The sequence below is a fragment of the Peribacillus asahii genome (genome assembly GCF_004006295.1).
Taxonomy (GTDB): Bacteria; Bacillota; Bacilli; order Bacillales; family DSM-1321; genus Peribacillus; species Peribacillus asahii_A.
In genome coordinates this window covers 207,501-265,171 of record NZ_CP026095.1, presented here as the reverse complement: position 1 = coordinate 265,171, position 57,671 = coordinate 207,501, and the positions used below count along the sequence as shown (strand labels likewise).

56 protein-coding genes and 1 pseudogene (1 of these 57 only partly in view) are annotated in these 57,671 nt (G+C 38.0%); 25 read left to right on the top strand and 32 right to left on the bottom strand.

The annotated features are described in order from the left end of the window. The 5 genes from BAOM_RS01470 to BAOM_RS01450 form a co-directional block, all read right to left on the bottom strand. Nucleotides 1–442: the 5' end (the start) of a protoporphyrinogen oxidase gene (locus tag BAOM_RS01470; protein ID WP_127758767.1), read on the bottom strand. It extends 959 nt beyond the left edge of the window; 442 of the gene's 1,401 nt are visible here — the first part of the coding sequence; it begins with the start codon at nucleotides 440–442; the stop codon falls past the left edge of the window. Between the two features lie 123 nt (nucleotides 443–565). Further along, complete coding sequence (locus BAOM_RS01465) at nucleotides 566–1,699, bottom strand: MGDG synthase family glycosyltransferase (protein ID WP_127758766.1); 1,134 nt, start codon at nucleotides 1,697–1,699, stop codon at nucleotides 566–568. A gap of 103 nt (nucleotides 1,700–1,802) precedes the next feature. Then, entirely contained in the window at nucleotides 1,803–2,408 is a 606-nt protein-coding gene (locus BAOM_RS01460) for a DedA family protein (protein WP_127758765.1), read from the bottom strand. Next, complete coding sequence (locus BAOM_RS01455) at nucleotides 2,405–3,115, bottom strand: polysaccharide deacetylase family protein (RefSeq protein WP_127758764.1); 711 nt, start codon at nucleotides 3,113–3,115, stop codon at nucleotides 2,405–2,407. Before BAOM_RS01455 ends, BAOM_RS01460 begins: the two co-directional genes overlap by 4 nt. Nucleotides 3,116–3,273: 158 nt before the next feature. Then, entirely contained in the window at nucleotides 3,274–3,681 is a 408-nt protein-coding gene (locus BAOM_RS01450; RefSeq protein ID WP_127758763.1) for a DoxX family protein, read from the bottom strand. Nucleotides 3,682–3,963: 282 nt separating this feature from the next. On the opposite strand from BAOM_RS01450, the gene BAOM_RS01445 reads away from it, so the two are divergent. From BAOM_RS01445 to yhfH (BAOM_RS01430), 4 genes are all read left to right on the top strand, one after another. Then, nucleotides 3,964–5,283, top strand: coding sequence for a copper resistance CopC/CopD family protein (locus tag BAOM_RS01445; protein ID WP_127758762.1), 1,320 nt, complete (start codon nucleotides 3,964–3,966; stop codon nucleotides 5,281–5,283). Between the two features lie 532 nt (nucleotides 5,284–5,815). After that, nucleotides 5,816–5,953 carry a protein YhfH gene (gene yhfH / locus BAOM_RS01440; RefSeq protein ID WP_127758761.1) on the top strand — a complete coding sequence of 46 codons (138 nt, stop codon included), beginning with the start codon at nucleotides 5,816–5,818 and terminating at the stop codon, nucleotides 5,951–5,953. 83 nt (nucleotides 5,954–6,036) lie between these two features. Beyond that, nucleotides 6,037–6,174: a protein YhfH gene (gene yhfH, locus BAOM_RS01435; RefSeq protein ID WP_119117513.1), complete on the top strand. Its 138-nt coding sequence runs from the start codon at nucleotides 6,037–6,039 to the stop codon at nucleotides 6,172–6,174. A 60-nt stretch (nucleotides 6,175–6,234) separates the two neighbouring features. Beyond that, the gene (gene yhfH, locus BAOM_RS01430; protein ID WP_127758760.1) at nucleotides 6,235–6,375 is read left to right on the top strand and encodes a protein YhfH; all 141 of its coding nucleotides are present in this window, start codon (nucleotides 6,235–6,237) and stop codon (nucleotides 6,373–6,375) included. 81 nt (nucleotides 6,376–6,456) lie between these two features. On the opposite strand, the gene hflX is transcribed toward yhfH (BAOM_RS01430), so the two are convergent. The 4 genes from hflX to BAOM_RS01410 form a co-directional block, all read right to left on the bottom strand. After that, nucleotides 6,457–7,725, bottom strand: coding sequence for a GTPase HflX (gene hflX, locus BAOM_RS01425; RefSeq protein ID WP_127758759.1), 1,269 nt, complete (start codon nucleotides 7,723–7,725; stop codon nucleotides 6,457–6,459). 200 nt (nucleotides 7,726–7,925) lie between these two features. Then, entirely contained in the window at nucleotides 7,926–10,040 is a 2,115-nt protein-coding gene (locus BAOM_RS01420; RefSeq protein ID WP_127758758.1) for a heavy metal translocating P-type ATPase, read from the bottom strand. Then, the gene (locus BAOM_RS01415) at nucleotides 10,021–10,404 is read right to left on the bottom strand and encodes an ArsR/SmtB family transcription factor (RefSeq protein ID WP_119117517.1); all 384 of its coding nucleotides are present in this window, start codon (nucleotides 10,402–10,404) and stop codon (nucleotides 10,021–10,023) included. Before BAOM_RS01415 ends, BAOM_RS01420 begins: the two co-directional genes overlap by 20 nt. Before the next feature lie 219 nt (nucleotides 10,405–10,623). Continuing rightward, the gene (locus tag BAOM_RS01410; protein ID WP_119117518.1) at nucleotides 10,624–10,824 is read right to left on the bottom strand and encodes a cold-shock protein; all 201 of its coding nucleotides are present in this window, start codon (nucleotides 10,822–10,824) and stop codon (nucleotides 10,624–10,626) included. 314 nt (nucleotides 10,825–11,138) lie between these two features. Here BAOM_RS01410 and BAOM_RS01405 point away from each other — a divergent pair, with 314 nt between their 5' ends. The 5 genes from BAOM_RS01405 to BAOM_RS01385 all read left to right on the top strand — a co-directional run bounded on the left by BAOM_RS01405 (nucleotide 11,139) and on the right by BAOM_RS01385 (nucleotide 14,060). Further along, nucleotides 11,139–11,345 (top strand): DUF1657 domain-containing protein, encoded by a 207-nt coding sequence (locus BAOM_RS01405; protein ID WP_127758757.1) that lies wholly within the window; start codon nucleotides 11,139–11,141, stop codon nucleotides 11,343–11,345. A 116-nt stretch (nucleotides 11,346–11,461) separates the two neighbouring features. Continuing rightward, nucleotides 11,462–11,941, top strand: a complete 480-nt coding sequence (gene spoVAC / locus BAOM_RS01400) for a stage V sporulation protein AC (protein ID WP_127758756.1) — start codon at nucleotides 11,462–11,464, stop codon at nucleotides 11,939–11,941. Next, nucleotides 11,941–12,960 carry a stage V sporulation protein AD gene (gene spoVAD, locus BAOM_RS01395; RefSeq protein WP_127758755.1) on the top strand — a complete coding sequence of 340 codons (1,020 nt, stop codon included), beginning with the start codon at nucleotides 11,941–11,943 and terminating at the stop codon, nucleotides 12,958–12,960. The genes spoVAC and spoVAD overlap by 1 nt, the downstream gene beginning before the upstream one ends. Then, on the top strand, nucleotides 12,957–13,163 hold the full coding sequence (locus BAOM_RS01390; protein ID WP_127758754.1) for a DUF1657 domain-containing protein: 207 nt from the start codon (nucleotides 12,957–12,959) through the stop codon (nucleotides 13,161–13,163). Before spoVAD ends, BAOM_RS01390 begins: the two co-directional genes overlap by 4 nt. A gap of 36 nt (nucleotides 13,164–13,199) precedes the next feature. Continuing rightward, nucleotides 13,200–14,060 carry a DUF421 domain-containing protein gene (locus BAOM_RS01385; protein ID WP_127758753.1) on the top strand — a complete coding sequence of 287 codons (861 nt, stop codon included), beginning with the start codon at nucleotides 13,200–13,202 and terminating at the stop codon, nucleotides 14,058–14,060. Between the two features lie 290 nt (nucleotides 14,061–14,350). Here BAOM_RS01385 and BAOM_RS01380 read toward each other — a convergent pair whose 3' ends face one another. From BAOM_RS01380 to BAOM_RS01355, 6 genes are all read right to left on the bottom strand, one after another. After that, nucleotides 14,351–15,373 (bottom strand): polysaccharide pyruvyl transferase family protein, encoded by a 1,023-nt coding sequence (locus BAOM_RS01380; protein ID WP_127758752.1) that lies wholly within the window; start codon nucleotides 15,371–15,373, stop codon nucleotides 14,351–14,353. A gap of 58 nt (nucleotides 15,374–15,431) precedes the next feature. Then, nucleotides 15,432–16,073: a DUF1796 family putative cysteine peptidase gene (locus BAOM_RS01375; protein WP_127758751.1), complete on the bottom strand. Its 642-nt coding sequence runs from the start codon at nucleotides 16,071–16,073 to the stop codon at nucleotides 15,432–15,434. Nucleotides 16,074–16,093: 20 nt separating this feature from the next. Beyond that, complete coding sequence (locus BAOM_RS01370) at nucleotides 16,094–17,335, bottom strand: glycosyltransferase family 2 protein (RefSeq protein ID WP_164853111.1); 1,242 nt, start codon at nucleotides 17,333–17,335, stop codon at nucleotides 16,094–16,096. 26 nt (nucleotides 17,336–17,361) lie between these two features. Further along, on the bottom strand, nucleotides 17,362–18,372 hold the full coding sequence (locus BAOM_RS01365; RefSeq protein WP_127758749.1) for a glycosyltransferase family protein: 1,011 nt from the start codon (nucleotides 18,370–18,372) through the stop codon (nucleotides 17,362–17,364). Nucleotides 18,373–18,628: 256 nt separating this feature from the next. Beyond that, complete coding sequence (locus BAOM_RS01360; RefSeq protein WP_127758748.1) at nucleotides 18,629–18,826, bottom strand: hypothetical protein; 198 nt, start codon at nucleotides 18,824–18,826, stop codon at nucleotides 18,629–18,631. Beyond that, a complete protein-coding gene (locus BAOM_RS01355; RefSeq protein WP_127758747.1) occupies nucleotides 18,801–20,039 on the bottom strand; it encodes a coiled-coil domain-containing protein in 1,239 nt (412 codons plus the stop codon). The genes BAOM_RS01360 and BAOM_RS01355 overlap by 26 nt, the downstream gene beginning before the upstream one ends. Nucleotides 20,040–20,530: 491 nt before the next feature. Here BAOM_RS01355 and wecB point away from each other — a divergent pair, with 491 nt between their 5' ends. Then, entirely contained in the window at nucleotides 20,531–21,712 is a 1,182-nt protein-coding gene (wecB, locus tag BAOM_RS01350) for a non-hydrolyzing UDP-N-acetylglucosamine 2-epimerase (RefSeq protein WP_127758746.1), read from the top strand. Between the two features lie 282 nt (nucleotides 21,713–21,994). Here the strand turns inward: wecB and galE are convergent, their stop codons facing one another. The 6 genes from galE to BAOM_RS01325 form a co-directional block, all read right to left on the bottom strand. Continuing rightward, complete coding sequence (gene galE / locus BAOM_RS01345) at nucleotides 21,995–23,005, bottom strand: UDP-glucose 4-epimerase GalE (protein WP_127758745.1); 1,011 nt, start codon at nucleotides 23,003–23,005, stop codon at nucleotides 21,995–21,997. A gap of 73 nt (nucleotides 23,006–23,078) precedes the next feature. Next, nucleotides 23,079–24,314, bottom strand: a complete 1,236-nt coding sequence (locus tag BAOM_RS01340; protein ID WP_127758744.1) for a tetratricopeptide repeat-containing glycosyltransferase — start codon at nucleotides 24,312–24,314, stop codon at nucleotides 23,079–23,081. A 252-nt stretch (nucleotides 24,315–24,566) separates the two neighbouring features. Next, nucleotides 24,567–26,255, bottom strand: coding sequence for a polysaccharide biosynthesis protein (locus BAOM_RS01335; protein ID WP_257467551.1), 1,689 nt, complete (start codon nucleotides 26,253–26,255; stop codon nucleotides 24,567–24,569). A 500-nt stretch (nucleotides 26,256–26,755) separates the two neighbouring features. Next, the gene (locus BAOM_RS01330) at nucleotides 26,756–28,936 is read right to left on the bottom strand and encodes an exosporium glycoprotein BclB-related protein (RefSeq protein ID WP_306821284.1); all 2,181 of its coding nucleotides are present in this window, start codon (nucleotides 28,934–28,936) and stop codon (nucleotides 26,756–26,758) included. 1,142 nt (nucleotides 28,937–30,078) lie between these two features. After that, nucleotides 30,079–30,339, bottom strand: coding sequence for a hypothetical protein (locus tag BAOM_RS24700; RefSeq protein WP_180319809.1), 261 nt, complete (start codon nucleotides 30,337–30,339; stop codon nucleotides 30,079–30,081). 92 nt (nucleotides 30,340–30,431) lie between these two features. Next, nucleotides 30,432–31,472 (bottom strand): hypothetical protein, encoded by a 1,041-nt coding sequence (locus tag BAOM_RS01325; protein ID WP_218973849.1) that lies wholly within the window; start codon nucleotides 31,470–31,472, stop codon nucleotides 30,432–30,434. Nucleotides 31,473–32,021: 549 nt separating this feature from the next. Here BAOM_RS01325 and BAOM_RS01320 point away from each other — a divergent pair. Further along, entirely contained in the window at nucleotides 32,022–32,993 is a 972-nt protein-coding gene (locus BAOM_RS01320) for a collagen-like domain-containing protein (protein WP_218973848.1), read from the top strand. 141 nt (nucleotides 32,994–33,134) lie between these two features. On the opposite strand, the gene BAOM_RS01315 is transcribed toward BAOM_RS01320, so the two are convergent. Next, a complete protein-coding gene (locus BAOM_RS01315; protein WP_127762398.1) occupies nucleotides 33,135–33,773 on the bottom strand; it encodes a spore coat protein in 639 nt (212 codons plus the stop codon). Nucleotides 33,774–33,947: 174 nt separating this feature from the next. Between BAOM_RS01315 and BAOM_RS01310 the strand changes: the two genes are divergently transcribed. The 11 genes and pseudogenes from BAOM_RS01310 (at nucleotide 33,948) to BAOM_RS01265 (ending at nucleotide 43,982) form a co-directional block, all read left to right on the top strand. Beyond that, nucleotides 33,948–34,304 carry a YkoP family protein gene (locus tag BAOM_RS01310; protein WP_257467550.1) on the top strand — a complete coding sequence of 119 codons (357 nt, stop codon included), beginning with the start codon at nucleotides 33,948–33,950 and terminating at the stop codon, nucleotides 34,302–34,304. Continuing rightward, nucleotides 34,222–34,488, top strand: coding sequence for a YkoP family protein (locus BAOM_RS25415; RefSeq protein WP_373995313.1), 267 nt, complete (start codon nucleotides 34,222–34,224; stop codon nucleotides 34,486–34,488). Before BAOM_RS01310 ends, BAOM_RS25415 begins: the two co-directional genes overlap by 83 nt. A 569-nt stretch (nucleotides 34,489–35,057) precedes the next feature. Then, nucleotides 35,058–35,785: pseudogene (locus BAOM_RS01305) on the top strand (amino acid ABC transporter ATP-binding protein). Nucleotides 35,786–35,800: 15 nt separating this feature from the next. Further along, complete coding sequence (locus tag BAOM_RS01300; protein WP_127758742.1) at nucleotides 35,801–36,613, top strand: ABC transporter substrate-binding protein; 813 nt, start codon at nucleotides 35,801–35,803, stop codon at nucleotides 36,611–36,613. 63 nt (nucleotides 36,614–36,676) lie between these two features. Further along, complete coding sequence (locus tag BAOM_RS01295) at nucleotides 36,677–37,315, top strand: amino acid ABC transporter permease (protein ID WP_127758741.1); 639 nt, start codon at nucleotides 36,677–36,679, stop codon at nucleotides 37,313–37,315. Nucleotides 37,316–37,329: 14 nt separating this feature from the next. Continuing rightward, nucleotides 37,330–37,980 (top strand): amino acid ABC transporter permease, encoded by a 651-nt coding sequence (locus BAOM_RS01290; protein ID WP_127758740.1) that lies wholly within the window; start codon nucleotides 37,330–37,332, stop codon nucleotides 37,978–37,980. Nucleotides 37,981–38,103: 123 nt separating this feature from the next. Beyond that, complete coding sequence (locus BAOM_RS01285) at nucleotides 38,104–38,649, top strand: hypothetical protein (RefSeq protein WP_127758739.1); 546 nt, start codon at nucleotides 38,104–38,106, stop codon at nucleotides 38,647–38,649. Nucleotides 38,650–38,816: 167 nt separating this feature from the next. Then, nucleotides 38,817–39,668, top strand: a complete 852-nt coding sequence (locus BAOM_RS01280; RefSeq protein WP_127758738.1) for a methyl-accepting chemotaxis protein — start codon at nucleotides 38,817–38,819, stop codon at nucleotides 39,666–39,668. A 105-nt stretch (nucleotides 39,669–39,773) separates the two neighbouring features. Beyond that, entirely contained in the window at nucleotides 39,774–40,922 is a 1,149-nt protein-coding gene (locus tag BAOM_RS01275; RefSeq protein ID WP_127758737.1) for an iron-containing alcohol dehydrogenase, read from the top strand. A 16-nt stretch (nucleotides 40,923–40,938) separates the two neighbouring features. Next, the gene (locus BAOM_RS01270) at nucleotides 40,939–42,555 is read left to right on the top strand and encodes a sensor histidine kinase (protein ID WP_127758736.1); all 1,617 of its coding nucleotides are present in this window, start codon (nucleotides 40,939–40,941) and stop codon (nucleotides 42,553–42,555) included. Then, on the top strand, nucleotides 42,552–43,982 hold the full coding sequence (locus BAOM_RS01265; protein ID WP_127758735.1) for a sigma-54-dependent transcriptional regulator: 1,431 nt from the start codon (nucleotides 42,552–42,554) through the stop codon (nucleotides 43,980–43,982). The genes BAOM_RS01270 and BAOM_RS01265 overlap by 4 nt, the downstream gene beginning before the upstream one ends. 160 nt (nucleotides 43,983–44,142) lie before the next feature. Here BAOM_RS01265 and adhP read toward each other — a convergent pair whose 3' ends face one another. From adhP to BAOM_RS01225, 8 genes are all read right to left on the bottom strand, one after another. Then, nucleotides 44,143–45,156: an alcohol dehydrogenase AdhP gene (adhP, locus tag BAOM_RS01260; protein ID WP_127762397.1), complete on the bottom strand. Its 1,014-nt coding sequence runs from the start codon at nucleotides 45,154–45,156 to the stop codon at nucleotides 44,143–44,145. A gap of 431 nt (nucleotides 45,157–45,587) precedes the next feature. After that, complete coding sequence (locus BAOM_RS01255) at nucleotides 45,588–46,274, bottom strand: phosphoribosylaminoimidazolesuccinocarboxamide synthase (protein WP_127758734.1); 687 nt, start codon at nucleotides 46,272–46,274, stop codon at nucleotides 45,588–45,590. A gap of 148 nt (nucleotides 46,275–46,422) precedes the next feature. After that, a complete protein-coding gene (locus BAOM_RS01250; protein ID WP_180319836.1) occupies nucleotides 46,423–47,517 on the bottom strand; it encodes an acetyl-CoA C-acyltransferase in 1,095 nt (364 codons plus the stop codon). Then, a complete protein-coding gene (locus BAOM_RS01245; protein WP_127758732.1) occupies nucleotides 47,502–48,980 on the bottom strand; it encodes an AMP-binding protein in 1,479 nt (492 codons plus the stop codon). Before BAOM_RS01245 ends, BAOM_RS01250 begins: the two co-directional genes overlap by 16 nt. Before the next feature lie 18 nt (nucleotides 48,981–48,998). Further along, nucleotides 48,999–49,556, bottom strand: a complete 558-nt coding sequence (locus tag BAOM_RS01240) for a biotin transporter BioY (RefSeq protein WP_127758731.1) — start codon at nucleotides 49,554–49,556, stop codon at nucleotides 48,999–49,001. Nucleotides 49,557–49,702: 146 nt separating this feature from the next. Beyond that, nucleotides 49,703–50,017, bottom strand: a complete 315-nt coding sequence (ppnP, locus tag BAOM_RS01235; protein ID WP_127758730.1) for a pyrimidine/purine nucleoside phosphorylase — start codon at nucleotides 50,015–50,017, stop codon at nucleotides 49,703–49,705. Between the two features lie 94 nt (nucleotides 50,018–50,111). Continuing rightward, nucleotides 50,112–50,669, bottom strand: a complete 558-nt coding sequence (locus tag BAOM_RS01230; RefSeq protein ID WP_127758729.1) for a biotin transporter BioY — start codon at nucleotides 50,667–50,669, stop codon at nucleotides 50,112–50,114. A gap of 312 nt (nucleotides 50,670–50,981) precedes the next feature. After that, nucleotides 50,982–51,881 carry a LysR family transcriptional regulator gene (locus BAOM_RS01225; RefSeq protein ID WP_127758728.1) on the bottom strand — a complete coding sequence of 300 codons (900 nt, stop codon included), beginning with the start codon at nucleotides 51,879–51,881 and terminating at the stop codon, nucleotides 50,982–50,984. A gap of 121 nt (nucleotides 51,882–52,002) precedes the next feature. On the opposite strand from BAOM_RS01225, the gene BAOM_RS01220 reads away from it, so the two are divergent. Together BAOM_RS01220 and BAOM_RS01215 are read left to right on the top strand one after the other, a co-directional pair. Continuing rightward, on the top strand, nucleotides 52,003–52,974 hold the full coding sequence (locus BAOM_RS01220; RefSeq protein ID WP_127758727.1) for a DMT family transporter: 972 nt from the start codon (nucleotides 52,003–52,005) through the stop codon (nucleotides 52,972–52,974). Between the two features lie 370 nt (nucleotides 52,975–53,344). Next, complete coding sequence (locus BAOM_RS01215; protein WP_164853109.1) at nucleotides 53,345–55,030, top strand: methyl-accepting chemotaxis protein; 1,686 nt, start codon at nucleotides 53,345–53,347, stop codon at nucleotides 55,028–55,030. A 57-nt stretch (nucleotides 55,031–55,087) separates the two neighbouring features. On the opposite strand, the gene BAOM_RS01210 is transcribed toward BAOM_RS01215, so the two are convergent. Both BAOM_RS01210 and BAOM_RS01205 read right to left on the bottom strand, forming a co-directional pair. Continuing rightward, entirely contained in the window at nucleotides 55,088–55,996 is a 909-nt protein-coding gene (locus BAOM_RS01210; protein ID WP_127758725.1) for a helix-turn-helix transcriptional regulator, read from the bottom strand. Between the two features lie 338 nt (nucleotides 55,997–56,334). Continuing rightward, on the bottom strand, nucleotides 56,335–56,904 hold the full coding sequence (locus BAOM_RS01205; RefSeq protein ID WP_127758724.1) for an HPP family protein: 570 nt from the start codon (nucleotides 56,902–56,904) through the stop codon (nucleotides 56,335–56,337). Between the two features lie 211 nt (nucleotides 56,905–57,115). On the opposite strand from BAOM_RS01205, the gene BAOM_RS01200 reads away from it, so the two are divergent. Next, nucleotides 57,116–57,550, top strand: coding sequence for a hypothetical protein (locus tag BAOM_RS01200; RefSeq protein WP_127758723.1), 435 nt, complete (start codon nucleotides 57,116–57,118; stop codon nucleotides 57,548–57,550). Nucleotides 57,551–57,671: the final 121 nt, after the last annotated feature.

The window sequence follows — 57,671 nt, the reverse complement described above, 5'->3', positions numbered from 1 at the left end:
CTGAATCATTTTTTGTAAACGTGTCATTCAATGTATAAAAATCCTTTAACGCTTCGACTTTTCCTTCCGCCGAGATTAAAGTCGTTGTCGCTAACGATTCTAAGCTCATTGGAATACCGAACATCGCATCTTCCGGAATCATCTTTAACTCGCTGTCACTATATAAAAAAGATCTTCCCGTCGCATTATAAACGACTTCTTCCTCTAATCCTAACTCTTTAATAAACGGAATAACATTTTCTTTGCGCGTGACAATCGAATCTGCACCCGTTTCGATAATAAACTCTCGATTATGAACAGAACAAATTTTACCGCCTAACTGTTCCTGCGCTTCTATAAGAATCAAACGTACATCTAAATCATTTGCTTTTACCGCTTTTTGCAAATAATGCATCGTAGATAATCCAGTAATTCCGCCACCAATTACAACTACTGTTTTCACTTTTTGACACCTCAATTATGATTAACTTCCTTCATTAAAGTGTACCATAAGCCATTCATAATTATGAACGCACGCAGCTCTTAATATAACGGAAACGAATGAATGTACCAATATTGCCATATATTAAACGACACTGGACGAATCCATTTGCAGACCCATCATGCGTGTGATGACCTCCACCATCCGATCTGGTCCTATTTCTATTCCTTTTTCATAAGTATCAACCGCTAGATTCCAACGCTTCACTTTTTGATTAGTCTTTAATAGACGAAGCAATTGTTTTTCAAATGGTTGATTCTGTTCTAATGTGAAGACAAGCTCTGATTTTGTTAAATAATGAAGGTTTATTTCCTCCTGACCAGGAAGAAAGGAATGCACGATAATCGGCAGTCTTTTTTTTATCGCTTCACTAACAGTCACGCCGCCAGGTTTCGTAACGATGGCATCTACTTGTTCGTATAGTGCATTCATTTCCGTTCTTGACGATACATATGACAATGGTTGAATATGACTGCTATTCCAAGAAAGAATTTCATCATATAGCTTTTGATTCTTTCCACAAAGCACGATAAAATCAAAATACTCAGTACTTTTTAATGCATGAGACAATGTTAACATCCCACCAAGACCGCTATTACCTCCCGCAATTAAAATAATAGGACGATTATTACACTTCTTGAAACGAACTGTTTTCGTAATTTCTTCGTGAACAGGGATCCCTGTTACAACCATACGGTGTTTAGGAACCTGGTTTTTCCTTATCAACTGTTCCTTTACTTCCTGACTAGGGAGAAAATGAAAGTCAATTCCCTCTCTTCCCCATACACTATTAATAAAAAAGTCTGTATACACATTGATAATCGGAACATGACATTTCCCTTGTTTCTTCAGCTGACTAAGAAGATAGGAAGGATACCCATGTGTACATACGATTAAATCAGGTCTTTCGTGCCTTAACAATTGCTCCATTTTTTTCAAAAAGATAAGATTATACCACTTTATCAGTCGAGCATTCGCCCGTGTATCGTAGAAAAAATTTTTGTAGGCAAAGTTATACGTTTCTGGTGCATAGCGAATCCAGCTTAAATAACTGCTCGTCACCACCTTTTCTAAAGATTCATTCGTATAACTTATTAAGTCTATTTTTTTACATATAATTCCGTTCATACGGGCATGTAACATATCTATTAAAGCATCTGCTACTTGATGATGACCTGATTGCATGCGTAAAAGAGGCAAAAACAATATCTTCTTCATCTATTTCAGCTCCGATTCTATAAGAAATTCTTCACAACGATTCACTGAAAATCAGACATTCTTATTTTCAAACCTTTATAATGATCAGTTTACTTCACTTTTTTTACATCCTATCACGATGTTGTAAACGTTTCTTACGTATATACTTCACCAACATATAAATGACAAAAATCGCTAAGAACAGAACCCCTAAATAAGGAACATAAACAGGATTAACATTAAACGTCTGCCCAATATAATACCCCGCCAAAATAAACGGAATAACCCAAAGAAGAGTGCCTAGTAGAGAAAATAGAAAAAATGCGCCAAATGGGATTTTTGCGATGCCGGCAAAATACGGGCTCATTTGGCGAATACCCGGCATATAAAAACCGAATAGAATGGTTTTATAAGCATTTTTGGTATAATTATGTTGGACTTTCTCCCACCTTTCAGAAGTAATACCAACATACTTACCGTATTTATGAATAAAAGGATATCCGATATACCTCCCACATAGAAACGCCGTGAGCATGCCAATAAAAGTACCTAAAAGGGCACATAATACGGCCCAGCCAAATGAAAGTTGATGATGTACAATCAATACACCGATTAAAAAAAGAAGAGATTCTTCCGGAGCAGGAATCCCGACAATCCCAAAGAATAAAAACAGAAAAATAATCAAATATCCGTATAAATCAATATACTGTAAAATTGTTTCGCTATTCATGATATCCTCTTCATTTCATTTAACGTCATAAAGCGTATACCTTTTTCTTTACTTTCGTGTAAATATACCTCTAATTGTTCTAGCATATATCGCGGTGCTTCCTGATCAGCCCCTAACGTTTCCCCGCAGTCATGAAGCAGAAGAATCGAGCCGCGCTCTGTTGCTAATCGCAATTCATTGAGTAAAGTTTGCTGGCAGTTTTTCACTTTCCAATCTCCAAAAATATGCGACCACATAACAATATGGTAGTTTTTACTCAAAAATAGGGTAAACAAATTAAAATGTCCCCATGGAGGTCGGTAAAACGCGACCTTCTCATTCGTACATTCCTTAATAGCTTGTTCCGTTACATATAACTGCCTTCTTAATATAAATGGAGGCATAAGCCAGCTCGATATATGCTGAAAGTGATGAATTCCAATCGTGTGTCCCTCCTGGTGCATCCGCTTCACAAGATCAGAATTACTTTTCACCTTACTTCCTACGACAAAGAAAGAAGCCTTCACCTGATACTTTTTTAACAAATCTAATAATTGCGTTGTATATTCGGGGTTAGGGCCATCATCAAACGTTAAAGCAATCCGATTCTCGCCTTTCACTTTTTGAGTGATTCCCCATCCACATATGCGAATTATGACGGTCGGAATAATAGAGTAAAATAAAAACAATAAACATAACGTACAACTGATTATGACTACAATCTGCATTCCACGCATCCTTCCATCTTCAAAAAATTCACTTATATATTTATACTAAAACTAACTTTCTAAATGTAGCACGATTCCCACCATTTTTTATATATTTTTTTGAAGAAGCATATAAAAAAAGCTGATTAGCACGGAGCACTAATCAGCTTTTTTTATATCTATGATTGTTGATTTGGTTTTAATACAGCTTGTAAAGAAAGCTTATCGCTACCATTTAACAGTAAATAAACAGACATTACTAGAAACGCTAAATCTAATTCATATCCCGCCATTTGACCATTTCCTGCAAAGCCTACGCTTAATTTAACTGTGAAAATAGCTCCCAACATCACAACGGCGAACAAGGCTGCTACAATTCTTGTTCCAATCCCAAGAATCATCGCTATTCCCCCGACAACTTCAATAAGAGCTACAACATAAGCCATAAATCCAGGAATACCAATGCTATCAAACCAACCAGCTGTACCAGCAATTCCATCATTAAACTTGATAAAGCCGTGAATCAAAAAAGATACTCCCAACACGACACGTAAAATCAATGAACCTAGCTCATAATTTTTCTTCATTACGTAAATACTCCCCCTATTTATTACTTTAAATATATAAGTTACTTATAGTTAGTAAGTTTAAAATAATATTTTAATTGCGTCAAGTAAGTTTTTTGTTTTCAATAAATTACCATAAAATAGCTTTGTTAAATAAGAGTGTGACTAACAAATCCACAACATCCTATAACAGAGCCTAAAAAATAAAAAAGTTATTCCTTTATCGGAATAACTCTTCATACTAATTTCACAACTTTGTTTTATACTGTTTAGCACAAACAAAGAAATTTGAGGTGATACATAATGAATAAACAAGGATTTGGGCTGCTTATTTTGTTATTACTCAGCTTTTCCTTCCCAAGCTTCACTCTAGCACACTCACATGTGATTCAATCTACACCAGGAGAAGGTGAAGTTTTAGATACACTTCCATCAACTGTTAGTGTAACGTTTAACGCTCCTATTCAAGCTGCGTTTTATTCTCTTGAAGTGTACAACGCATCTGGAGAGCGAGTGGACACCGATGAAAATGTACTAGAAGATAACGTATTAAAAAACAAACTTCCAAACGAAGTTGAAAATGGGTCATATACATTAAAGTGGAAGGTTGTTTCTAAAGATGGTCACCCAACAGAAGGTTCTCTTTCTTTTGTTGTTGACGTTAAACCAGCCGAAAAACCAATTGAAAAAGAAGAAATTAAGCAAGAAGAAACGACTGTAGAAGAAAAGACACCTGTCGTAGAAGAAAAAATACAACCAGAGAAGACTACACCAGAAATCGGTCACACTCTAACTCAAAGCTTATTATACGGAAGTCTATCGCTCTATATAGGAGTTTTATTCTTTCACTTAAAGTTATTGCCTAATACAGTATCTTTTCACATCAATAACCGAAGTAAGCTGCTATTATGGATTTCTTATGTTGGACTTACGCTCAGTATCCTGCTTAGTCTCCCATTACAAGCGCGGAGTATTTCTGGATCAATAAGTGATACTTTAACTCTTACCACCTTTGGTACAGTTTGGTTTGTAGAAATTGTATTACTGTTCTTTCTATTGCTAAGCACTTGGCTTTTACATAAAGCCTCAAGAAAATGGGCTGCTGCTTTAGTTATCCTATTACTTCTTAGTCTCATGCTGGCTAAATCATTTATCGGTCATACGATGATGGTTTCGATTCCAGCAGCCGCCATTACGATGAATTTCCTGCATCTAGCAGCTATGTCTTTATGGCTCGGTGGATTATTGGCGATTTGTTTAGTATTACCGCGTGCTGCAAAACACGTAACTAATCCCGACGAGCGAAAAACAGTGTATTGGCAAGTATTGCACAACTTTTCGTCCTGGGCACTCATTTTTGTTTCTGTGCTTTTAACAAGCGGAGTCTGCAGCAGTCTTCTTCATATCGATTCAATGGATTCCTTATTGACCACTCTTTATGGACAAGTATTGCTTGCAAAAGTTGCATTAACACTTGCTATGATTCTGTTTGGAGCCTATCACTTTTTCCGAATCAAAGGAAAGAAAAAAACACTAGGACCTTCTGTGCTTATCGAATTTTGTTTCGGGATTATCGTTCTTGTGTTAGCTGCTATTCTAACGAATTTACCGACCGCTATATAATAAAGTGAAACTTCCATCAGTAGGGGATTTTCTTTCATCCCCCACTGATGGTTAGCCACGTTCTACGGTCACTAAGATTTCCGCTTCGCTTCAATCAAGTGACCGTACGAACCTGATTGGTGAAAGCTTACCTTTGAAAACCACAAAGGTAAGTTTCACTATCTCTCACCAATCGGACCTTTACTACAAAAGCGAGGCGACTGTTCAGCCCCGACAAGCATAAGTTGAAATGCGGCGTGGCGCAGTTTGCCACAGAGCATGACAGCTTATGACCTCGAGGGGCTAGGAGCCGCAACTAGATGAGGGCAGTTGTCCCCCACCTATCTTCTTTGTTTCCTCGTAAGCTTGAGGCAGGGGCTTACTGCCCGTTAAGTGTAGGATAAACGTTGAGCTGACTAGCTTTTTCGCTAGTCAGCTCTCTTTTTTGAAATTTTTTGTAAAATAGCCTATACATTTTCCAATTTGAGGTATATACTGTATTATAACAACATACAAATTATTAAAACTGTACTACAAAAAGGAGGGGCGAGAAATGCAAGGGGAACAGTCAGTAGAGTTTTTCAAAAGCACAACTACGAAACATTGTCCGGAATGTGGAGAAGGGATGAAAGTTCACTCACTAGACCATTTAATGGAGTGCGATCGCTGCCTTTCAAAACGAGCTGAATAAATAAAATTACCTACACTTATGCAACCGTATGCGCTTTATCTATATGAACGGACTTATATAAAAAATTTTAGGAGGGCATCATCATGCAAACAAAAAAATCTGTAGAGTTTTTCAAAAGTATCCCGGCTAAACATTGTTCAGAATGTGGCGAAACTGTAGTGGAGCAAGCAGAATCTTATTTAATGGAATGTGATCGTTGTCTTTCGAAAATTGAAGAATAAATATAAGTACTTTTTGAAGTATACGAGATTTGTAAAAAATGATAATAGGGGGAAATAATCATGCAAACAAAAAATCCAATGGAGTTCTTCCGTAACTTACCATCAAAACAATGTGCAGAATGCGGCCAACAAATTGAGGAGCAACACGAATCATACCTAATGGAATGCGACCACTGCTTATCTAAAAAAGACGAATACTAATCAACAGAACCCTGGATGCTAAAGCATCCAGGGTTTTATTTATCCACAAAGTTATACACATATTATCCACATCTGTAAATGTCACTGTGACACAACATACGCTTGGTATTTATCATAGTCGCTTTGTTTACATTCGAGTTGAATAAGGGTGCCATTTTCTTCATAGGTTGTTTCTATGACGTTGGCCTGTTCATTAAAATAGGAGATGATTTGCCCTTTGTCATACGGAATGAGCATGCGGCACTGAACATAATCTTGAAACAACTGCTCTTTAATCATGCCAATCAGCTCATCCATGCCCATTCGCTTTTTCGCAGATAAATAAATTCGCTCTCCTGCTACACGAGGAATTTCTCCCTCCGTCAAATCTGCCTTATTATAAGCAAAAATCGTTGGAATTTCCTTAATCCCAATTCCCTTTAACGTCTCATTCGTAATTTCTATCATCTGTTCATAATTGGGATTCGCATAATCAACGACATGAATCAATAAATCCGCTTCCGCCACTTCCTCTAATGTAGAGCGAAAAGCTTTAACAAGATGATGCGGTAATTTAGATACAAACCCAACTGTATCTGTTAATAAAAATTCCTTCTTATCAGGTAAAGGAATATGCCGCACTGATGTTTCTAGCGTTGCAAATAACATATCTTTTTCAAACACTTGCTTCTCATCAAAGTTCGGGTGAAAACGCTCAACAAACGCATTCATAAATGTTGACTTTCCAGCATTCGTATATCCAACAAGCGCTGCAACCAGCAGCCCCTTCTTCTTGCGTTGTTTTCGCTGTGTTTGTCGATGCGCAACAAGCTCCTCTAATTCTTTATTTAACATCGTTATTCTTTCTTCAATTCGGCGGCGATCTAACTCAACTTGTTTCTCACCTGATCCGCGGTTACTCGTGCCAACACCGCCACTTTGTCTTCCTAACGATTCACGTAAACCATTCAAACGCGGCAGCATATACCGAAGCTTGGCTACTTCAACTTGCAGCTGAGCCTCTTTCGTCTTTGCTCGCTTATCAAAAATATCAAGAATTAAAATCGTTCGATCAATAACCTTACATTCCAAATCCTTTTCCAAATTACGAATTTGCGAGGGCGACAATTCATCATTAAACACGACTAGATTCGCATCCTGAGCATTAATTAACGCCTTCACTTCTTCCGTTTTTCCTGTACCTAAATAATGCGAGGGATTGATTCGCTGCAAATTTTGACTTAACTCGCCGACTACCTCTACTTCACAAGCAGCCGCTAAATTGGCCAACTCCTCCATCGAATACTCAAAATCACGTTCATTATTCAAGTTCACGCCAACTAAAATCGCTCTTTGCTCTAATTCCTTCATATGTATCTCCCCCTTAAAGCAACAAATGTAGCCAAAGCTTATCATACGCATTTTTCTTTTACAATGTACGTTCAAAATATTAGAAAAACATGATTTGTCGCCTCTAATGGTGAAAGTCGATGTCGCATCTTTACTTTAAGGTTAAACGTTCTCAAAAGTATAAAAGCTGCAGAATTCCCGAAGAAATCCTGCAGCTTTTGTTAATCTTTCACACGTAATAATCGTAAACTATTCAACATCACAATAAGCGTTGCTCCCATATCCGCAAAAATCGCCATCCAAAGTGTTAGCCAGCCTGGTGCAATTAACAATAACGCGATCAGCTTAATAGCAAGCGAAAATGTAATATTTTGCTTAATAATTTGCAATGTTTTACGGCTTAGTTTAATTGTATAGGGTAACTTCGATAAATCATCGCCCATTAAAGCAATATCTGCTGTTTCAAGAGCTGTATCCGTTCCTGCCCCGCCCATTGCAATTCCAACCGTTGCGGATGCAAGAGCCGGTGCATCATTCACTCCATCGCCAACCATCGCTACTCGGCCATACGTTTCTTGTGTTTTCTTCATAAAAGCAAGCTTATCTTGCGGCAATAAATTAGCTTGAATCTCATGGACGCCAGCTATAGCTCCAATACTTTTCGCGGTGCCTTCATTATCACCTGTCAGCATAATCGTTTTTTCAATGCCCAGTACATGAAGCTTGCGGATTGCTTCTTTACTACTCTCTCTTATTTCATCAGCTACTGCAATCAAAGCTAATATTTCTCCCTCTGTTCCAAGGACCATTACTGTTTTTCCCTCGTTTTGAAGCTGGCTAATTTGCTGCTTGATTTGAAGATCTATATTGTATGCAGCAAATAATTGAGGACTGCCAATGAAATATAGACAATTAGAAATGCTTCCTTTAATGCCTTTACCCGTAATCGATGTAAAATCTTCTACATGTACTGCATGATCATAAGCTCCCACCGCCTCTGCTTTTCGAACAATAGCTGATGCGAGCGGGTGCTGTGAACGATGCTCTAACGCTGCCGCAATCGTCCACACATCTTCTTCTTTCACATCTCGTGTTAATAAAACAAAGTTTGTAACTTCCGGTACTCCTTTTGTTAGCGTACCTGTTTTATCAAAAGCAATTGCTTTTAACGATCCAGTTTCCTCCAAATACACGCCACCTTTAATAAGAACACCATTTTTCGCTGCGTTCCCAATCGCTGTCACAATCGCAACAGGTGTCGAGATGACTAGTGCACAAGGGCAACCGACCACAAGAACCGCTAAACCTCGATAAATCCATTCGCTCCAATCTCCACCTGTAAAAAGCGGCGGCACAAGAGCAATTGCAAGAGCAATCAGCATAATCGCTGGTGTATAATACTTTGCAAACTTATCGACAAACGCTTGGGAAGGTGCTTTTTCTGCTTGTGCCTCTTCCACAAGATGAATGATTTTCGAAAGTGTCGTATCTTCTACACGCTTCGTTACCTGAACTTCTAATAACCCTTCGCCATTTAACGTTCCGGCAAACACTTCTCCATTGATTGTTTTAAAAATCGGCTCCGATTCACCTGTAATCGCTGCCTGATTCAACGTTGAAGCACCTTTTACAATCATTCCATCCATTGCAAGCTTTTGCCCTGGCTTAACAATCATAATATCGCCGACTTCAATATCATCAACATGAATAAGCATTTCGTGATGTCCTTTACGAATTAACGCTTCTTTCGGAGCAATATTCATAAGCGATTCAATAGAGTTTCGCGCTTTATCCATTGAATATTTCTCCAGCACTTCACTAATCGCAAACAAAATGACAACCGATGCACCTTCTCCCCATTCTCCAAGGAATGCCGCTCCAATAATGGCAACGGTCATTAACGTATGCATATCAAACTGAAGTCTGACTAAGTTTCTTAATCCGTTAATAAATAGAGCATAGCCACCAATCAAAATCGATGCTGCATAGCCTAGAACGGGTATGATATGACCTTCACCGTACTGTTTGCTAAGGAGCCATCCTAAAACAAGTAAAATGGCTGAAACCAATACTTTTATATTTTCTTTTTGCTTCCAAAATGATTCTTTTTTAGTAACCTGCTCTTTATCATCACGGAGTTTTAAATGATCGAATGCACCAGCTCTTTCTAAATCCTCAATTGTCGCTTCACCTTGCACAGAAATTTTGGAGGCGCCGAAGTTAAGTTTGGCATCTTCTACACCATCTAATTCTTTTACTTTCTTTTCAAATTTGGCTGCACAGCTTGTGCACGATAATCCTTGAATTCGGTAAGTTTTAGTCTGTGCTTCGCCCATCGACTTTCACCTCCTGCTGATGCTCTAAAGCAATCATCATTAATTGTTTAATATGGTCATCGTCTAAAGAATAGAAAGCGAGCTTCCCTTCTTTACGAAACTTCACAATCGCATGTTTTAATAAGGTCCTTAGATGATGGGAAGTGGTCGCCATTGAAGCACCGATAATATTGGAAATATCACACACACATAATTCGCCTTCCTGACTCAACAAATAGGCAATCTTGGCTCGATTCTCATCACCAATGACTTTAAACAACCTCGAGATACTTGCAATATCGACCGTACTCATTTCTTGTTGGACTCGATTCACTTTTGGTTCATCATAACTGTAAACCTCACAATAATCCTTTGTATCAGCCATCTCCAACATCCCTCATTCAAATATTTATTTGATTATAGACTATCACATCACACTCCATATTCAAATAGGCGTTTGAATGGTTTTTCATGAAATTTCTGAATATTCAAGGTTATCCACAGTTTATTCACAATCCTAAATGTCACTGCGACTTTATTCTATTCTACACAAAAAAAGCAAACTCCATAATGGAGTTTGCTTTTTTGCTTTGCATAGGTTTTATTAAGCTTTTTGAACGTTAGCAGCTTGTGCTCCACGTTGTCCTTGCTCAACTTCGAAAGTCACGTCTTGACCTTCTTCTAAAGTTTTGAAACCTTCGCTTTGGATTGCTGAAAAGTGAACGAATACGTCATCTCCGTTTTCGCGCTCGATGAAACCGAAACCTTTTTCTGCGTTAAACCATTTTACTTTACCTTGTTCCATTGTTGTTGCCTCCTGGGTGCATCTTATGCACATTATATTACTATCCTTGCCCTAGGTTTTCATCGAAACGAAAAGTTACACTTTAAGAATCCTTCAATACCGAACAAAAATAATTACTCTTATCATAACAGGATTTTACAACAAATGCAAACCAAACATCCACAAATGTATACACCACTTGTCCACAATCACTCAAGTCACTGTGACACAGTTATAAAATCCCATAACTTTACTGCTCCATACGCACATAAAAAGTTTATTTTTAAACATTCTATTATTGTAATTCAATACATTTTATAGGGGGATTTTTTAAAATGACTGTAATCAATCAAGTTCAACAAACATTATCTGGATTAAAAGGTATACAAGCAAGCTTTGAAACATTTGCTTTACAAACAGATAACCAACAAGCTAAGCAGCTATATCAACAAGCAGCTCAACAAACGCAATCAATTGTTGATAGCCTTTCTCCACGCGTTCAACAAATTCAAGAAGAAGAGCCTCAATACAAACAACAATAAAATCGTAAGACACCTGAGGCTAGGTATTAAAATTTATAATTAAGAAAAGGTTGGTTACTTCTAACCAACCTTTTCTTACAAATTGAAACCTCAGAATGAAAGAGGAGTCACAGAGTATGTCAAATAATAAAAAAAAGCTATTAACACCTGTACAACAACAATATCAAGAAATGCAATCACAACTTGAAACCAAAAGGCCCGTCTTCAAAAATTGTCTGAAAGCATTTTTGACAGGGGGCTCCATTTGTTTAATTGGGCAAGCAATCCAAATCTTTTATATCTATTATTTTGATTTCACAGAACAAACAGCGGGAAACCCTACCGCAGGAACACTCATCTTCATCGCGATGTTACTCACAGGCTTTGGCGTATATGATCGAATTGGTCAATTTGGTGGTGCCGGCTCTGCCATTCCACTTACTGGATTCGGCAACGCTGTTATTTCAGCTGCTATTGAGCATCGAACAGAAGGGCTTGTGTTAGGTGTCGGAGGAAATCTCTTTAAATTAGCGGGTTCCGTCATATTATTTGGTGTATTCTCTGCTTTTGTCGTAGCCTTCATCAAAACGATTTTAATACAGTGGGGTGGCTTATAATGTTACAAGGACATCGTACATGGGTTTTTGATCATAAGCCCGTCATTCTCTCCACAGGTACTGTTGGAGGTCCTTTTGAAGCAAACGGGGCGATTCCCAATGATTTCGATCTCTTACATTCAGATTTATGGATTAATCAAGACTCCTATGAAAAAGCCCATAAAGTCCTATTTGAACAAGCTTGTTTACGCGCCATTGAAAAAGCTGAGCTTCAGAAAGAACAAATTCAATTTCTACTTGGGGGAGACTTAATCAATCAAATCACGCCAACGAGCTTTGCCTCCCGTACGATTGGCACCCCCTACTTTGGACTATTCGGTGCTTGCTCCACATCAATGGAAGGATTAGCACTAGGCGCTTCCATCATTAATGCTAAGGGGGCAAAATATTTATTAACCGGAGCATCTAGTCACAATGCAGCCGTTGAAAAACAATTTCGATATCCGACAGAATATGGCGGCCAAAAACCGCCCACTGCCCAATGGACAGTAACGGGCGCAGGAGCTGCTGTACTTAGCGATACAGGAGATGGACCTTGCGTAACGTCAGCGACAATTGGGAGAGTCATTGATATGGGATTAACCGATCCATTTAATATGGGAGGTGCTATGGCTCCAGCTGCTGTTGATACAATTGAGGCCCATTTAAAAGATCGAAATATTGATCCCTCTTATTATGATTTGATTGTAACAGGAGATCTTGGAAAGATTGGCCATGAAGCGTCACTTGATTTATTTAAAAAGCATGGAACACCTATACAAGAAAATCAATATCAAGATTGCGGATTAATGATTTATCGAGAAGGACAACCCGTCTTATCAGGAGCAAGTGGTGCTGGTTGTTCCGCAACCGTTGTATACGGCCATTTATTAAACCGGATGAAACAGGGTGAATTTAAACGAATGTTAGTCGTCGCAACTGGAGCTCTACTCTCTCCACTTACCTTTCAGCAAAGCGAAACAATTCCTTGTATCGCTCATGCAGTGTCAATCGAATACGAAGGGGGAACCACCGTATGACTATCGCCTCAGAAGTTAAACAATGTCTTGCAAGTCTAAAAGGGATTGAAGCAAATTTATCTAGCTTAGCGATTCGGTCTCAAGATAGTGAATCACAACGCACCTTTCATGAGACGATGCTTACTGTCAATGAAGTCGTGACAGATTTACAAAAACGAGTGGGCGAATTAGAAAGAGAAGAATTTCAATACAAAGGCTTTTAGCTAACAAAACAGACTCTTGTTAGGAGGTGCAAATAAATGCCGGATTGGTTAAATATCGTTCTGCGCTCTATCTTTTTCCTAATTGTTCTTTTTTTAATTACAAAATGGTTAGGAAAAAAACAAATCTCCCAGCTTTCTTTCTTTGAATATGTTAATGGGATTACAATTGGGAATATAGGTGCTGAAGTTGTTACTGGCTTGGACCAAAAAATTTCTTTAGGTGTCCTATCCATGCTAACTATTGCAGCACTTCCGTTTCTTGCTGGGTTAATTTCGTTAAAAAGCAAACCCATTCGTGACTTTATAGAAGGACGAGGAACAGTTTTTATTAAAGATGGGAAAGTCTTAGAAGAAAATCTAAAAAAAGAACGATACACGACGGATGAATTATTAACATTGCTTCGAAAAAAAAATGTCTACCGCTTCGCAGATGTAGAGTTCGCTGTACTAGAGGCAACAGGCGACTTCAATGTTATGTTAAAAAAGGAAAACCAGCCTTTAACACCGAAAGATTTGAATATGAAATTTCCATCTGTTAAAGAACCGCAAACGGTCATTATGGATGGTGAAGTATTAGATGAGCCATTAACCCAGGCAGGTCGAAGCAGAGGTTGGTTACATACGGAGTTAGAAAAGTTAGGAGTCACAATTGAAAATGTCTTCCTTGGACAAGTTGACTCTTATGGGCAGCTTACCATTGATTTGTTTGATGACAAAATCCAAGTTCCCTCTCCACAGGAAATGCCATTATTATATGCAACACTAAAAAAATGCCAAGCAGACTTAGAGCTATTTGCCCTAGGAACAAAGAATGCAGAAGCCAAAAAGATGTATAGTACAAATAGTAAAAAGATTCAAGAAGCAGTTGATAAAGTGGGATATATTTTAAAGGAATAGACTGAACTACACCTATTACAATTACAAATGAATTAAAGGCAAAACTAAAAGGCTTGAGCCCGGTACAATACCGGGCTCAAGCCTAGACAACTGCCTAAAACTTTTTGGATTCATTTCAAATCCGGTTAGCCCGCTGCTCTATTTAATCCTAACGCTGGAATTACTCTTTTTTACTTTGGCTATGTTAATACATATTATTGTTTCATGCAATTTTTAGCTTATTCGTATGAAACCGAGATTTCACTTTAAATACAAACTTATACGAAATAAACCCTTCGTCTTGCTTAGTATTATGAACTACCCTTTTTTATTGTTTTTTCGATGTCTTCTTTCAGTTCCAATAGATGTTTCCTACTATTACTTTCTACCACTTCCACTTGGCTTTTTATGTTATAGAATTTATCTTTTTCTAAGTTCAAAAAACGAAAGACTCTTTCTATCATGTCCTGCTCTGGTATTTCAAAGTCATTTGAAAATCTCTCCAAATGGAACATTTTCAGAAGAGATTTTACCTTACTCATTTTTGAAAAACAAAAAGTCGGTATCCCATTACGAACTGCTACAAGAGCTGGATGTAATTTAAAAGAAATTAAATAATCAACGGATTGAATTAAACTATACGTCATCTCTAAATCATATTCATTATATGGTAGGGTAACAGCAGCCTTAGGGTTGGATTCTAATAATGCGTTTCGAATATTCCTACATAAAGTATAATCAGAGTATTTATTATTAGATTGATTTACTACTGGTATTAAAAATACATGATACCCTTTTTGAGTTAGTTGTACTAAAAGATTAACAATCTTTTGAAAGGGAAAATCATCGTAGGAACTTACACAAATACCAATTGTCTCCACTCCCGCATATTTCCTAATCGGATATTCAGGTTGTTCATATGCAAACACGACATCTGGAGCAACCTTTACCTCTTTATGAAGGTTATATTTTTTAAATATTCGAGCAGAATTATCATCTCTTAAATAGACCTTTTTTGCTTTTGAAAGTCTCTGGCGATGCCTATCAATCTGTTCAGTCGGCCATGTATCTTCATTATAGTGGTCCACCACACCTACCCCATATATCCAAGTAGGGTGATTTTCTAATAATGGAGGGAAATAATATTCATTATAGTAGTATGGTGTAATTAAATCCCCTCCACCAATAATGACAGCATCAATTTTGTTCGGGTCCAAAAAAGCCGACCAAGGGAAAACTCTATGATCATGAAAAATTTGTTTAAATGTTTTTAAAAACAATTCATCTCCAAAATTACCCATACCATAGTATCCACAAACACCTATATTTAACAATGTTCATTTCACGCTCCTTCTTTAAAGAATTTGAATGCATTTAACTAAAAAATATAAGTTAATCACTGCCTTCTGAAAGAGTAACTCCCTCTAAAATAGTATCCCAGGCTGAATTACATCCTGTCCAAGCATTGACTGAATTAGAAATTTCAACTGCGCAAACCCTGTCAATAGCCCAATCTATTTCAATAACCTTTTCTTCCTTCGTATAATTGATGATTAATATCGAAAAATCCCCATGATAAACCTCAGATATCGCATTCTTTAACTCAAGTGCTTCATCCCGATTAGCTTGTATTCTTACAAACAATGCTGAATCGCTTATAGCTAAAGAATTATACAATTTCTCAATACGTCTATTCATTTTTTCTTTAAATTGAGGATACGTTAATAGAGAAGTATCGCTATTTTCTGTAACAAGAAAATCATGAACCGAGACACACCTTGTATTTAAGTCCGACACAGTGTAACAACTGTTGGTACCTTGTATACCTTCAATTCTCATATTTTCAATTTCCATAAATCCATTAAATTTCTGTTTAAGTAGTCTACATAGATGACTTACCGAATAAGAATACATCCAATCGATAGGCCCAGTGAAGCTTCTTAATTTTTTCCTTTTGAGTTGAAAAGCTGTTTGGCAATTCCACCCTAAGCTTACAATCATATCATAAGGCCTTTTTATCTGGTTTAAATTCATCTATCAAACCCACTCCTTCTTTATTCCCTAATGGGATGGTTAGAGTTTTTTGAAGAAAACCAAAGATTTGCCCAAGCTCTATAGTTTTGCTTATTCATTTGACTTGTGCTTTTTGATCTAATGATACGATGATAGAGTGGGATATTAAGATAAACTGACCGATACTTTTCTAATAACCGATCACAAACTGCGATATCTTCAAATAGTCTCCCCCACTCACCTTCAAGCACTGGCCATCCATTTATACTCCTAAGAAGATGTGTACGATAAAAACGCGGAATTAAAGGTGTGGCACTATAATGAGATATGTTAAATTCTGAAGAACAAAAAATCCCTTTATAAAATAAATAGCCCTGGCTCGTCTGCGACCATAAATGATATTGGCTTGTCATGAGTGCGACTTCTTCATGATTTTGCTCCATCGAACTTACAAACTTTTCCAACGTTTGTGGAGGAATCCAGTCATCAGCATCCAATTCCATTAGAAAAGTACCACGTGCAATCGCAAGAGCCTCATTTAACGCATATGCTTTTCCGCGATTCTTATTGCTGCGTATAACATGGATACGATCATCTTTAAAAAATGAGGCGGCTCCGTACGTGTCATCACAAGATCCATCATCCATTACTATAAGCTCCCAATTTTGAAATGTTTGAACCAATACTGAACGGATACACCACCCAATTCGAACCGCTTCATTAAAGGCACAAATTACAATACTCACCATTGGTATGGATTTCATATTTGATTGTGAAACACTTTTTCGTCCCATATTAGGTAGTAAAAGAGAAAAATCTTGTTGACTTAATTGATAAAAGGAACTATAGACTTTTTGAACACCGCTAGATGCTATATCAGTTATTAGAATGGAAGCTAAATCAGTATTTTCAAGCAAAAGGTCATAATTCATATAAGCAATAGATGGGGGAAATGAGGAAATGTGTAGTAACTGTTGCAGTAGCCATGCCGTTCGCCAAATAATAGGTTTCGCTTTTGAACGTAGTAAATAGTCAGATAAAGAGTCGCCGTCTTGGAGTTTGGGTCCAATGATAATACTATTTTCCGTTGTGGTACTTGCTAATAATACATTTAATTTTTTATCGTTTAGTACTTTCCACTTTTCTCCTTCACTGCTCCATAATACCCAGGGCGAATTGACTTGTCTTAATATAAGAATTAATCGTTTAATATATTCATATGGCATCAGTTTGGCTTCTTCTAGCAATCTATAGTCCTTTTCCATAATATTTGTTAGCAACATTTGCATGCCTCCCTATCAGCTAAAAGCTATGAATTAGAAAGGAGGTTTTCAATTATGTTATTAGCCTGCATGCCTCGAATTTTCCAAGTGTTTTGTCGTGCAAAATTTATTCTGGATTCTTTAAAACTATCGGGGGTATTAAGAGATAAAAAATATGCTAATTTATTTCCGAAATCATCATGAGTTGTTGCAGTTGTAACATACGGCTCCATGGAAATACATTCAGGAAGGGCAGTAGACAACACTTGAACACCAGTCGCCAGATATTCGTACGCCTTTATTGGATTCGTAGCAAGTGTAATAGGATGATATTTAAAGGGGATTATCGCTAAATCAAAATGTTGGAGGTATTTTATCAATTCATCATGTGGCTTTTGCCCTAAAATATGAACGTTGTTCCGATCATCATAATTCGGTACATCTCCATATGGAACACCAATTGAGACAAAGTTCACATTTGGAAAACGAAGTGACAATTTTTTTATTAATTCATGATCTACCCAATAAGCCCAAGCACCAATATAGCCTACAATAGGACCATTCGGTAAATCTAACGGTTTTTCGAATTTATCTAGCGTGAAGAAAGCCTCATCAGCCCCATTAGAAATGAGGGAAACGCTCTTTTCCGGGTAAGCTAACGAAATTCTTTCCATAATAGTTCTTGCCGTACAAACAACGTAATCGGCTACTTGAATCATACTATGCTCATACTGTGCCCATTGCGGAAACTCATCACAACAATCATATACGACCTTATCTGGATGAAATATTTGGATACGTGTTCGAAGTTTCGACCAAGTAGTCCATACAACAACTTTTTGTGTTCTTCTTAATTCTTTTAACTTATTGTTGATAAAGTGTTGGCAATCCGAAAATAAAAATACATTTTTAGCTACCTCTATATATTCATGATCTAATGGAGTAAGATTTTCAAAAAATACGGTATGCCCAAGTTTCCCTAATTCAATCATCAACTGCTGGGGCCTTTGTTTCATATAGGTCCAATCAAGAGTTTTAGGATAAATAATAATTGCCATTTATACAACTCCTCTTTCTAGAAAATATATCGGCAATTTAGCCATTCTATAGATGTCAAAAAATATTTCCAGGAACATCTCTACTAAATGAAAAAGATCTATTTTTTTATTAGTAGAAGGGTACACTGCAAGTACACAATTTAGTTTAATTATTAAAATAAGATTATCATTTGCTTAAAATGTATTATTTATCACTATGTACCCTCCTTTGTTACTTAGCAATTTAGCTTGATAAGTTTCTCAAATTATCATTCAATTAGCCAAGAACTCTTACGGAAATTATAGAAGAAATCGGAATATTTAAGGTATCACCAGGGCCATACATGGTTGGATTTTCCTGAACAACAACAAAAGTTGATGTCACACTTTGCAATGTTCCTTCGGTAATTGCATTTGGAATGAACACTTCAACAGTTCTGCCATTAAAACTAGCAAGCATTTCTTGAAATGTCACTATTACTTCCTCCCCTCAAGTTAGACTTTGTCCTGTATTGAACAGCAGTAATTTGTGTAAATGGAATGATTACGATATTTCCAGTAGCTTCGCGTATTTGAACTGCATCAGGACCTACCAAAATAACAACGCCCGTAAATGTACCACCTTGGGTTGAAACAGTTACTGTGGATCCCATTCCGTTTTCAAAGTAACTTTGCATTGCTGGATTCGGTATGATTCCAGTTTGTAATTGCTCTTGTAATTGATTCACTTGTGTTTGTAATTCATTAGTACGCGATTCTAATTGAGCCGTCTGTGATTCTAATTCATTAGTACGCGATTCTAATTGAACCGTCTGTGATTCTAATCCATTAGTACGCCATTGTAATTGAGCCGTCTGTGATTCTAATCCATTAGTACGCGATTCTAATTGAGCTGTCTGTGATTCTAATCCATTAGTACGCCATTGTAATTGAGCCGTCTGTGATTCTAATCCATTAGTACGCGATTCTAATTGAGCCGTCTGTGATTCTAATCCATTAGTACGCGATTCTAATTGAGCCGTCTGTGATTCTAATCCATTAGTACGCGATTCTAATTGAGCCGTCTGTGATTCTAATCCATTAGTACGCGATTCTAATTGAGCCGTCTGTGATTCTAATCCATTAGTACGCGATTCTAATTGAGCCGTCTGTGATTCTAATCCATTAGTACGCGATTCTAATTGAGCCGTCTGTGATTCTAATCCATTAGTACGCGATTCTAATTGAGCCGTCTGTGATTCTAATCCATTAGTACGCGATTCTAATTGAGCCGTCTGTGATTCTAATCCATTAGTACGCGATTCTAATTGAGCCGTCTGTGATTCTAATCCATTAGTACGCGATTCTAATTGAGCCGTCTGTGATTCTAATCCATTAGTACGCGATTCTAATTGAGCCGTCTGTGATTCTAATCCATTAGTACGCGATTCTAATTGAGCCGTCTGTGATTCTAATCCATTAGTACGCGATTCTAATTGAGCCGTCTGTGATTCTAATTGAGCGACTTCTCTTTGTGATTGTATGAATTGGTTTTGTAATTGGTTTAATTGTTGTCTTAACTCTCGAATTTGTTCAGCATCAGGAGTTGAGCTAAGTTGGTTTAAAATATTTACCAAAACATCCAATTGCTTTTTCTCTATATGCCTAATTCTTTTAAGATACTCTAGCAACTCTTTCTCTTTTCCCACTTTTTTCACTCCTTTTTAAAGTCCCTAACAAGCTATGCAAATAAGACAAGTTTGGTGTATATAAAGATATATAGTAATATAAATTCCATATTTAACCTATTAAAAAATCACCCATGTGCTAGGCCTCATAGAAGTGTTTTACGAACATCTTTTATGTTTCTATGTATATATGTTCACCTTATTAAACTGACATAAGAATATTAATTGGTTATTGACCTTTGGAAACTTGTAGTTCTCGTATAATTAATCTTTATCCAGTTAGCCTAGTCCAATCAAAGACAAACACCCAAACAACTCTAGATTCCTAACATACAATGGTAGTAGTTAGTGAAATACGTAACATGTACATGAAAAACGTTCGTCAATAGATAGCTTTACCGTAGCTATATAATAAATATCTACAATTCCATGTTAAATAACATAGCCATTAGCAAAGAAAATTAACGATATTTTTATTAATCCAAAATACTGTGAATGAGGTGGGGAAATTTATGTATGATCCATTTCAAAGAAAAAAAATATTAACAATTTTTGGGACAAGGCCAGAGGCTATTAAAATGGCTCCATTAATTAATGAGTTAAGAAAATACCAGGAGATTGAATCGTTTGTATGCGTTACAGCTCAACATCGCCAAATGCTTGATCAAGTGTTAGATGTCTTTAAGATTCAACCAGATTTTGATCTTAATATCATGAAAGATCGTCAAAGTTTAATGGATGTAACGACACTTTCACTTGATGGCTTAGATAAAGTGATAAAAAAGGTCAAACCAGATATGATCTTAGTTCATGGAGATACGACTACAACTTTTACAGCAAGTTTAGCTGCTCTATATAATCAAGTGGCAATTGGTCATGTTGAAGCCGGTCTTAGAACAAATAATAAATACTCTCCCTACCCTGAAGAAATGAACCGACAACTTACTAGCATAATGGCTGACCTTCATTTTGCTCCAACTGAAATTGCTGCTAACAATCTTCGAAAAGAAAATAAAATAGAAGAGACAATCTTTATCACTGGTAATACAGTAATTGATGCTCAAAAGACAACCATTTTTAAGGATTATCATCATCCACTCCTCGATGAATTAGCAGGATCCCGTCTTGTTTTACTTACTGCTCATCGACGTGAAAATCTAGGGGATACGATGCGCGGCATGTTTAAAGCAATTCGTAAATTGGTAGAAAAACATAAAGATATTGCTGTTGTGTATCCAGTTCATTTAAACCCTTCAGTTAGAAAAGCAGCCCAGGACATACTGGGAAATCATTCTCAAATTCGATTAATTGAACCCTTAAATGCCGTTGATTTCCATAATTTTATGGCTCGTTCTTATTTAATCCTGACAGATTCAGGTGGGGTTCAGGAAGAAGCTCCTGCACTGGGTGTCCCTGTTTTGGTGCTACGTGATACGACTGAGCGTCCAGAGGGGCTTGACGCGGGTACTTTGAAATTAGCAGGAACGAGCGAACATTCCATCTATCAATTAGCTGATGAATTACTAACTGATTACGCTGCCTATTCTAAGATGTCTAATACAAAGAACCCTTTTGGAGATGGAGAGGCTTCGCGTCGAATAGCCGAGGCCATTCTCTACTACTTTAACCTTCGAGAAGAGAGACCTGAACAATTTAGGGCAACCAAAGAAAATGAGACAAAGAAAAAGTACTAGATTTAGTTCCTACCATGATAGTTTAATTGTTAATAAATTATACATTATAAGTGTTTATTATTTTCTCTACATTCGCCATGTCAAAATGACCATCACAATAAAAATACGAACTCAATTCAATGTCCTTACATGCCCGAAAAAGGCTACTGAAAAACTAACGCTTTTAATTTCATAAAATAAGAAAGATGACTTCTCATTCAGTATTGAATCAAAAGTCATCTTCTCTACGCTCCTTTTACTTCATTAGAGTCATTATTCGTTGTATACAAACTACATATGATATTAGTTATATCCATTCATATTTTTCGATTGCCATCTCCATGAATCAGCACACATTTCTTCAAGTCCCCTTTTGGCCATCCATCCTAGGTGAACTTTTGCCTTTAAAGGATCCGCATAACAGATTGCTATATCACCAGCTCTACGCTCAGCAAACTTATATGGAATCTTCCGTCCGGATACTTTTTCAAAAGCTGCAATCATTTCTAATACACTGTAACCAATACCGGTACCTAAATTATAGACTTCAATTCCTTTGGAAGTCATCGTCTTCTCCAATGCTTTCATATGTCCCTCAGCTAAGTCGACAATATGAATATAATCTCTTACACCAGTGCCATCTACTGTGGGATAGTCATTTCCAAAGACCGTTAACTCTTTTAACTTTCCTACGGCCACCTGAGTAACATAAGGCATTAGATTATTCGGTATACCGCTTGGATCTTCGCCAATATTCCCGCTTGGATGTGCCCCAATAGGATTAAAATAACGCAATATAACGATGCTCCAATTAGGATTAGAAATATAGTAATCTCTCAATACTTCTTCAACCATTAATTTCGTTCTCCCATAAGGATTGGTTGCCCCAAGTGAAAAATCCTCTGAAATCGGAACTTTTTTAGGAATACCGTAAACCGTAGCCGATGAACTGAATACCATTTTCTTCACATTGTATTTGTCCATAACCTCACAAAGCACAAGAGTTCCTATAAGATTATTTTTATAATATTGAAGAGGATTTTGAACAGATTCCCCTACCACTTTCAAACCAGCAAGGTGAATGACTCCTTCAATTATATTCTCAGAAAAAACCAAATCTAATTTTTCTTGTTCAAGAATATCAATTTGATAAAATTTCATACCCTTTCCTGTTATAGCTTTTACTCGTTTTATAGATTCAAAGCTGCTGTTAGAGAGATTATCGACAACGACTACTTCATAGCCATGTTGAAGAAGTTCAACACATATATGGCTACCAATATACCCTGCACCACCTGTAACTAAAATAGCCATTTAGATCACCCAAATTATGAATTTTTACTCAAAGTTGTACATACCTAAATTAGTGTTGTTCGATTGTACGGGATTAATAAAATTTTGCGTTATTTTCGACAGCTGTAATAATATGAGGAGGTAATTCTTTGATTTTAGATTGAAGACGTTTCAGGGCAGCGCGGCCCAAGTGGCGTTTACTTTCGTTATAATAAGCACATATAGAAATTTCATAATCAAAGAGATAATCATAAACATGATAATCTACAAAAAGAATATCGTCTTTCGGGAAAGGAATTTCTTTTCCCTGTAAAGCATACATTAATCCTATGCTATGTTTTGACTTACTTCGATACATTCTAGCAAGAGCATATAAAGGTTCTGCTCGGCTCGGCCTGTATGCCCAAGCATTTTGAAAAGAAACCGTAGCCAAAGCAAAGAGTTCTTCTTCTTGATGTTTTAAATCATCCATTGCGGACGAATCACTTTCTTCTATCCGTTTATAAGCAGCAATATTGGCTAACCGTTCATAACACATACCTATTTGTAATAGTGCATAAAATACTTCTTCCTGCCACCCGCCAGCTTCGACTCTTTTCCTATACCATTTAATCGCCTCTTCAGGTTCATCAAGGCAATGATATGTTTGGGCTAAATAAAACATATACCGAGGTTTTAAATCTTGAGGAGTTGTTGGATCATTAACTCCTTCTAATAATAATCGCTTATCTCGTTCGAATTTATCAGCCCTGCTTCCTCCATCTGCTTGATCATAAATCATCAAACCATCCAACTTCCCTACAGTACCTACATGCATAGGTCGCTCAAGAGCTAACTTCTCCCGATCCAAATCCCAATATTCGTGTGTCACCCCAACAGATCTCCAGGGTAGAGATGTTTTCAAAAGACGAGTTAACCAAAATTTTATGTGACCGTCAGATTGTGGCGTAAGATATTGATCGTCATTTAAACCACGCTTAGTAAAATGAGGTTCTATCGTTAAAATCATATCGGCATCGAGCAATAGCAAATAATCTGCTTCCGGATAAGTCTTTTGCGCAAGTGAAGCTGCTAAACTTCGATTATAGCCAAAATTTTTAAACGTCTCATGATGCACAGTACCAGGTATATGATTCTTCTCACACCATTCTTCAATGATGTCAGGTGTATGGTCAGTAGAGCCTGTATCACAAATCGAAACATAATCAATAATCGGTTTAGCTGCATCTAAACATCTTTCGATAATTTTCGATTCATTTTTGACAATCATGCATAGACATAATTTTCTTTCTGGCTCTGTCGGTGTCGTTTTTGACTTACTTTTTTTCATTTATGATTTAATCCCCCTCGATTTTAAATAAGTTTGCATATACTTATGTCCCATAGGTTCATTCGTTTATCCTATGCCTTCATTCCCTATATTGACTAAAGCATTCGCGGAGGTCTTTGTAATTTATATTTAAGTTATAGGAGCTCACGCATCATCTCAAAAAGTCATCACTGGAACATAATAAAGCTAAGCAATATTGGACAAATGATTCAAAAGGGAAAAATAATGAGGAATTTTTCAACAAATGCTTTATTAAAATTCTAATTGATTCTGAATGATTTCCATTAGGATTGGACGTATATTGCCAGAGGACTGTAGTAAAGTTCGTTCTAATTGCTCGATATTCATCAATAAATGAGGCACTTGGTTATTGAGAGGAATAGCAATGACAATATTAGGATGAGGGGTAGGCCCTATCTTTTCATTCTCATAAAATAACGTTTCGTTTAACTTTTCACCTGGTCGAATGCCTGTATATTGAATAGGAATATCTACACCTGGTTCATAACCGTATAAACGGATTAAGTTCTTTGCTAAATCGTCAATCCTTACCGGTTCACCCATATCTAACACAAACACTTCTCCACCTTCCGACAAAGCCCCTGCTTCCAATACTAGTTGAACGGCTTCTGGAATGGTCATAAAATAACGTACCATATCAGGATGTGTAACTGTAACTGGTCCACCAGATTCTATTTGATGTTTAAAAATGGGAATGACACTTCCACTACTTTCCAAAACATTACCAAATCGTACAATTGAAAATTTAGTTGAACTTTCTGTTGAATAATATTGAATAATCATTTCTCCTATTCTTTTCGTCATGCCCATTATATTTACAGGGTGAACGGCTTTATCTGTGGAAATTAACACAAAACGTTCAGCACCAAATTTTTTAGATGCTTGCGCCAAAATTTTTGTTCCAAAAATATTGTTTTGAACAGCTGCTCTTTCGTTTAATTCCATTAATGGAACATGTTTATGAGCTGCTGCGTGAAATACAATATGTGGACGATATTGCCTAAATGCTTGTTCAATAAGGTGTTTATCTTGAATATCCGTAATAATCAAATTCGTTTTTACATGAGGAAATTTTTCTTTTATCCTTAACCCAATGTTAAAGATACTGTTTTCCCCATGACCTAGCAAAGTAAGCGACTTCGGTTCACATTGCGCAACTTGCATGGCCAGTTCACTACCAATCGATCCCCCAGCTCCCGTAATTAGTACACACTTATTGAAGAGGTATTCTTTTAATCGTTCTGTCGGTTGGATAATTTCTCTTCCAATTAGATCCTTTAAATTAATATCACGAATTTCATGAAAGGATATTTTCCCTTTTATCACCTTCTCTATCGGAGGTAATATTTTTACATTTGCCTTTGTTTTTTTACAAACATTCACAATTTCTCGAATTTCAGATTGATGAACAGAAGGCATGGCAATGATTATATCCGTTATTTTGTTGCGATTTATAACATTTTTGATATCGGCTCTTTCTCCTAGCACCGGTATTCCTAGTATTTCAAGGTTTTGTTTTTTAGGGTCATCATCAATGAAACCAATAGGCGTATAATCTAATTCTTTTGTTGATATAATTTGATCAGCCACCCTTGTTCCTGCAACACCCGCACCGATGATTAATACTCTTTTATGAGAATGGCTTCGGACAGATCGCCATTGATGTTTTGTAATTAAAAACACACGAAAACCGCTGATGGCCAGAATGGAGCAAAGACATAAGAAGAGCATCAAAGTAAATGGCCATTGTGTATTTAAGAAAAACAAAAAATAAATCAAGTACAGCAAGTTAGCAATAATTAGAGAATTCACCACAGTAAGTATTTCCCGAACCCCTGCATAACGCCATAATGTTCTATAAGTCTTTAATATCAATAGAAAGAAATAACAAGTAAATATATATATAAACAGCGAACTCATTATTAGAAGGCTAAATCTTATTTCCTCCCCTTGTATGACCAGTAATGATAAAAAACAGGTTACGCTTAGTAAGATTATGTCAATGAAAGATAGTACTATAATCCGAAAACGATAATAATTCATAATTACCCAAACCCACCTGTATGTCTATTAGATGTACCATACTATGTCAAAGTGGAATTTTCCGTATGGACTTTTCACGTAATTTTGAAAATAAGGAGTAGTATAAGTAAGAATTCTATTAAAGGATAGTCAATAAAAAAAGTAATCCAAAGGCCGTTCAACGACCTTTTGGATTACCCTCTAAATCTCGTCAAAGGCAAAGAATGTTAACTATCTAAAAACTAACGATTGTAACACCTGCACTAGAAACATTTGAATAAGACTCATTTATTTAGAAATATTACTAAATCAAAGTATATAAAAAACTTATAAAAAGGAAGGATTACTAAAAAGTAAACCTTCCCAACCTTCAAAAGAATAATAATTCTAATCTTAAATTAACTAATTCCGATACCTGCACTTGCAACTCCAGTAACAACAGATGCCGGACCAGCTGGAGACGTTACAGAAAAGACCATTATTAAACGCTCTCCGGCAGTTACCGGTATATTTACAGTCGAAGTACCACTGCTAATAGTACCAATATTAACTACTCCAGTAAGTGATGGTGCTAATGTTACAACAGCGCCAGGAATTGGGGTGAAAATGTTTGATGTTGAAGTTGAACTCCATACTTGTGCTTGAATTGTTGCTGTTACAGCAGGGTTAAGAGTTACTGCTGCTGTTGTACTAAAGAAGCCAGCTAATGAGGTAATCGTTCCATTTCGAGGGACTGAAAATGCAAGATTCACCAAACCTTGAAGATTTATTGTTCCTGCTCCTAAACTTACATTCGGGATAGATTCTCCAAATCCAATAATAGCCCCGGTATCAACTAGCCCGCCTACAATAGTAGACAGCGCATTTGGAGTACCGGATGCTAGTGGAATTATAGCTCCAGCCCCTGCCGCTCCTGTTGCTCCTGTCGCTCCTGTCGCTCCTGCTACTCCTGCTGCTCCCGTTGCTCCTGCTGCTCCTGTCGCTCCCGTTGCTCCCGTTGCTCCCGTTGCTCCCGTTGCTCCCGTTGCTCCCGTTGCTCCCGTTGCTCCCGTTGGACCTGTGTCTCCTGTTGCTCCTGTTGCTCCCGTTGCTCCTGTGTCTCCTGTTGGACCCGTTGCTCCTGTTGGACCCGTATTTCCTGTGTTGCCCGTTGGACCTGTGTCTCCTGTTGCTCCTGTGTTACCCGTTGGACCTGTGTCTCCTGTTGGGCCTGTGTCTCCTGTTGCTCCTGTGTTACCCGTTGGACCTGTGTCTCCTGTTGGGCCTGTATTTCCTGTTGGACCTGTATTTCCTGTTGGTCCTGTATTTCCTGTTGCCCCTGCTGCTCCTGCTACTCCTGTGTCTCCTGTCGGGCCTGTGTTTCCTGTGTTACCCGTTGGACCTGTGTTTCCTGTTGGACCTGTGTTTCCTGTTGGGCCTGTGTTTCCTGTTGGGCCTGTATTTCCTGTTGGACCTGTATTTCCTGTTGCCCCTGCTGCTCCTGCTACTCCTGTGTCTCCTGTCGGGCCTGTGTTTCCTGTGTTACCCGTTGGACCTGTGTTTCCTGTTGGGCCTGTGTTTCCTGTGTTACCCGTTGGACCCGTGTTTCCTGTATTGCCCGTTGGACCTGTATCTCCTGTTGGGCCTGTGTTTCCTGTGTTACCCGTTGGACCCGTGTTTCCTGTGTTACCCGTTGGACCCGTGTTTCCTGTGTTACCCGTTGGACCCGTGTTTCCTGTATTGCCCGTTGGACCTGTGTTTCCTGTATTGCCCGTTGGACCTGTATCTCCTGTTGGGCCTGTGTTTCCTGTGTTACCCGTTGGGCCTGTGTTTCCTGTGTTACCCGTTGGACCCGTGTTTCCTGTGTTACCCGTTGGACCCGTGTTTCCTGTATTGCCCGTTGGACCTGTGTTTCCTGTATTGCCCGTTGGACCTGTATCTCCTGTTGGGCCTGTGTTTCCTGTGTTACCCGTTGGGCCTGTGTTTCCTGTGTTACCCGTTGGGCCTGTGTTTCCTGTGTTACCCGTTGGGCCTGTGTTTCCTGTGTTACCCGTTGGACCTGTATTTCCTGTGTTACCCGTTGGACCTGTATTTCCTGTGTTACCCGTTGGACCTGTATTTCCTGTGTTACCCGTTGGACCTGTATTTCCTGTGTTACCCGTTGGACCTGTATTTCCTGTGTTACCCGTTGGACCTGTATTTCCTGTGTTACCCGTTGGACCTGTATTTCCTGTGTTACCCGTTGGACCTGTATTTCCTGTGTTACCCGTTGGACCTGTATTTCCTGTGTTACCCGTTGGACCTGTATTTCCTGTGTTACCCGTTGGACCTGTATTTCCTGTGTTACCCGTTGGACCTGTATTTCCTGTGTTACCCGTTGGACCTGTATTTCCTGTGTTACCCGTTGGACCTGTATTTCCTGTGTTACCCGTTGGACCTGTTGGACCCGTTGGACCCGTTGGACCCGTTGGACCCGTGTTACCCGTTGCTCGAACTTTAAATCCATCTATTTCCACTCTTTGATTTACCTTTTGTATTTGCTCAGATTTACATTCACATTTACTATGTCCGCATTTTGAGCATTTTTTATCTTTTCCCAATAGATATCTCACTCCCTTTCATGAACTTAGATATTCTATGAGTTTGAAATTATAAATGTTTGGACAAAAAGCGATAGCCCTCTGTCTATTTTTATTATCTTCTTTTCTTGTTACTAGATAAAATCCTATTTTATATAACTCGACTCTTGTATTTTTAGCAATATCCCTAAAAAGGGCATACATATTACATCTATCAATTGAGAAATTTTTAAATTGCCTATCTTGGGTCTTTCAGCACATCCAAAAGCGTTTTTTTCGATAATGCTTGTTCATATACGACGAACCACATCACCAATTGTTCAAGTGAGTTCCGGTTGTCATTCTTGATGTTGCTACTCTAGATAGTTGTAGGTTCAGAACTTAATACACCAAAAATGTTTAATCCCTTTGTGTGAAAAAAGTTGGTATTCGTCAAATCAAAGTAACTCCTTGCAATAATGGGTATCCAGTTTCGATGTTCCAACGCACATTATAATAGCTCAGAATAGTCACGAAACTCAGGCTGCTATCTGTACAAAGAAGACGAAATGATGTTTTGCTCGACTCAAACTTGTTCCCCAATGTAATAAGACTTTGACATATCCGTTATTGCTCAGATGGCTATCTACGGTAACTGGGTGAAGGTCTGTTGATTTTAGATAAATTGAGATAAAGTCGGAATATTTTAATGCCCAGTCCATCTATAAACTACCGATAAGATGAACCTCTTTTTTATAACAAGTTTCTATTAGCTTTTTACTCGTATACCAACTATCAACTAAGACATAAACCTGTTCATCTTCGCTTATTGGGTATGTGTTGATGAACTCTGATGGCAGGATCATTTTTACTGTAAAAGGAATTCTCATAGATGATATGCTATTAGGATATTTTCATTTAGAAGTTAATAATGATTGTATGCAGCCAAACAGGGACGGTAATAAGAATAAAGCCCAAAGAATATGGTTTGCATCGTTCAACTTACATACAGTGACCTTTTTTATGATCTGTATAACGGATTCATTAAACTTGATTGAGCCGTCGCTCTGATATAGTTAATCAAAATTCTCCAATCATCTAGCTAACTAAAAAGGCCGTCCGAAAGTTTAAACTTTCAGACAGCCTTTTTCACGAAGCCTACTCAGAGAACCGCTTTTCCTCTATTATGGGATACTAAATAGGATTGTGGCAGCTGCACCATCAGCAAGAGCCCCCATACCTATGTCAAGGCCCACAGTAATTAAGGTACCTACAGTGACTGGAATCGATCCAGATGCCACATTAAAACACGCTGGACTTGTCACGGTTGCTGCAAGCGTTGTAGGTGTAAAGGTTGCTCCACAATCTGTACTTATATAAACTGTAGCTGTTGCAGTTGTAATAGTATTATTACGAGTACTAAACACGAGACCTGTAAGATTCATGTTTTGACCAACGACTACAGATTGACGCTCAGGATCCGCGTCAGCGTTTCCGAGTCCGAGGAACTGATTATTAGCAATTGATTGGTCTGTAGCTAAATAGATTGTACTGCCTCCAGCTCCTGTTGCCCCTGTTCCTCCTGTTCCTCCTGTTGCTCCCGTTGCTCCTGTTGCTCCCGTTGCTCCTGTTGGACCTGTTGGACCTGTGTTTCCTGTTGGGCCTGTGTTTCCTGTTGGGCCTGTGTTTCCTGTTGGACCCGTGTTTCCTGTTGGACCTGTGTTTCCTGTCGGACCTGTGTTTCCTGTTGGGCCTGTGTTTCCTGTTGGACCTGTGTTTCCTGTTGGACCTGTGTTTCCTGTTGGGCCTGTGTTTCCTGTTGGACCTGTGTTTCCTGTTGGACCTGTGTTTCCTGTTGGGCCTGTGTTTCCTGTTGGGCCTGTGTTTCCTGTTGGACCTGTGTTTCCTGTTGGGCCTGTGTTTCCTGTTGGACCTGTGTTTCCTGTGTTTCCTGTGTTTCCTGTTGGTTTCCTGTTGGTGTTCCTGTTGGACCTGTTTTTTTTGTGTTTCCTGTTGGACCTGTGTTTCCTGTTGGGCCTGTGTTCCCTGTTGGACCTGTGTTTCCTGTTGGGCCTGTGTTTCCTGTGTTTCCTGTGTTACCCGTTGGACCTGTGTTTCCTGTTGGACCTGTGTTTCCTGTTGGACCTGTGTTTCCTGTTGGGCCTGTGTTTCCTGTTGGACCTGTGTTTCCTGTTGGACCTGTGTTTCCTGTTGGACCTGTGTTTCCTGTTGGACCTGTGTTTCCTGTTGGACCTGTGTTTCCTGTTGGACCTGTGTTTCCTGTTGGACCTGTGTTTCCTGTTGGACCTGTGTTTCCTGTTGGGCCTGTGTTTCCTGTTGGACCTGTGTTTCCTGTTGGGCCTGTGTTCCCTGTTGGACCTGTGTTACCCGTTGGACCTGTTGGACCTGTTGGACCTGTTGGACCTGTTGGACCCGTTGGACCCGTTGGACCTGTCGCTCCTGTTGCTTGAACTTCAGATACATTGATGTTTACTTTTTGCTTTACTTTTTGCGTTTGCTCAACTTTACATTTACATTTACTATGACCGCATTCTGAACATTTTTTATCTTTTCCCACTAGATATCCCACATCCTTTCATGAACTGAGATATTCTATGAGCCTGAAATTATAAATGTTTGGACAAAGACCGATAGCTATCTGCCTATTTTTATTACCTTCTTTTCTTATTACCAAGTCAGATCCTATCTTATGTAAATAAAGTTATCGTGAACGAAACTAGCCCCTTACTCATAATTTCGCAGGTTAATTGGGGTAGATTAAATTACTACACAAATCAAACTAGAGCTACATTCGGAAAGGAGCCAAGATATTTTCGAATAATCCCTAATACAACAAACCCCTTAAGAAAACTGGTGAAAAAATTATGTACTATTGAACAGCTGAAAGTATGTTATAAAGCTAATCCAATAAGATATTGAATTTATCCCCTATTTTTAAGTTTAAGAGTAGATAGATAAAAGTAATTTTAGAGAAAGATCTATTATTATCTATAAATAATATAATTCGTTAAAAAGCGAAATTTTCTATATTTTAGGATACCTGTCCAATCTAATTTATTTTCAATTCATATCCTAATATTAGTTAAGGGAAAGAGGTGAAAATAAATTGGGTAAAGACAAAGATAAACATAAAAAGTGTAAAAAATGCGATCATGATAAATGCAAATGTAAAGATAAAAAATGTAAAGATTGTGGACATAGCAAATGTGAATGTAAAGCTAAGCAAAGTCAACATGTTGATCAAATAGTCAAAGTGACTGTAAATACTGCCACTGGTGCTACTGGTAACACCGGTCCTACTGGTAACACTGGTCCTACTGGTAACACTGGCCCTACTGGTAACACTGGTCCTACTGGTAACACTGGCCCTACTGGTAACACTGGCCCTACTGGTAACACTGGTCCTACTGGTAACACTGGTCCTACTGGTAACACTGGCCCTACTGGTAACACTGGCCCTACCGGTAACACTGGTCCTACTGGTAACACTGGTCCTACTGGTAACACTGGTCCTACTGGTAACACTGGTCCTACTGGTAACACTGGCCCTACCGGTAACACTGGTCCTACTGGTAACACTGGTCCTACTGGTAACACTGGTCCTACTGGTAACACTGGTCCTACTGGTAACACTGGTAACACTGGCGCTACGGGTGCAGCAGTTTCTGGATTTGCCTTCATTTACGATACAACCCAACAATCTGTACCTGCAGCTGGAGCAGTTACTTTTAATACAAACTTCCCTGGCAATACACCTGGATTTGTTACACATGTACCAGGAACAGCTCCTATTACAATTAACCAAGCTGGAACCTATCTCATTACCTGGGAGGTATTCCCTCAACAAGGAACTTCCGCATTCGCATTATCCTCCAATCTAACTGGCCAAATTGCAGGTTCGAATTATGGTTCCGGTTCAGGCGACCAATCATATCCAGGACAAGTGATTACAACTTTAGCGGCAGGAGAAATACTCACTTTAATTAACATCGATGGCGGAACTACTTTAAATAATCAGCCGTCTGGTTCTGGTCCTGCTGTTGTAAGTGCCTCTATTGTCATTCAAAGACTCGCATAACAAAAAAGTAATTAATCAAATGAGTATTGAGAGAGCGGTCACTGGCAGCTCTCTTTTTTATTTGGATATGTTATTATCCAAATAAAAAACCCCAATAGCATGTGTGAGCTATTAGGGTTTGGAAAACATCTATATATCCTATTATTGAAGCTTCTGATTATTCGGCATTTGCGGCATGCCTTGAGCAGTTTCAAACGCATTTAGAAGTTGCTGCATATCTTGCTGTGCAAGTTGTGGTACTTGATAATAATGATGCTTATTTTGATAAATCGAAATTTCATAAGCCATTTCGATACAATTTGGAACACTAGCAGCTATCACTCTGCGCACAACTGGATTTGTTACTTCACAAGCTGCCATCGTCTTCATGGAAGCCATGGACTTCACAGCACCAAGCATTAATCCAGACACACATTCATCCGTAATTTCTGATACAGACTGCATCGGCTTTTTCGGTTGAGTTGGTGTTAAACCATAGATAAAGTCATTATCCTGTGTCATATTATAGCTTTCTGTTCGCTTAGAAGGATCTTGACCTGTTTTAAAACATTCTACTAGCAGATTGTATTCATCTTGGATAAATTGATATTGACGATCAAGAATACTCATTAATTCTTGATCTTTTACATATTGGCGCAATATCATATATTGGCTCAAAGTACCAAGTGTTCCTGTTAACACCTCATGTACATCGAATACTTCGTGACCCCCGTGATTCATTTGCTGCGGTACAGAGCCTGTGTGCATATTTTGGTGCATTTGTCCTTGTTGGTTTTGCATCATTGTACATTCCTCCTCTTTATTGTTAAAAACATAACGGTTTTATTATGTAACAAGAAAGCGGAGATATTCTTAGATGAACCTTCCAATTTTAAATCCCTCTAATTCCCGAAATATTTATCCACCGAATAATGAATACTAAAATCAACAAAGCAAGAAAGGATTTCTGTAGAAATGAGAAATTATCTATTGAATATTTGGAATTTAGTTGACCCAATTTATTATCGTCTTTCCCATTTGAATTACCTTCCAGAGAAAAATATTTTACGTGTCAAACTTACACGTTATAAAGGAAGAAATGTAATCTTATCGGATGGGACCGCAATTAACAAAAATGACCTCTTAATCAAAATCCATTTACACAACGCTGTTTTATTAAAAGAATTAAAAACAAATCAAAAGCGATTTAAGAAGAGGTCGGTTTGTTTTTCAAGCTGTCAGAGAATCTTTGCCAAGTCTAGTTTCATTTGTTCAACAGCATCCTCAAGTAAAACAAATCAAAGGGATTATCGGAATCACTACATTGAATAAAGGAGCCAACCATCTTGGTTTTGAAATTATTCCTATTACAAACTTTTTTTATAAATGGTTTAAATGGGCAAGCTTCTTACCAATCAGCCTCTTATCAAGAACAAACTCTTATAAACATCCTACCCCTCCAAGTTATTTATTTATGTCCAAGGATGGTTTAACTAGTAGATATAAGGGACCATGAATGTTCCCTTCATATTTACTCCTCAAAAAGTTTATAAAAAGTAAATAAACTAATAGCTATACTAGGGAGGGAAAAACTCCATTATGATACGATTCAAACATCCCCCCCTTCATTGTGTTAAGAATACTAATCCTTCAGTACCTTAGATATTTATCATATCTAGAATCAAGACTTAATAAGCTATAACATCCAATGAAGAACTTACTCCTGAATCTATAACTGACATTCAGTCACCCTGCCTCTGTTTGTAAAGCCTTTATCCATTCAAATAAATAATCATGATACACCTATCAATCTATTTTTATTATATTTCCATCAAAAACAATCTACTTCCAATATCGTTATCCAATCATCCTTTTAAAGGTTTTAAGTACATATTTATCCTTTTTATGTATTTAATTACAAATTATTATACTAATATGTTATAATTTAACAAGGATACTTTTAGAAGTTACCTGAACCAAAAGACCTGCATGTATAAATCAACTATTTTCCCAATGAAACTATCATAGTCGATTTAAAACGTGCATCACACATATGTCGTTTAGGTCAAGAGAGGATGGATACATATGATTGTTTTTGATGGAGTCAACAAGTTTTATGGTGACTTTCATGTTTTTAAAAGATATTAATCTCACCATTAACAAAGGTGAAGTAGTCGTCGTCATCGGCCCCTCTGGATCAGGAAAAGCACGATGCTTCGATGTATCAATCGCTTAGAAACGATTTCAGATGGATCATTGACCGTTAACGATATATCTGTAGGAGATAAAAAGACAGATATTAATAAACTACGCCGGAATATCGGGATGGTCTTTCAACACTTTCATTTATACCCTCATAAAACCGTACTTCAAAATATCATGCTTGCTCCAATGAAAGTTCTTGGCCAATCAGAAGCCGAAGCTAAAAAAATCGCTCAAAAATATTTAGAAAAAGTAGGAATCGCCAACAAAGCAAACTCCTATCCCCTCAACTTTCCGGTGGTCAACAACAACGAGTAGCCATCGCGAGAGGATTAGCTATGAATCCCGAAATTATGTTATTTGATGAACCAACCTCAGCCTTAGATCCAGAAATGATCGGCGAGGTTCTTGATGTTATGAAGGCACTTGCACATGAAGGAATGACAATGGTCGTTGTCACACACGAAATGGGCTTTGCTCGTGAAGTTGCTGACCGCATCGTCTTCATGGATGAAGGCCGCATTTTAGAAGAGGCAATACCGGCTGAGTTTTATGCAAACCCTCGCGAAGAGAGAGCTCGCCTATTTCTTAGTCGTATTCTAAATCATTAAATAGGGGGAAATGGTATGAAGAAAAAATGGTTACAAGGATTGCTGCTTTCCATACTAGCAGTCATTTTACTAGCTGGTTGTGGAAAAGAGACATCCACAGAAACAGAAAAAAGCGAGAACGAAACAAAAGACGTGCTTGCTCAAATTAAAGAAAAAGACAAAATTGTGTTTGGTGTAAAGAATGATACACGCCTATTTGGATTAAAGAATCCTAGCACAGGCGAAGTAGAAGGTTTTGATATTGATATCGCTAAAGCACTTGCTGGCGAAATCTTAGGCGATGAAACGAAAGTTGAGTTCAAAGAAGTAACGTCCAAAACGAGAATGCCGCTTTTAAATAATGGTGATATCGATGTCATTGTAGCAACGATGACGATTACAGAAGAGCGTAAAAAAGAAGTTGATTTCACAGATGTTTATTTTGATGCAGGACAATCCCTGCTTGTTAAAAAAGGCAGCAGCATCAAAAGCATCGATGATTTAAAAGGAAAAACAGTAATCGCGGTTAAAGGTTCTACTTCTGCCGTTAATATTCGTGAAAAAGCACCTGATGCAAAAGTTCTTGAATTCGAAAACTATGCAGAAGCTTTTAATGCTTTAAAAGCTGGCCAAGGAGACGCTTTAACAACAGATGATGCGATTCTTTATGGTATGGCTGACGAAGATCCATCGTATGAATTAGTCGGTGGAACTTTCACAGAAGAACCATACGGTATCGCTGTTAAAAAAGGCAATACTGCACTTGTGGACGAGTTAAACAAAGCGCTTAAAGCCCTTAAAGATTCAGGTAAATATGATGAAATCTATAAAAAGTGGATCAAAAAATAATATAGGTTTGATTATCAGGATGAGCATTATGCTCATCCTGATTAATTAGAGGAGTGAATAGCCGTGCTTGATTTTTCCATACTGACAAACAATCTAGACATGTATTTGGAAGGGTTTAAAATTACCATCACGGCAAGTTTGATTGCATTGGTTGCAAGTTTAGTAATTGGTATTTTAATAGCCGTGATACGGATTGTGCCATTTAAGCCTTTAAATGCATTAGGAGCCGCTTATGTCGAATTTATTCGTAATATTCCACTTCTAATCATTGTCTTTTTCTTTTTTCTTGGCTTACGTTTAGATGGTTTAATGGCGGGTACGATTGCCTTATCTATTTATACGTCTTCTTTCATTGCCGAGGCGATTCGGGCAGGTATTTTATCTGTGCCAAAGGGGCAAATGGAGGCCGCTCGTTCTTCAGGTCTCAGCTATGTCCAAGCGATGCGTTTGATTATTTTACCTCAAGCGTTCAAAATCGTTATACCTCCACTTGGAAACCAGTTTATTAATCTTGTCAAAAACTCTTCTATTCTATCAGTCGTTGCGGGTCTTGATCTGATGTACCAAGGTGACTTAATTTCTTCCAGAACATTTGTTGTATTTGATGTTTACATATTCGTAGCAATATTTTACTTACTACTTACCATTCCTCTAAGTCTTGGCGTCGGGTATCTAGAAAAACGCCTAGCTAAGAGTAATTGAGGGGAGGTACTATTATGGATTTTATTAATGCATACTCACCAGACCATCTTACCTTCCTATTAGAAGGATTTTGGGTAACACTTAAAGTCGCGTTCATCTCTATCATTTTAAGCTTCATTATCGGTGGAATTTTCGGTATTCTACGATATGCAAAAATACCTGTTATTTCACAAATAGTCGCTGTTATCGTAGAAACAATAAGAAACTTACCTCTGCTGTTAATTATTTTCTTTACGTACTTTGCACTACCTGAGGTCGGTCTCAAACTAGAAATTATTCCTGCTGCAATTGTTGCCTTAACTGTATTTGAATCAGCGATGATTGCTGAGGTAATTCGAAGCGGATTGAACTCAATCGAAAAAGGACAAATGGAAGCTGCTCGTTCATCAGGCTTAAGCTATGTACAAGCTTTACGATATATCATTTTACCGCAAGCCTTACGTCGAATGGTTCCTCCTATGGTGAGTCAATTTATTTCTTTATTAAAGGATACTTCACTGGCAGTTGTCATTTCCTTACCAGAACTCATGCACCACGGTCAAATTATTTATGCACAAAATATTAACTATTTTGTCCCAATTCTACTGCTTGTAGCCATTATGTATTTTGTTGTGAACTACACACTATCTATCCTTGCTCGGCGATTAGAATTAAAACAAGGTTAAAAGAAAACGAGGCGTGATGATCACGCCTCGTTTTCTTATCGTCCTTCCCCCACTTTAGTAGTCGACAAATTACTATGATGGTAAAATCTACATAAAATATATTATTGCTCAAGGAGGATTGCTTTGAACTTTATAGGATGGATTATTGTTGCCTGCGAAATTGCGTTTTGGATTGTCATTATTCTCGGGTTAGTGACGCGTTATATAGTAAAGAAGCCAAAACTAGGATTTTTACTATTAGCCCTAACACCTGTCATTGATATGATTTTATTAATTGTCACGGGGCTAGATTTATATAATGGAGCTACTGCCACAGCTGTTCACGGCATTGCGGCCATTTATATCGGTGTCTCTATTGCATTTGGAAAAAGCATGATTCAATGGGCAGATGAACGCTTTCAATATTATGTGACAAAACAAGGACCAAAACCGATAAAGCACTCTGGCTACGACTATGCTAAACAGTATTTAAAAAGTTGGTTTCACCATGTGTTAGCTTATTTCATTGGTGTCGGCCTATTATTTGCACTTATTTATATTATCGACCACGCTAGTCGAACTGAAGCATTAATGGGGACGTTCAAAGTTTGGTCTCTCGTCTTAGCTATTGACTTTATTATTTGTTGCAGCTATTTTATTTGGCCGAGGAAGGAAAAAGGTGTGAACTAAAAGAACCTATTATGCTGAATTAAGACTAGAATACAAGCCATATAATAAGAAAAAATACCTAAAACACCTCCACCCCTCTTCCAAATAAGCGTGATTATCCTATTCGTCTATGTCATAATGAACATATAATGGAAGAATAGTAGTTTAATATATTATTGAAAGTATATATGCCGAAACGAAATAAGGAGCGTGTATTAAGGCTGGAAACGCAATTACAACAATTACTAGATAATGCAGAAGTCATTCAAGCTTCTTACCCAGAAGATGCTTGTCTTCTTTTAATTGATCATGAAAAAGTATTATGTTACTTACCGGGAACAAGTATTGATTTAAACATTCAGGTTGGAGCGCCTATTAGTACGCTGCAAGGAACCGTAACACTACAGGCACTTCAATCTGGTCAATTCGAGCAAGAAGAAAAAGACTCTCGTAAGTTTGGAGTACCCTATATTTCAACCGCTTCCCCTATTAAAGAAAACGGAAGAGTAATCGGCGTCCTCTCTTCTATCGTTTCTAACAGAAGAATCGATATGTTGCGATCCGAAGCTGAAGAACTTACAGCGATTAGCCAAGAACTGGCAGCAACAACCGAGCATATGGCATCTGTTTCTAACGTCATTGCAAAAGATCTTCAAGAACTGGCAGATGAATCTACCCTTTTAAAAAATGAAATTCGCACGATTGAACATGTTTTATCAAAAATTAAAGACACAGCTATTAAATCTCGGATTTTAGGGTTAAATGCCTCGATTGAAGCAGCTCGATCTGGTGAACACGGACGAGGCTTTATGGTCGTAGCAAATGAAATTAAAAAAATGGCGGATAGCAGCAAAGATGCAGTTGAAGGTTTTGAACCACAGTTAAAAGAAATGATGAAAAACATGGAAAAAGCTATCGAAACCATTCAGCAAATCTCTGCACACTCAGAAGAACAGTCGGTTATCGTCGAAGAGTTTCACCAATCATTTGACCATATTGTACATACCGCTTCAGAATTAAGTAAGAATGCAAATTTATAATACATATGATATACAAAAAATTTCGTCGAATAAACAAGACTTTTCCCTTATAATGTAAAATAATAAGAGATAGAAAGCCCATTACCTTAGGAGAGGATGTTGACAATGTCTCTTAATACATTTGTGATTCCAGAAATTATTTTCGGAAAAGGCTCCATTGAGCAGGTTGGAGATGCCTGCTCTCGCTTAGGTGCTAAAAACGTCTTTATTGTCAGTGATGCTGGAGTAGCCACTGCAGGATGGCTTAATATTGTCATGCAATCATGCAAACGTGCAGGGCTCGCTTTCTCCATCTATATTGATTCGACAACAAATCCGAAAGATCGCGAAATCACAGCTGGCTGCCGCTCTTTTCTTCAACATGAGTGCGACGCTATTATCGGTGTCGGCGGAGGCAGTGCGCTCGATGCAGCCAAAGCCATCGCCATCTTAGCAACCAATGGAGGAGACATTTGTGATTATGAAGGGATCGATAAAATCCACTCTCCCTTGCCTCCTATGGTAATGGTAATGACAACAGCAGGGTCTGGCTCAGAGGTATCACAATTTTCCGTTATAGTGGACTCTTTTCATCAAAAGAAAATGACCATTATTTCGAAATCGCTTGTCCCTGATATCGCCATTATTGATCCAAACACATTAACAACGAAAGATGCTGAACTAACCGCAGCAACGGGCATGGATGTGTTAACACATGCGATTGAATCTTATGTGTCAATTGCTGCTACACCGCTTACGGATGTTCAAGCCAAAAATGCTTTATCGCTTGTTTCACGCTATTTACGACCATCTGTTGCTTCCAAAAACAATAAAGAAGCAAAAGAGGCAATGGCTATGGCAAGCTTACAGGCTGGACTGGCCTTCTCTAATGCAATTTTAGGAGCAACCCATGCCATCTCCCATGCCATTGGCGGGAAATATTTATTACCACATGGAGAAATTAACACGATTCTGCTCCCTCATGTGATGGAGTTCAATCGAATTGCTTCTCCACAACGTTTTAGTGAATTAGCGGAAATGATGGGAATTGACACACGCACGCTAACAGAACAGCAAGCAGGCAATGCTGCGATTCAATTTGTCAGAGACCTATCCACTGATATTGGAACCCCCACATGTTTAGGTGATGTTGGAATTACGGAAGAGATGATTGGAACAATTGGCATATCAGCTCTAGAGGATCCCTGTATGATTACGAACCCGCGTGATATGTCCCTTGATCAAATAAAAAGTTTACTCGTTAAAGCCTTATAATCATGAGGTGAAGAATATGACTAAAGACCAATTAATCGATTTACTAACCGGTGTAAAATCTTCAAAAAAAACGTACTATACGGAGTTAAAGAAAACAATTGATCAATTAAAACAGAAAAATATGCAGCTTGAAATCATGAATGATTTAACTAAAAATATTCACATTGATATGAGCATTGAGGAAATCTTACGCAATGTGATGAGTAAGCTAAAGCAGCTTATCACGTTTGATGATTGTCATTTATTTATCTTGCATGAGGAAGAGCCTTCTTTGCTCCACATTCATCCCGAGGAACATTGTGATCTTGAATTGGAGTTTAATACCCATATGCAGCAGCTTTCTCTTTATACGTCTGCCCTTCATGGCAAACAATTAATTCATCTTCAAGTCGACCACTTACCTGCTCTCTATTCTGAGAAAAGAAGGCTGCTTGCTTTGAACATTGAAACCCTTTTATTAGTCCCTTTATACAGCAAAAATGAAGGGATTGGTGTTTTAACATTCGGCAGGAAAAACCAGCAAGAATGGAAACCTGAAGAATTAGACTTTCTCGAGCAGCTTTCTAATCAATTAGCCATGACGCTCGAAAATGCAGCTCTTTATAAAGAAGTGCTTCGTGCAAAACAAGAATGGGAAGACACCTTTAAGGCAGTGGAAGACATGATTGTTGTATTTGACCGTCAAATTGACCTATACAAGTGCAATGATTCAGCGAAAAGCTTTTCCGCTCTTGAAGCTGTCATAGATCAAGCAAAACCACTCATCCAAGATACATTCTCTTCCCAAAAGCCAAAATTCCAAGAAATTCTGCTTCCACACGACATCATTTTAGAAATGAATACGTACCCTATTCAAAATAAGGAACAACAAGTATACGGTGTCATTGCCTACTTTAAAAATGTAACAATAAAACGGCAGATCCAAGCCCAACTGCTTCATGCCGGCAAGCTCGGCGCCATCGGTGAAATGGCTGCTGGTGTCGCTCACGAATTAAATAGCCCGTTAACAGCCATTCTTGGAAACTCACAACTTTTGCTAAGAAATATTCCTCCTGAACATCAGGATTACCCTTTACTAACGGATATTAAAAACTGCGGGGACCGCTGCAAACAAATTGTGAAAAGCCTTCTTACTTTTTCAAGACAGGACGAATACAAATTTCAACATTACTCGGTGAACGAAGCTATTCATCAAGTTCTTAATCTATTAAAATTTCAGCTTGAAAAAAATGCGATTTCGATTCGTCTTTCTTTACAAAAAGATCTACCGCTTATAGTTGGTAGTCAGCCACATATTGAACAAATTATTATCAATTTACTATTAAATGCTAAATATGCCTTAGATGTTTCTACATCAACGGAAAAACGGCTGCACATTCAATCCTATCTTGAGTCCAACTCCATTATTATTGCTGTTACAGATAACGGAATTGGGATTGAAACAGAGCGTTTACCACTTATTTTTCATCCTTTTCATACAACAAAGGAACGCGATAAAGGCACAGGACTTGGTTTATCAGTTAGCCTTGGAATCGCCAATGATCACGGCGGCACGATTGAAGTTGAAAGTGTAGACGGTCACGGAAGCACATTTCGATTAAAACTCCCTTTACCAAATGAGGTGATTGCATGATTAATCTGCTTATTGCGGATGATGAAAAGGAAGTTGGCACTTTCTTATCCCGTCTTTTTACTTTAAAAGGCTATCATGTTCAGGTTGTTAACAGCGGTCAACAATTTTATGAACTGGACTTTCATAACCATCATTTCCATGTTGCTATGATTGATTTAAAGCTGCCAGACTGTGATGGACTTGCCCTTTTGCGGCACTTAAAAACGCTGCAACCTCGCTGCAAAGCACTCATTATGACTGGCTATAGTACAATCAAAACAGCTGTGGAAGCAATGAAGCTTGGTGCAAGTGACTATATGGAAAAGCCTTTTGATGATATCTCTGTCCTCGAAGCACAAGTGGAAAATCTATTAAATCATTGTACCGCTCAACATCAGCAAGTCGTGCATAAACTCGCTCATGATTCAGGACTCATTATGGGGGAACACTCCTCCATGCCAGCACTTATTGAAACAGCATACAAAGTGGCTCAAAAATCTGTAAATGTATTGATTGAAGGAGAAACAGGTACTGGTAAAGAAGTCCTCTCCCGATTCATTCATCTAGCTAGTCCACGAAGCCATGAGCCCTTTATTGCCCTTAATTGCGGGGCTATTTCCGAATCTCTCTTAGAAAGTGAATTATTTGGACATGAAAAAGGGGCATTTACTGGAGCAACTCAGCAAAGAAAAGGGTTCTTTGAAATTGCCGGGAACGGGACGCTTTTTCTCGATGAAATTGCCGATGCGAGCCCAGCTATTCAAGTAAAGCTGCTTAGGGTACTAGAAACTAGAGAATTTATGCGTGTTGGCAGCAGCCAAATACTCCACACTAAAGCCCGATTAGTAGCTGCCTCTAATGAAAATTTGCAGCAAGCCGTAATGAAAGGAAAATTTCGCGAAGATTTATATTATCGTCTGAACGTCGTGAAGCTCGATATCCCAGCCCTGCGCCACAGGAAAGCCGATATTCCGCTGCTCATTGAACATCTAATTGAACGAAATGGACAAGCTAACAGGACATTTTCAGACTGTGCAATCGAAAAACTACAACGCTACGATTGGCCCGGTAATATTCGTGAGCTGTCCAATGTGATAACAAGAACACTCACATTGACTGACTCTGAACAGAAAATAACAGCAGAAGATATCGTGCTGCCGAACAGTCACATGCTCCAAGCAAATCCAGAGACAAAAGCTGTCCAAACGATGATAAATGACCCTCTTGCTGAATGGAGAAAAAGACTTGTTGAAGACTTTCAGCAAAAAAAGGAGATGAATCTCGCTGACCTACTATCAGAAATGAAAAAGCTAGAATCTATTGTTAGTAAAGAACTTGTCCTGCAAGCTCTCCAACAAACATACGGCAATCGCACCGAAGCAGCCAAACGACTGCACATTTCGATGCGGAAACTGCGGTATATTTTAAATGAAAAAAGTCATTCTTAGGAGTGGAAAATTCTCTATATCATCCTTCATTTTATTTTTCTTTGTACGATCTCCTTATTTTCACTTATTGCTTTTATGTTTCGATACTTTGTTCCATTTGCTCCGTAAGAAGAGAAAAGAAGCTAGCAATCCTTCAAGCTAGCTTCTTTTCTATCAACCTCTATTCCATTGTTAATACAACACGGCCATTAATTTCGCCTTTATCTAAACGTTCGAACACTTCATTAATGTTATCAAGCGGTTTTGTTTCAATATTTGTACGTACCTTGCCTTCTGCTGCAAATTGAATCGCTTCTTGAAGGTCCCTTCTTGTCCCAACAATTGAACCTTTCACCGTTACCCCATTTAATACGGTATCAAAGATTGGAATTGGCAGCTCAGCATTTGGAAGGCCAACAGCTACCAATGTTCCTCCACGCTTCACGGATCTATATGCTTGTTCAAATGCTTTTTTCGTAACAGCAACAGAAATAGCTGCTTGCACACCGCCTACTTTGTCTTGGATATCTTGAATCGGATCAGTTTTTAAACCATTGATCGTTAAATCTGCTCCTAGTTCCTTCGCAAGATCCAGCTTGTCATCTTGAATGTCAACGGCAACAACGTTAAAGCCCATTGCTTTTGCATATTGAAGAGCTACGTGACCTAGTCCGCCAATCCCATAAATCGCTATCCAATCACCTGGCTTTGCTTCTGATACTTTCAATGCTTTATACGTCGTTACCCCTGCGCAGAAGATTGGAGAAATCTCCGCAAAATCAAGACCCTCTGGGATTTTGACAACATATTGTGCTGGAGCTTTACAGTACTCAGCATATGCTCCATCTATTGAGTAACCTGCATTCAATTGTTTTGGACAAAGCGTTTCGCGTCCTGTTAAACAATATTCACACTCCCCACACGCCGAATACAACCACGGAATCCCAACGCGATCACCAACTTTTAAGGACGTCACGCCTTCTGCTACCTTTTCAATAATACCCACACCTTCATGACCTGGAATAAGTGGCAACTTCGGTTTAACTGGCCAGTCTCCATGTGCCGCATGAAGGTCGGTATGACATACACCACACGCTTTAATCTTCACTAGAATTTCTCCATATTCTAATTCAGGAACAGGGACATTTTTAATTTCAAGCTTTTGATTAAATTCATTGACTACTGCGGCTTTCATTGTTTTAACCTCTTGACCTGCCTTTACTTTTACCGTGCTTCCTTGATTTGCTGCGCTCATGCTTCATTTCCTCCCTTTTCTAGCGGCGCCTTCCTATAAATGACGCCCTTTTTTTAACCTCACTTACTATATAATGCAAGTCGCATGCCAACATAAAGCGCTTACAAAATCGAGGTTTTGAAATATTAAGCGGCCGAAAAAACGGCCATTTGTAACATAAATTCGGCTCATTTTAGACGGTATAAGGAATGGCATGTTAATTGGCGGGATTATCTAGCAAATCGGCATGATTTACCTTATATTCGGCACGATTCTCTAACAAAATTGCATGATTTCTCTTATATTTGGCGGGATTCCTAAAAGAGTAATCTGTTTCAAAGTATAAAAACCCCAAATCAAGGACAATTATGTCCTCAATTTGGGGTCATTTCTTACGCTTCTAACATTAATTTTTCTAATTGAAGCGGTTCGATATATTCACCGTTTTTATACGCACGCATATTTCCACCTGAAATTTCATCGATTAACACGATTTCTTTCCCTTCGCCCACTCGACCAAATTCAAATTTAATATCGTATAGTTCAATATCTTTTTTCGCTAATTCTGCTTTGACAACATTACCGATTTGTTGAGTCAAATCTTTTAATACTGCATATTCAGCTTTTGTTAAAATACCTAGCATATCTAGTGCATCCTCACTGATTGGCGGGTCTTGACGTCCATCATCTTTCAATGTTACTTCTACGAATGCATCTAATGCTTGGCCTTCTTCCGCATACAATCCGTAACGACGCAAGAAGCTGCCAACAGCACGGTAACGACAGATTACTTCTAACCCTTTACCAAATACAGTAGCGGGTCTAACCGTCATTGTTGCTTCATCAATGTTTGCATCTATGTAATGAGTAGGAATTCCTTGTTCCTTCAATGCTTCGAAAAAGTGCTTTGTTAAGCTAAGTCCCGCACGACCTGCTCCTTCTAAAGTTAAACCAACCGTGTTAGCACCCGGATCAAATACACCGTTCTCGCCTGTTACATCGTCTTTGAACTTTAATAAATAACTACCATCTTCAAGTTCAAATACGTCTTTCGTTTTACCTGTGTAAATTTGTTTCATCGTACAATTCCTCTCTGCATGAACTAGAATAGCTTTCGCCCTTTAGTATATCATTTTTTTGAAAAATCAATTAATAGCAAATAAGTATTGGACGAATTACTTTTTAGAATGTAGCCCTTCATTATAGATGCACCTTTTCATGGCTTATTTACACTACCTCAAACAACACCGCCACTCCGACTCCTCCAGCGCTTCCAATTGCGGCTAACACATATTTCACATATTGGCGTCTTTGAACTTCATAAAACAAGCGAGTGACTAGCATTGCGCCTGACGCTCCATATGGATGTCCAATCGTAATCGCTCCACCGCATACATTCAATTTATCATAAGGAATCGAAAGTTCTTGTGCACAAGCAACAATTTTGGAAGCAAATGCTTCATTGATTTCCACAAGATCAATATCTTCTATCGTTAAACTGTTTCTATTTAACAATTCTTGAATGGCTGGTACAGGAGCGATTCCTGGATAAAAAGGATGCACCCCAGCAACTTGACTATCGACAAAGCGCAATACAGGTTGATAACCCAGCTGTTTCGCCAGCGTTTCTTCCATAACTAATGTCGCACAAGCTCCGTCATGAATCGCACAGCTATTAGCAGCGGTTACCGTCCCATTTTCTTTCACGAAAATCGGTCTTGCTCGTTTCAATAGCTTCTCCATTTTCCGTTCACGAAGCAATTCTTCGTCGCTGCTTTGTTCTCCAACTGTAAGAATTTCTTGCTCATACAGACCATTCGTATAAGCCTCTCGACTGCGCTGATAACTTAAGAGCGCATACTCATCTTGCCGCTCTCGACTAATTTCATATTTCTTAGCAACATGTTCAGCGGCTACCCCCATGTCAGGATCACCAATGCGATCGGGGGAAAATTGAGCCCGCTGTTCATAAGGAGAGGTGCTCGTACTTTCTACACCACCGGCGATATAACATTGCCCTGCTCCTCCTTGCACAAAATAACAAGCCATACGAATTGCTTCTAAACCTGCACTGCACTGGCGATCGAGTGTTAATCCTGTAATCGAGTAAGGCAGACCCGCTTCTAAAGCAGCTAAACGAGCAACATTGCCGCCAGGACCTACGACATTTCCTACTATTACTTCATCTATTTTCTCCTCGATACCACTTGCCAAATGTTGAAGAATTGATGCTGCGAGCTCATGTGGCTGAAGTTCTCGCAGCATCCCGTTTTCTTTCCCAATCGGTGTTCGTTTCGCCTGAACAATCACTGCCTTTCTAATAATAAATCCTCCTTCCTCTCAATCAACTCTTGAACTTGTGCACGAGCAATTTTCCCGCTTACCGTCAGCGGCATTTCCTCAATAAAGAACCATTTGCGCGGAACTTTATACGCAGCTAAATGCTGCTTACATAATCGTTTCAGCTCCAGTTTCGGGGCCGTACCTACGATGACCGCTGCGACCATCTGCCCCCAATAGGAATCAGCCATTCCAACAACAGCGACATATTCCACATCTCGATGCTGTGATAAAACGGCCTCTACCTCTTCAGGAAAAATATTAATGCCCCCGTATAAAATCATATTCTTCTCACGGCCTGCTATATACAGATATCCTTCTTCATCAATATAGCCCATATCATCTACCGTAACCCAGCCTTCTGCATCGTGAATAGAACGAATGGTACGATTCTGCGGATGTAGATAACCGATAAATACCATATCACTTCTAATATGGATTTTACCTATTTCATTCGTTTCCGCCACATCACCGTTTGATGTACGAATTTGAATCTCTACATTATGAAACGGTTTACCGACAGAATTAGGCTTCAATTGATTTTCCTTATGAGATAAGAACGTCACAAAGCTCAGCTCGCTTGCTCCATAAAACTCATACATCGATACATCGCGAAATACCTCTGGAATTCTTCGTTTAGAATCCACTTCCCACTTCGCACCTGAAGAAATAATTTTTACAGGACGCTCAATGACCTCCTCTTCCCTGAGCAGCGCTTCAATCATTGTTGGCACAAAATACACAACGGAAATAGGCTCAGCCTCTAAAATTGATAAAGTTTGAGGTACAGAGAATTTTTCTAATACATACACCGTACCACCTAAATATAATGTACTAATTGCTCCATATAGAAAATGCGAATGAATCAGAGCACCTGGAATCAGGACATGATCATTCGCATCGATATGAAAATCGTACAGATTGCATTCGAAACTCGCAATCCACGATTGATGAGAGCGAATAAATGCTTTAGGTTCTCCTGTTGATCCTGAAGTAAAGCCTAAATAAAAGGGCATATCCCCACTATTCTCTTTACCAACTCTATCAATCTCATTTACTTTTTCTAAGCAGGAAGGCTCCCACACTTGGATATTAGGATGGAGGTGCTTCACACGTTCATATAACTCTTTTGTCGTGAGTAAAACAAAAGGAGACGACAGAGCCAGACGTTTTTGAATTTCCTCCTCCCGCCATTTTATATCAAAAGGAACAGCGATCCACCCTGCCGCCGCTGCTCCCGCAAAAAGCTGTAAAAATGGAATTCCATTTGGCATTAAAACCCCAACTATTTGATTAGAAGTATTGAATCCGTTAAACCAAGAAGCTGTTTTCTCTACCCTCTCATACCAATCTCTATAACACAGCGATTCATTCATTGTTTGAATCGCCACTTTATTCGGAAAACTCTCCGCATGTGTCCTATATGTAGCAGTAATCGTATGCATACTATACTCCTTCCCAAATCAAGCAGCAGATTTAGCTATCATTCGATTAAAAACAGGATTTTTCCGTAATTTATAAACTAAAAACGAGGCCAACAAGGCTTTCAGAATATCGCCTGGTAAATAGACCGTACTCATTTTGATTACATCAACAATGCCAAGATTCATAACGAATGCTTGAACCGGAATCCCGAACAAATAAATCAAGAAAATTCCGACTGTAAGATTCGTTGCTAAAATATGTTTTAACGATAATGTACGAACACGAGATAGTATATAACCAATACAAAAAGCAACAAACGGATATGAAAATAAATATCCTGCACTTGGTCCTACAAAAACACCTAAACCACCGCGACCACCAGATAAAAGCGGCATACCTGCTGCAACAATTAATAAAAATACAATTTGACTCAACGCACCGAGCCTAGCCCCCAATATTCCCCCAGCTAAAATAACACCTAATGTTTGAAGTGTAATTGGAACGGGCGTAAATGTTAACATAATCGGTGGAATAAGCCCTAGTACTCCCATCACTGCTGCAAATAAAGCCACATATGTTATGTCTTTAATCTTCATGATAATCCCCCACATCAACGATATATTGTAAATAATATCATTGTACAGGTTTACATTTCGATATGTCAATATAATAAAATAACAGTTTACAATAGAAGAAAACACCAAAGCCTCAGATGAACTGAAACTTTGGTGTTCTAGAAATCTTACTCCTTAATATACGAACAGCAATAATCCGCAACCGCATGGACTTTCAATTGAAACTTTTCCTGAGCAGGCACGTAAAATACACCGCTTCCTTCGATTGTTTGCCAATCTTCTCCTGTCAGCTTATATTCTAAATGGCCAGCCAAGATTTCCATTTCTTCCTTTAAATCTGTGGAAAATTCATATTCACCCGGCAGCATAATTCCTAATGTTTTCTTCGTACCATCAGGCAAGATAGCTGTACGGCTCGTTACTTTCCCATCGAAATATACATTTGCTTGTTTAATTAATGTTACATTTTCTAACTGAGACATGTTGTTCATCCTTTCATGTTATTTTTTTAATGTAGCATAAAATAGGATTGAACAAAACAAAAATATTCAAATATTCAATAAATTTATCGTTGTATTACGCTGCTAAATTCTTCGACTGTCGAGCAAAGAATGGATGCTTTCTTAATCTATATACGATTATAGAAGCAAGTATCGCCTTCATCGTATCTCCCGGAAGATAAACAAGACTGACCTTCACTACATCTACAATTGGAAGATCCATAATAAATGCTTGAACCGGTATCCCAAATAAATAAAGTAAAAACATCCCTATTGTCAAATTCGTTAACAAAATATGTTTCAAAGATAATGTTTTAAAACGAGATAACATATATCCTACACAAAAAGCCGTAATTGGATAGGCAAATAAATATCCCGCGCTTGGCCCTACAAAAACACCTAAACCACCGCGGCCACCTGATAAAAGAGGCATACCTGCCGCAACAATCAATAAGAAAATAACTTGGCTTAATCCTCCAAGTCTAGCCCCTAGTATACCTCCCGCTAGAAGGACCCCTAACGTTTGTAATGTAATCGGAACTGGTGTAAAAGCTAACATAATTGGTGGAACAAGACCAAGTCCACCCATCACCGCTGCAAATAAAGCCACATAAGTCATTTCTCTGATTTTCATGATGCTCCCCCATCTATGATTCTTTTCTGTAAGTATTATCATTGTATTGTTTTATAACACTTATTGTCAACCCTGATATTTTATAAGTTAACATTAAAAACAGCACATTCTAGCACTTTAACAATCCTCTGTATCTGATACATCCATAAGTAAAACCTATTGATATGTATAAAAATGGCCGAGTTTATTACATAAAATTAAGATGAGAGATTATTAGATCGGAGGAAAGACACATGAAAAGGATGCCCGAAACATATACACTATCAGGCATCCTCTTTTTTAAAAATGAAGAATCGGTCCACATTCACCTCATCATCCTATCGATTCATTATTAACTCTATTATTCCCGCTCACTAGCAATTCCTTTTTTTCTAGAATAATATTTAATAATTGTTTGACCGAGTTCGTCATATACGTGTCTTTTTTTCGGATAAACAAAGTAACAATCGTTTGAAATTCTTCCGGAATCTGATGACAATATAAATTCTTATAATCTGAGAGCTGTTCAATGTATGACTTCGGAACAGCCGTAATACCTAAACCTAATGTAACGCTTTTAATAATCATATCCAGCGTACTAAATTCTATAACTCTCCTTGGGGAAACCCCTTCTGCTTTCAACCAATTTTCTAATTTTAGCCGATATCCACAACCTTTGTTTAATACTAATAAAGTTTGATTAACCAGCTGAGTTTTCTCAAATTGAGGACTATTCGTAACCAAAGTCAACTCTTCTTCAAATACTGGATACTGCTCCACTAAATGATGTTGGATAGGTCCCGTAATAAAAGCTCCCTCTAATTGATAATGAAGAACTTCTGTCAAAAGCTCCTCTGTAACACCTGCTTTTAATGATAAATCGACATTCGGAAACTTCGTAAAATAACTAGATAAAATATATGGAAGCTGACTAACGATTTCTACAGTACCGATTGTAAGAGTTCCACTAGGATTCTCTGAATCTAGAAATAAATTCTTTATTTCTGCCCACTCTGTTAAAACTTTCTGGGAATGTGTTAATAGTCTTTTCCCTTCTGCTGTTAAAACCATCCCTTTTTTATGGCGATGAAATAATTTTGTTCCTAATTCTTTTTCTAACATTTGAATTCTGGCCGTCACATTTGACTGTACATAATTAAGATTCGCAGCTGCTTTACTAATGCTATTCTGCTCAGCTACAGCTTGAAAGATCTGCAAATCGCGGATTTCCATATACACACCTTCCAACTATCATTTTTAATGATGATTTTAATCTTTTTTAATCATTTTACATAATAGTATACCTCGAATAAGATGTGTTAGACAGCTATTATTAATTAGAAGGAGTTGCAAGATGAAAAATAACACACAACTAGCAGGCATTATTCTCTGTTTAATTGCCAGTATATCTTGGGGAGCGATGTTTCCAGTAGCGGATCATGCATTGACATACATAGACCCTTTATTTTTCACGTTAATTCGATATGGTTCCGTTACGCTTTTGTTAGTCATTATTTTATTCATGAAGGAAGGAAAAACAGCGTTTCGATTTGAAGGGAAATTTTTCACACTCTTATTATTTGGTGTAGCAGGTTTTACCGTCTACAACATTCTTATTTTTCTTGGACAGCATATGATGGGGCGTTCAGGTGTAGTCGTCGCCTCTATTATGGAATCGATAATGCCAATGTTATCCATTCTAATTATTTGGATATATAAAAAAATCAAGCCCGAAAACTATCAGTTTATCACAATTTCCTGCGCATTCATCGGCGCCTTTATTGTCGTGACAAATGGAAGTACTGAGTTTGCTTCTATATTAACAACGAATCTATTCCCGATTTTATTCATGCTTATTGCAGTCATTGGTTGGTGTATTTATTCTATGGGAGGCGAATCAGTTAAAGGCTGGTCTACCTTACGATATTCTACTTTAACCTGTTTACTAGGAACTATTACGACAGGCCTGATTACTTTGGTTGCAACGGCCTTTCATATTGTAGATGTTCCTAGCCTAGAGGTCATCTACCAAGTGCGTTATGACATGATTTTTATGATTCTCTTTCCAGGTTTAATCGCTTTATTAGCTTGGAATAAAGGAATCAAAATTCTCTCTCCTGTTAGCGGCATCTTATTTATAAACTTTGTACCAGTGACTACTCTGGTCGTCGTTACGTTACAAGGTCATCCTATTAGTTTATATGAAGTATTTGGTACAGCACTTGTTATTTATGCATTAACACAAAACAATCTTTATCAACGCAGGCAGCAAAACAAAACGATTAAACCAATTAATTTGAATCATTCAAGATATAGATTGAAATAGCTAAACACTACGAAAATAAAAAAACGCATTCTAATTATCCTTTCAATTAGAATGCGTTTTGTATTCTCTTAAGCTCATTTTATTAACTAAAATCGTCAAAGCACCCTCACCTGTAACATTCGTTATGGATGTTGCCCCGCCCCCTAACATCAAGATAACTGTAGAAATTGATTCCCTTAATAACATCCCCCCTACCGAACGGATACTTAACACTTTGATTGCAAATTTTTACCTTGCACTAATTTAGAATCAATTATAGTATAAAAAAATAGTTCTTATTACTTAAACTATGAAACAATCGTTACAAAACACCTATATTTCATTTAATTAAACCTAGTAAAAAATACATAAGGAGATGTTGATTGATATCATGAATATTCGAAAAAAATTATTGCTTAGTTTTTCAATCATTCTTATTCTATTAGCCGCCATATCAAGCATTAGTTTTTATCAATTGAAAGCCATTAATGACAGTTACTCGGAAGCCATTGAAATTCGCTTAGAGAAAATCAGCTTGACTTCCGATATGGTAGATTCCATTTATGAAGAACAGATAGCTATACGTGGATTCTTAGTAAGCGGAGCAAAAACACAAATAGACCACAATATAACTGCTAAAGAAAACTTCAAAAAGGCAAGCAATGAACTATTAAAACTTAATTTAGACTCCAAAGGTACAACATTAGTAAATCAGATTATCGAATACGAAGCACAATACCAAGAGTTAGTAGACCAATTAATTATTTTTAAAAATCAAAATAAAGAAAAAGAATACATTGAATTAACAAGAACCAAGACTACACCTATCGTTGCTGATTTGAATAAAGATACTAATGAACTATTAACATATCAACAAAATAATCTACTCGATACAAGTCAACAATTATCAAATGAAACGGAGGATACTATTGCTCTCGTTCTCATCATTAGTATATTAGCAATCATAGCTGGTGTAGTCATTGCTTTATGGATTAGTCAACATATCTCAAAGCCTGTGCAATTACTTTCTAAAACAACCGAACAAATTGCAAGTGGAAATCTAGTCGTAGAAGAAATAAAAGTGCAGAATAAAGATGAGATTGGGCAGTTAGCAAATGATTTTAATCAAATGGCTGAAAATTTACGAAACGTCATCCAACAAGTGAGTCTTACTTCCGAACAGGTCGCAGCTTCTGCCGAAGAATTAACCGCAAGTGCTGAACAAACAAGCTCCGCAACGAACCAAGTCACTTCTTCTATTGAAGGAGTTGCTAAAAGTTCAGAAGCTTTAACCATTAATGCAATGGATGCAGCGAATACCGTAAACGAAATGTCAATTGGTGTTCAACGTGTAGCGAACACGACATCGACCGTGGCGGAATCTGCTTTAGACACATCTCAACAAGCACAGCGTGGAAATGATTCCTTACTAAGAGTTATTAAGCAAATGGAGTCGATTCATTCCTCGACAAACGAAACAAACAGCATCATGAAAGAACTAAACCAACGCTCTAGTCAAATTGGTGAGATTATTGGTGTGATTACCGATATTGCCGACCAAACGAATCTTCTTGCTCTTAACGCAGCAATTGAGTCTGCTCGCGCTGGAGAACACGGTCGCGGCTTTGCCGTTGTGGCCGACGAAGTCAAAAAATTAGCGGAACAATCCAGTGCATCGGCCAAACAAATTGCTGATATCATTCAAGCAATCCAAGCCGATACAACACAAGCTGTTAATATGATGAACAAAAACAGCTTGGAAGTGGCAGATGGCATGCAATTAGTGGAAGAAACGGGCAGTGCATTCACTTCTATTTTAAAATCGATTGAACATGTAAGCTCTGAACTTCAGGAAGTGTCCGCAATATCAGAAGAGATGTCAGCTAGCGTTGAGCAAGTGAGCGCTTCTACTGCAAAAGTTGCCAAAATTGTCAAGGGAACCGCTGGAAGCACAACAGAAATTGCTGCAGCCTCTGAAGAACAATTAGCATCGATGGATGAAGTCTCCTCCTCTGCGGCATCATTAGCCAACATGTCAGAAGAATTAAACGGTATTGTACGACAATTTAAAATCTAAACAAAAGAAGCTGTCCTTTATAGGCAGCTTCTTTTACTAAGACTATATGATAGGATGCTATTCATTGTTGGATGATTCGTTTAGGCTTTCCTCAAAAGATAAATTAGTTGGTTCATCTAAAAGATCATGCGCTGCACTCGGGTTCGTCGTTGGCACGCTTTTATCTACTTCTTCAAATTTCAATTCATCAATCCACACCTGTCCATGTCCATTAAGCAATATGCCGAAGGAAATAACAGCACTGTTTTCAGGGACATCCAAAACGATTGAATAATGATTCCACTCTGTATCCGTTGTAATGGGGCGGTCACTCATATTATCGAACTCCAGCACATCTTGCATCGCTGAATCAACCCGCATCCACAGTCCACAGAACCCGCTCAAACCTTTTGTCTTAATAAACCCTGATAGCTTCAGTCGTTTATTTTTATACTGGTCTGCTTTAAACTCCTGCATCAACGTTCCAAATTCATTTGGGGATTCAACAGTCACTGATTTTAAATACCCAGATCCTTTTCCTTTATGTACTACTCCATAATCAATTCCAATTTCATAATGAAAAGGGTGACTTCCGCTCAACAACCAACCTTTAATTTTTTGTTCCTGACTCATGTTTCTTTCCTCCCTTTGTAACGTTATGTTGGACATAATTCTTCGATATTGCCCCGGCGGTAATTGATATACTTTTTTAAAAGCTCTTGTAAACGCTTCTTGGGATTCAAAACGATAAGTAAAGGCAATATCTAAAATCTTCTCATCGGTATACATTAATAGAGCTGCTGCATTCGTAATTCTCCTATATCGAACATACTCTGAAACCGTGACACCTACTTCTTTTTGGAAGATACGGTGAAAATGATATTTAGAAAATCCTGCAAACGAAGCAATATTTTTTAAAGACAGCTCTTCATGTAAGCTCATTTCAATCTTTTCTATCGTTTTCTGGATGATTGGCAAATAACTCATATCCCGAACCTCCTTACATCCATCATACCGATAAATAGAATCTATTTTTTGATATTTATTGCGAAAAATGCTGGGTATTGATCAAAGATACAATATGGGAAAAGAGAAATTTAAAGCATTTAACTTTAGTCAAAATCTATAGATGAAACGGTTAGTAAATCGAAGGAGACACTTGGGGACATATCTAAAGGTAAGGAATAACTGATATTGAAAAAGACTTTGGTAAACATTAGTGTTAATAAAATAATGTTGGCTCATTTACCGAAATTCAAGTTTCACACAAAACGAGCCAACATTGAACAGAATTAATATAGCTTTTCTATTAAACTATCACTCTTCTATAACCAGTGCTGTGGATATTGTCTTTTTTGAAAGATATTATTATAGAAGGTAGAAACCGCTACTAATAGTAACGCTCCAATCATAACCACAAGCAGAAAACCCCAACCTAATTCAAAGTTAACAGCCACAAGAGCACTAGCTGCTGCTGGAGGATGGAACGTATCGGTAATGAGCATAATCATGAGTACAATCACGACCACAAGTCCTATTGTAAATAAACTGTGCCCTATTATACTCCACACAGTAAGCGCCGCCGTAGTAGAGAAAAAATGGCCGCCAATCACCTGTCGTGGCTGCGAAAGTGGACCTTTATGCATTAAAAACACAAGTACACAACTTGCGCCAAGCGGAGCGAGCGCCATTGGATACCCCAAATAAATGGCAACGAAACCGATTGCAATCATAGCAATAAATCCACCTATAACAGAAACAAGCGAATCTATGTAATCAATTTTGACCTGCCTTTTTGCGTCGCCTTTCATTTTCTTAAAATATGTTGTCAAAACTTCAGCAAAAATATTACTGTTTTTCTCCAAATCCCTTTCAATACTTTTTTCGAAACGCATTTATTCCCCCCCGTACTTTCTAACAAATCAATCGAAAATTCCCTATTATTTTACTTTTACTATTATCTTACATGAAAAATCAACATATTTAAATATCAATTTGCGATTAAACTAGAGAAAGCCTATAGATATGTTATGAATTAAATCAATATGGTTAACCTATAAATGGAATGGATAAAATAGGTATGTATTAAAAAATAGGAGGAATAATATGAGGACGTTTCGTTATTTTTTAAGTGCGTCAACCATTATCATGATGATGGTAGCAGGTTGTAGTTCAAATGAAAGTGAAAATCGAACCACAGAACATTCACAAGAAGAGGCAGTAGAAACCCATAAAAACGTATCTACTGACCTGAATGATGGTATTGAAAAAGTCTTAACTGCTTTAGAAGAGTTACAACAATCAACCATTAATAAAAAGAACATTCAAAGCTCGGGTGAAAATCTTGATGAATATTGGGACGTTATCGAAAAACAAGTAGAAAAACAGTACCCGAAAGATTATGTAGATATCGAAAAGAGTCTCTACCCACTCCTTTACGAAGCAAAAAAAGAACAACAAGATATCTCTAAAATCCAACAGCTGATTAAAGAAACAAAAAACAAAATAACTACATTCCAGCATAAAATAGCTACTTCTTAAAAGGATGACTGAAAAGGGCGTTAAAAACAGCCTTTTCAGTCATCCTCTTTTTAATAATATATAATCGAATAGGTTTTCAATTATTGTAGTTATTCCTCTGCTCCCTGTAATACATAGGTTC

Bases quoted from the DNA above. Each gene is read 5' to 3' on its own strand.
- BAOM_RS01465 (WP_127758766.1), bottom strand. From the start codon at position 1,699: ATGAAGAAGATATTGTTTTTGCCTCTTTTACGCATGCAATCAGGTCAT.
- BAOM_RS01460 (WP_127758765.1), bottom strand. From the start codon at position 2,408: ATGAATAGCGAAACAATTTTACAGTATATTGATTTATACGGATATTTG.
- BAOM_RS01455 (WP_127758764.1), bottom strand. From the start codon at position 3,115: ATGCAGATTGTAGTCATAATCAGTTGTACGTTATGTTTATTGTTTTTA.
- BAOM_RS01450 (WP_127758763.1), bottom strand. From the start codon at position 3,681: ATGAAGAAAAATTATGAGCTAGGTTCATTGATTTTACGTGTCGTGTTG.
- BAOM_RS01445 (WP_127758762.1), top strand. From the start codon at position 3,964: ATGAATAAACAAGGATTTGGGCTGCTTATTTTGTTATTACTCAGCTTT.
- yhfH (WP_127758761.1), top strand. From the start codon at position 5,816: ATGCAAGGGGAACAGTCAGTAGAGTTTTTCAAAAGCACAACTACGAAA.
- yhfH (WP_119117513.1), top strand. From the start codon at position 6,037: ATGCAAACAAAAAAATCTGTAGAGTTTTTCAAAAGTATCCCGGCTAAA.
- yhfH (WP_127758760.1), top strand. From the start codon at position 6,235: ATGCAAACAAAAAATCCAATGGAGTTCTTCCGTAACTTACCATCAAAA.
- hflX (WP_127758759.1), bottom strand. From the start codon at position 7,725: ATGAAGGAATTAGAGCAAAGAGCGATTTTAGTTGGCGTGAACTTGAAT.
- BAOM_RS01420 (WP_127758758.1), bottom strand. From the start codon at position 10,040: ATGGGCGAAGCACAGACTAAAACTTACCGAATTCAAGGATTATCGTGC.
- BAOM_RS01415 (WP_119117517.1), bottom strand. From the start codon at position 10,404: ATGGCTGATACAAAGGATTATTGTGAGGTTTACAGTTATGATGAACCA.
- BAOM_RS01410 (WP_119117518.1), bottom strand. From the start codon at position 10,824: ATGGAACAAGGTAAAGTAAAATGGTTTAACGCAGAAAAAGGTTTCGGT.
- BAOM_RS01405 (WP_127758757.1), top strand. From the start codon at position 11,139: ATGACTGTAATCAATCAAGTTCAACAAACATTATCTGGATTAAAAGGT.
- spoVAC (WP_127758756.1), top strand. From the start codon at position 11,462: ATGTCAAATAATAAAAAAAAGCTATTAACACCTGTACAACAACAATAT.
- spoVAD (WP_127758755.1), top strand. From the start codon at position 11,941: ATGTTACAAGGACATCGTACATGGGTTTTTGATCATAAGCCCGTCATT.
- BAOM_RS01390 (WP_127758754.1), top strand. From the start codon at position 12,957: ATGACTATCGCCTCAGAAGTTAAACAATGTCTTGCAAGTCTAAAAGGG.
- BAOM_RS01385 (WP_127758753.1), top strand. From the start codon at position 13,200: ATGCCGGATTGGTTAAATATCGTTCTGCGCTCTATCTTTTTCCTAATT.
- BAOM_RS01375 (WP_127758751.1), bottom strand. From the start codon at position 16,073: ATGAATTTAAACCAGATAAAAAGGCCTTATGATATGATTGTAAGCTTA.
- BAOM_RS01370 (WP_164853111.1), bottom strand. From the start codon at position 17,335: ATGTTGCTAACAAATATTATGGAAAAGGACTATAGATTGCTAGAAGAA.
- BAOM_RS01365 (WP_127758749.1), bottom strand. From the start codon at position 18,372: ATGGCAATTATTATTTATCCTAAAACTCTTGATTGGACCTATATGAAA.
- wecB (WP_127758746.1), top strand. From the start codon at position 20,531: ATGTATGATCCATTTCAAAGAAAAAAAATATTAACAATTTTTGGGACA.
- galE (WP_127758745.1), bottom strand. From the start codon at position 23,005: ATGGCTATTTTAGTTACAGGTGGTGCAGGGTATATTGGTAGCCATATA.
- BAOM_RS01340 (WP_127758744.1), bottom strand. From the start codon at position 24,314: ATGAAAAAAAGTAAGTCAAAAACGACACCGACAGAGCCAGAAAGAAAA.
- BAOM_RS01335 (WP_257467551.1), bottom strand. From the start codon at position 26,255: ATGAGTTCGCTGTTTATATATATATTTACTTGTTATTTCTTTCTATTG.
- BAOM_RS24700 (WP_180319809.1), bottom strand. From the start codon at position 30,339: ATGAATCTTACAGGTCTCGTGTTTAGTACTCGTAATAATACTATTACA.
- BAOM_RS01315 (WP_127762398.1), bottom strand. From the start codon at position 33,773: ATGCAAAACCAACAAGGACAAATGCACCAAAATATGCACACAGGCTCT.
- BAOM_RS01310 (WP_257467550.1), top strand. From the start codon at position 33,948: ATGAGAAATTATCTATTGAATATTTGGAATTTAGTTGACCCAATTTAT.
- BAOM_RS01300 (WP_127758742.1), top strand. From the start codon at position 35,801: ATGAAGAAAAAATGGTTACAAGGATTGCTGCTTTCCATACTAGCAGTC.
- BAOM_RS01290 (WP_127758740.1), top strand. From the start codon at position 37,330: ATGGATTTTATTAATGCATACTCACCAGACCATCTTACCTTCCTATTA.
- BAOM_RS01280 (WP_127758738.1), top strand. From the start codon at position 38,817: ATGCCGAAACGAAATAAGGAGCGTGTATTAAGGCTGGAAACGCAATTA.
- BAOM_RS01275 (WP_127758737.1), top strand. From the start codon at position 39,774: ATGTCTCTTAATACATTTGTGATTCCAGAAATTATTTTCGGAAAAGGC.
- BAOM_RS01270 (WP_127758736.1), top strand. From the start codon at position 40,939: ATGACTAAAGACCAATTAATCGATTTACTAACCGGTGTAAAATCTTCA.
- BAOM_RS01265 (WP_127758735.1), top strand. From the start codon at position 42,552: ATGATTAATCTGCTTATTGCGGATGATGAAAAGGAAGTTGGCACTTTC.
- adhP (WP_127762397.1), bottom strand. From the start codon at position 45,156: ATGAAAGCCGCAGTAGTCAATGAATTTAATCAAAAGCTTGAAATTAAA.
- BAOM_RS01255 (WP_127758734.1), bottom strand. From the start codon at position 46,274: ATGAAACAAATTTACACAGGTAAAACGAAAGACGTATTTGAACTTGAA.
- BAOM_RS01245 (WP_127758732.1), bottom strand. From the start codon at position 48,980: ATGCATACGATTACTGCTACATATAGGACACATGCGGAGAGTTTTCCG.
- BAOM_RS01240 (WP_127758731.1), bottom strand. From the start codon at position 49,556: ATGAAGATTAAAGACATAACATATGTGGCTTTATTTGCAGCAGTGATG.
- ppnP (WP_127758730.1), bottom strand. From the start codon at position 50,017: ATGTCTCAGTTAGAAAATGTAACATTAATTAAACAAGCAAATGTATAT.
- BAOM_RS01230 (WP_127758729.1), bottom strand. From the start codon at position 50,669: ATGAAAATCAGAGAAATGACTTATGTGGCTTTATTTGCAGCGGTGATG.
- BAOM_RS01225 (WP_127758728.1), bottom strand. From the start codon at position 51,881: ATGGAAATCCGCGATTTGCAGATCTTTCAAGCTGTAGCTGAGCAGAAT.
- BAOM_RS01220 (WP_127758727.1), top strand. From the start codon at position 52,003: ATGAAAAATAACACACAACTAGCAGGCATTATTCTCTGTTTAATTGCC.
- BAOM_RS01215 (WP_164853109.1), top strand. From the start codon at position 53,345: ATGAATATTCGAAAAAAATTATTGCTTAGTTTTTCAATCATTCTTATT.
- BAOM_RS01210 (WP_127758725.1), bottom strand. From the start codon at position 55,996: ATGAGTTATTTGCCAATCATCCAGAAAACGATAGAAAAGATTGAAATG.
- BAOM_RS01205 (WP_127758724.1), bottom strand. From the start codon at position 56,904: ATGCGTTTCGAAAAAAGTATTGAAAGGGATTTGGAGAAAAACAGTAAT.
- BAOM_RS01200 (WP_127758723.1), top strand. From the start codon at position 57,116: ATGAGGACGTTTCGTTATTTTTTAAGTGCGTCAACCATTATCATGATG.